This window comes from Chryseobacterium sp. Mn2064 (genome assembly GCF_049319685.1).
Lineage (GTDB): Bacteria > Bacteroidota > Bacteroidia > Flavobacteriales > Weeksellaceae > Chryseobacterium.
In genome coordinates this window covers 1-57,671 of record NZ_JBMOUE010000006.1, presented here as the reverse complement: position 1 = coordinate 57,671, position 57,671 = coordinate 1, and the positions used below count along the sequence as shown (strand labels likewise).

The following is a 57,671-nucleotide window of genomic DNA, read 5'->3' as shown; positions in this document are numbered from 1 at the left end:
ACTTGGTGGAGTAGGTTCTTTTGCCGCGGAATTTCTTGCAAGAGCCGGCGTGGGAAGCATGACCATTGTAGATGGTGATACGGTAGATATTACGAACATCAACAGACAACTTCCGGCTTTACATTCTACTGTTGGAAAACATAAGGTAGAGGTTGTTGCAGAAAGACTTCTTGATATCAATCCACAGCTCAATCTAACGAAAATCAATGAGTTTCTGAATCCGGAAAGAATGGATGAAGTACTGGATTCTGCCAAGTTTGATTATGTTCTGGACTGCATCGACAGTGTAACCCCAAAACTTTGCCTGATTATTGCTGCGAAAAAAAGAAGAATAAAAATTGTAAGCTCAATGGGAGCCGGCGGAAAAACCGACCCGAGCAAAGTATTGGTAAGAGATATCAGCAAAACGGAACACTGCCACCTGGCAAGACAGGTAAGAAAAAGGCTTAAAAAAGTAAAAATTGACAAGGGAGTCCGTTGTGTATTTGCTAATGATATTCAGGATGAAGAAAGTTTGAAGATGACTGACGGAACCAATTATAAAAGATCTTTTTACGGAACAATAAGCTATATGCCAGCTATTTTCGGGCTGTATACAGCTTCAGAGGTGATTAATCATTTATTAAATCAGGATTAAAATATCACACTCCGTACATGACAAATTCCAAATATTCCAGAGCGGAAAAGCTCAAAAAAAACATAGAGATCAGTTTACTTTTTGATAAAGGTAAATGGAGAACGAACGGAAATTTAAGGATTATTATTCTGAAAGATAAACCCAACACTCCGATAGAGTCTTCTAAATTTGGGGTTTCTGTTTCTAAAAGATATTTTAAGAAAGCTGTGCATAGAAATCGCATCAAAAGGCTTTTAAGGGAGTGTTATCGTCTTAATAAAGGGATGTTTAAGGATGCTTTTGGGGAGAAAAAAATGGCTATGCTGTTCTGGGTTTCTTCTGAAATGCCACAAAAGTATCAGGATGTAGAAGCGCAGTTTATTAAGCTTTGTGAATCACAAAAAAAATAATTTTCTTTTTCAGTAATAACTTACCATAAATTGATATTTGTGGAAGGGTTTCGTTTATATTTTTCAGGCAAAACTTATAGGTTGTTTTTTACCACAGATTTTCACAGATGATTGTGGATATAATGTTTACGATTTCTCAAAATGTCGTTTGCTTTTTGTAATTTTAAGGAAAACAATAAATCTGAAAATTAATATGTTAGACAATATTCCCTATTTTTCCTATATACTCAGTGCGTTTATTGGTATAGGACTGGCGGCAGCAACGGGTTTTAGAGTTTTCCTTCCTCTGTTTATCGTAAGTTTATCTTCTTATTTAAACTGGATCCCGATGAATGAGCAGTTTGAGTGGCTTGCAGGTTTACCCACGCTTATTACCACAGGGATTGCTACGGTTGCTGAGATTCTGGCTTATTACATACCTTTTATAGATCATTTATTGGATACCGCTTCTATACCGATGGCAACGGTGGCAGGTTCTATACTATTTGCCAGTCAGTTTGCCGATCTTGGGAGTTTTCCACAATGGGCACTGGCATTAATTGCCGGGGGCGGAACGGCAGCAACAATAAGTACCGGTTTTGCGGGAATACGTGCTGCTTCTACGGCAACTACGGGAGGTTTGGGAAATTCTGTTGTAGGAACTACTGAAACAGCCGGAGCCGGGCTAATGGCTGTTCTTGCAATAGCAGCGCCTGTGATTGCTGTAATCGCAGTGATCATTCTACTCATCTTAATTATTTCCTATGGAAAAAAGGCATGGAAAAAATTGCGACGGAATAAAAATAGTTCTGGTTCTTAGCATATAAAATAAAAAGGTACAGAGTTTCTGTACCTTTTATATTGTTAGTTCTTGCTTCTGAAATCTTTAATTTCCTGAATTTTGGATTCAAAGTATTTCTTCTTTGCAGGGGTTTTCTTGATCAAAATTTCAAATGCTTTTATTGCTTTGGTATAAAGTTTCTGTTCAAAATAAAGATTCGCCAGCGTTTCTGTCATTAAATGGGAAATATCATCATTTTTTTCTTTAACAACATAGGTGCTTTCTTCTTTTAACTGACTGATTCTAGGGTTGTTTTCAATGAAAATCTCAATTGCTTTTTCTTTAATTTCAGTCTTTTCTTTTTCAACTTCGTCTGTTCTATCAATTTTCAGCCAGCTTTGCCATGTATTGATAAAGCCGGGAACATTACTGTCTGCAAGGGTTTGAGACGTTTTTTTCACCTCAGTATTCTGTACTGCTTTTTCTTCAACAGGCTCATCTTCTTTATTGCCTTTTGCCTTCTCTTTCTCCTTTTCTTCAACACTAAGGCTCGAGATATCTGTTCCGAAGAAGGAAACATTCATTACTGGAACTTCCCCTTTTGAATCAGGTTCTTCCGTTTTGTTTTCGTCCTCTTCAATAATTTCCAATGAAGTTTCATCTTTTGAATTCTCTTCTACTACTGGTAATTCCTCTTCGACAAGAACTTCAGGTTTTTTATTTTCCTGTACCGCTTCCTCTTCTTTGGCTTCAGAATTTGTTTCTTCTACAATTGCTTTTACAGCAGGTTCTGGAACGTGAGCCGATTTGCTTATTAAAGAGTCTGGAAGATTGGATTCAACACTCATAGGCTTCCATACAGAAGGTGTTTCTGTTTCGGGAATGATTTCTTCCTCTACATCTTCTAATAAAGAATCCTCTTTTACATCAGGTACCTGAGTTTCTACAACTTCGTTCTGTATTGGCTCTTCTTTTTCTTCTTTCGGAACTGAAGGTTCATCACTTGTTGACCAGAAATGGAAACTTTGAGTCTCTCCAAAACTGATTTCGTGATCGGGAACAGATTCTGTTTCTGTTTTTTCTTCTATTGAATCAACAGATTTTGTCTCCTTCATCTTTTTCTCAACTTCTTCAATCAGACGTCTCATTTCGTCTTCATGTTTGTTGATATTGGGTTGGGAAACTTCAGCCGTTTCTGTAATTTCTTCGTTATTGGTCTGGATTTTCACATCCGGCAGGAAAGCATCCGTTCCATGGAAACTTACTTCGGCATCCGGTTCATCCTGATGTTGTTCTGTTTCTGAATGAGGAATTTCAACGTTTTCCGGTTGTTGTGATTCTTCACTTTTTTCTTCAATAGCAGTCTCAGTGATTATCGGTTCCGTTTCTTCAAAGCTTGTATTTTCTTCGTCCTCAACCTTTATTTCCTCCGATTCTGAAGTAATTTCCTCTTCATCAATGATTATTTCCGGGGTAAAGATTTCGCCTCCGTTTTCTTCTACTGTTTCCTGTACTTCTTCTTTTTCTTCCTGAATGGTTTCCGGTTCTTTTACAGGTTCCGTTTTCTGGGTAACTAATGTTCCTGATTCTAAAGTAGATTCAAGATCTATTGTTTCAGAATTTTCTTCATTCAAAAAGTTTTCTTCTCCTTCAAACAGGATACGGTTTCGTTCTCCATTCACATAGATTGCGGTAACCTCTGTTTTAGCAGGTATTGAGCATGTATTTTCCTCATTCTCAGCGGGTGTTTCGGCAGGAATTCCAGCTTCTCTCTGAATAGGAAACGTTTTACTTTTAGCGATATATTGAGAAGGTTTCTCAACAGTTCTTTCAGCTTGCTTTTCTGTAACAGGGTCCGGTTTAGATTGTGGCCTGATCTTTCCGTTAATCAGTTGGTAAAGAATCTTTTTGTCTGTAGTATAGGCTGCAGTGGTAGAGAGTTCTTTCTGATAGTTTTCTTTTTCATACAGATGCACTCCATAGAGGTGAAGTGCCCTGATATTCTGAATATAAGGGAAGGCATGAATCTCTTCTTTCAAAAGATTAAGGTCTTCTGATTGAATATTTTTCGGATTTTTTATTAATTCTAAAATTCTGGGATTCATCTTACCAATTCGCTACAATGTCGTTAAATATCTTATTTATAATCCTTTCCGTAACAATTTTCACCTGTGAGGTTTCAATATCACTTTGTGAAAGGTTACTGTTGAAAGCTGCTTCGTCTGTATATGTTTTATCAAAACTTGCTTCAGGGCGTACTTTATTTTCATAATGTACTTTTACGGTAATCGTAAGTTTGTTCTGAGCCTGCTGTATTACCCCTCCTGCAGAATTAGTCTGTGTACCGGAGCTAATCGTCGTAGGAGTAATGGAGTAATCTGAAATTTCTCCTTCAACCAGAATATCAGGGTTTTCTTTCGTTCCCTTCAATGTTGTTCTCTGCAAAAATCTGTTTTGAATATCGGTAGAAAACTGTTGTGATAATGCAGGGTTTACAAGGGATGCATTATTAGGAAACTCATTAATCTGAATGGTTTTTTCGTCTGTCAGAGATCCACCTCCGGTGAAACTGTAGCATGAATTTAAGACTCCAAGCAATGCAAAAAGCATCACCATGACGATCGACTTTCTCGGATTAATATTTTTGATATAACTATTCATTTTGTATTTATTAAGTATAATTGCTTTCCAGAATTTATAAAGTGTTCACTTTTTAATCTTCCAGATTATACTGTTTTATTTTTCTGTATAATGTTCTCTGTGAGATTCCTAATTCATCTGCAGCTCTGTTTCTGCGACCTTTATGCTTCTCTAAAGCCTTGATAATTAAGTCTTTTTCATTATTTTGAAGAGATAGAGATTCTGGTCTGTTTTCTTCAATTTCAATATCTTCAATATCTTCATAACTGTCTTCAGGAGTAGAGATAATAGTTGGTGTCTGAACAGCTGGAGCTTCGTTATTGTTTTCAAAGTACAACAAAGATCCTGAGTTTACCTGCGGCTGTGTTTCAGGAGTATAAATCCTGTTGATCAGATTTTTCTCATGATTGCTTAAATCTGCAGTTCCTCTGTTTTTGATCAATTCCGAAGTTAATGATTTTAAATCATTAATATCATTTCTCATATCGAAAAGAATCTTGTACATGATTTCTCTTTCGCTTCCGAAATCATTCTGCTTAGGAGTGCTTTGTGTATTTACCACCATCGGAAGATGAGTTTCCATAGGAATATACTCAGCAAGCTTTTCTGCGGTGATGTTTCGGTTTCTCTCCACAACGGTCATCTGCTCAACAAGATTTCTTAATTGGCGGACATTTCCCGGGAAAGAATAGTTTTCTATATAATGCACCGCACTCTGCTCCAACTCCAACTCGGGCATTCTGTATTTTTCTGCAAAATCTATTGCAAATTTTCTGAATAACAGATGAATATCTCCTTTTCTTTCTCTTAAAGGCGGCATATCAATCTGAACGGTATTCAGACGGTAATACAAATCCTCACGGAATCTTCCGTCATGAATAGCTTTCATCATATTAACGTTGGTAGCAGCCACAATTCGCACATTTGTCTTCTGTACCTGAGAAGATCCTACCTTCATAAATTCACCGCTTTCCAGGACTCTTAAAAGACGAACCTGGGTCTGTAGAGGAAGCTCTCCCACCTCATCAAGAAAGATGGTTCCACCGTCTGCTACTTCAAAGTACCCTTTTCTGGTGGCTGTAGCTCCTGTAAAGGCTCCTTTTTCGTGTCCGAATAATTCAGAGTCTATGGTTCCTTCAGGAATGGCTCCACAGTTCACCACAATATAAGGCTGGTGCTTTCTTCTGGATTCTGAATGGATAATTTTCGGAATAAATTCTTTCCCCACCCCACTTTCTCCGATAACAAGAACGGAGATATCTGTAGGCGCTACCTGGATTGATTTTTCCAACGCCCTGTTGAGTGCCGGAAAATTCCCGATAATTCCGAAACGGTTTTTTATATTTTGAAGCTCGTTGCTCATAAGTAAATTTTTGATTATTGATTTAATACTAATAATCTACAGTTCTTCTATCTGTTTTCTGTAGACTTTGTTAAAATGATGAGTGTAGACATCTTTCATGGTCTTGCCTTCATCATACGTCTTGAGTGCCAACGTTTTTAAATCCAAATAATCTTTGTTTCTGATTTTAGAAACTTTACTTTTAAAGTATATGTTTTCGGCAAAGTTGTATTCCTTGCTCTGTTTTTCAAAATTTTCAAGGGCTTTGTCATATTTTCCCTGTTGGAAATACATCACTCCCAGCTGGTAATGATCGAACATTCCTTTGACATAGCCTCTTGTTGCCAGCAGCTTTTCTATGATTCCTGTGGCTTTCTCCTTCTGTCCTAAAGCACTGTAAGACATGGCTCTCACCACATCCAGGTTATAGTCTCCGTTTTGAGATCTTCCTAAATCTTCAGGATAATATTGCTTTAGAGATTCTAAATCCTGAATTGCGCCACTGTAATCGCGCAGAAACTGAAACTTACACCATCCTCTGTATCCCAGATAGAGTTTTGGATCCAGATCAACAGCTTTATCTATGAGGATTTTCCATGTTATAAAATCTCCATTTTTAAGATATGGAACTGATTTTTCCATATAAGCATGGGAGAAATCGGGACATAGTGCAATGGCTTTATCAAAGCCTTCCTGAGATTCTTCGGAGCCTTGTAAATCTGAAGCCCAGTTGTATAATTCACAAGCTTTTTTGCAGTTCTCACCCTCTATTGCGTTACAGTTGACCTGTGCAATAGTATTGGTGTAAACGATAAGTAACAAAAAGCTAAGGTAATACCTCTGAAACTTTTCCATTTTCAATTTTATAGGTTAAATACTGATAATAATCTACTTTAAAACCTTTGATCTCCTTCGATGTCCAGCCATCCAATGATTTTGTGAAATTCAACAGCTTATTTTGCAATTCATCATCTAAAATTTCTTCTTTAAGATCCGAATTCATAGACTTGAGTCTAAATAAGCCTGTTTTTCCTTCACAATTTACTAAAAATCTTACGGTAACAAAACCGTTGATCTCTTTTTTGGAATATATATTTTCTTTTTCAAGTTTTTCAATAATCGCAATTTTTTCTCCTTTGTAGTCTAATCCTTTTCCGTTATAATATTGAAAGCTAAAAGGAGCATCTTTACCTGCTCCACATTTTTTGAAACCCGGTTCGTCCAGTTTTTCATCAAATGCAATGTCGCCTACGGTATTGGGGTATTTTCCAGCTTTTTTCTCTGTCTGACAGGACATCAGGACAGAAAAGAACATGGTAAAGAAGTAAACCGCTTTGATCAAAACTTTATTTTATTCTGCAATTTTCCCTAAAAGTGTGCCTTGCGTGTTGTCATATACAAAAACATCCACAATGTCACCTATTTTCTGTCCTTCAAATTTATCAAAAACACATACTGCGTTTTGAGAATTTCTTCCTTTCCACTGATTTTCGTTCTTCTTGGAAGTTCCTTCGATCAAAATCTGGTGCATTCTTCCAACATAAGACTTCATTCTTTGTCTGGAAAGTTCTCCCTGCAGGGCAATTACCTCAGCAAGACGTCTTTGCTTCACATCAGCCGGAATATTGTCTTCCATTTTTTTGTGAGCAGGAGTTCCCGGTCTTTCTGAGTAAGCAAACATATAACCATAGTCATATTCCACTTCTTTCATCAGACTAAGGGTATCTTGGTGATCTTCTTCGCTTTCGTTACAGAATCCAACAATCATATCCTGAGAGAATGCTACTTCAGGAACAATTTCTTTTGCTTTTCTGATCAGGTCTAAATATTCTTCACGGGTATGTTGTCTGTTCATTGCTTCAAGCATATTATTGCTTCCGCTCTGTACAGGAAGGTGTACATATTTACAGATATTATCGTGTTTTGCCATCATTCTAAATACATCCAAGCTCATATCCTGAGGATTGGAAGTTGAGAATCGGATTCTTATTTCAGGAACGGCTTTAGCTACTAAATCCAGTAACTGAGCAAAGTTTACAGCAGTCGCTTTCTGCATTTCAGACGCTTTGGCGAAATCTTTTTTGGGACCTCCTCCATACCAAAGATAAGAGTCTACGTTTTGTCCTAAAAGTGTAATTTCTTTATATCCGCTATTCCAAAGATCTTTACATTCTTCAAGGATAGAGTGTGGATCACGGCTTCTTTCTCTTCCTCTGGTAAAAGGAACTACACAGAATGTACACATATTATCGCAACCTCTGGTAATGGTTACAAAAGCTGTAACACCGTTTCCGCCTAAACGAACAGGGTTGATATCTGCATAGGTTTCTTCTTTTGAAAGAATTACGTTGATGGCATCTCTACCATCTTCAGTTTCCTTCAAAAGGTTAGGTAAATCTCTGTAAGCATCCGGTCCCACTACAAGATCAACCAGTTGTTCTTCTTCCAGGAACTTGGTCTTTAATCTTTCAGCCATACAGCCCAGCACCCCAACCGTCATATTCGGTCTTTCTTTCTTTAGATTTTTAAACTGAGAAAGACGCATTCTTACAGTCTGCTCTGCTTTTTCACGAATGGAACAGGTATTCAACAAGATCAGGTCTGCTTCTTCTACTTTCACTGTAGTATTGTAACCCTGTTCATTAAGAATGGAGGCAACAATTTCAGAATCTGAGAAGTTCATCTGGCAACCATAACTTTCTAAAAACAGTTTTTTAGAGTTCTCCGGTCTTTCAGCAATAGCAAACGCTTCACCCTGTTTGGTTTCGTCTATATATTTTTCTTGCACGATAGTCAATTTAAGGTTCGGGGTTAAAACACACGAATTTGCTTCGTTAATTTTAAACTACGAACAGATGAGTCTGCAAAGATACAAAATATTGTGACAGATTGTCAGGATTATCTTTCAGTAAATGTTACAGAAAAATTTACTGGAAATGCAATTCTTTCAAGAACTGGAATATCTTTATAAAAAGCTGGTATCCAAGGTTTTTTCATTCTCGACAGGGTCCGCATAAAATCATTGATGAATTTTCTGTTATCAACTTCCGGAAAAATTCTCGGATTTATAATATCTCCTTCTTTACTAATATAAAATTCTAGATTTACTTTTCCATTGAGCTGGTAATCTGCGAAAATCGTCATAAAGTTGTCGTGAAATAATGTATCAAAAGCCTTAACCCCTCCAGGATATTTAGCATGCGCAACAAACCTTGCTGCATCATAGCCAGGCTTATAATTACTCATTACATCTTTAGGATATAGAATAAATTCTGTGATAGCCCCTACTGTCCAGCCTTTTACCTTAGCCGGCTTCCACTTGGTTAGATTTTTAAGAATTTCTTTAGAAAGATCATATGCGCATTTGTTTCTTGCAATGTTTGCAGTATCTGCGTCTTTGATAAATTTAACCTCTGCTTTATCTGTTATAATGATTCGAGGCTGATAAATTTCCTTTTCATCACATTCCTTCACTTTATTCTTCACAAGATATTCATGGACATCTTTGTAGAAATTAACATTTCCCCCTTCATAAAAACTTTGTTTTTCAGGATATTCATCAAGCATTTGTGCGTGACAAGCAGAAACAAAAGCTAGAAATAGCGCAATAAAAATATTCTTCATTATTCAATTCAAATTATTCAGATGGTGTATAGTTTTCAGATGGTTTGGAGAAAATTTTCCTATAATCCGTTTAAAATTTCCTTGTTCCATTGGTTGTATAAAAACAAAATCATTTTTTAATCATGATCGTAGACATTATTCTGGAATCTGATTTTCATGATAAGTTTAGAATCTATAGGAACTCCATTTTTAGTAGCAGGCTGCCATTTGCCTTTTACTTTTTTAAGGGCAAATTTCATATCGTCGATAAAGGACTCGTCATTTTTGAACCTGGGCATAATATCTACTTTATCAATTTTGCCTTTTGAATTGATATTAAACAGGAAAGTAACTTCTCCCTGAATAGCATACAAAGCAACATCAATATAAGCATAGACCATATTCATAAATTCTTTTCTAAAAGCCTCTTCTCCTCCTGGAAATTCCGCTTTTTTGAAATCGTCGCCTTTCTCAACCTGTATTTGAGCTTTTGTTTCCTGAGAAAAACCTTTACCACTTATAAGCAATAAAGGCAAAATTAAAAGGTATTTTTTCACGTATTAGTCAATATCTGTTGCAATGGAAGAGAAACTCATTTTTACTTTGATCTGAGAAGCTACAGGCTGTCCCCCACAAGATGCCGGAGTCCAGTTCTTTTTAATTCTCCTTACCACATATTGCATATCATCAAAAAAAACTTTGCTGTTTTCTACTTTGGGCATTCCTGTCACATCAATAACTTTACCATTAGCATCTACTTTTAACGTGAAGCTAAAATCTCCCGTCAGCGAATAGAAATCTGAGTTTAGATAGGCGTACATATACTTGTTCAATATATTTTTATAAGCAGCAACTCCACCATCAAAACTTGCAGGTTTGAAATCTGCACACTTTACCGCGATCTGCATAAAGGGTTCTTTGATATCTATTTTTAAAATGTTTTTATTACTATCTCTGATGAAAGAGTCATCTCTATCTTCCTGATCCTGTGCAAATGAAAAAGTACCCACACACAATGCTAAAAAGAAAAATATAGTTTTCATAATTTTATTTTTTAGTATTAATAATAAAACAAAGGTAAATATTTACCTCTTGTATAAAAAAGAAAAACTTCACACAAAATGTGAAGTTTTCAAAAAGAGAATTGTTATATCTTTTATAAAAGAGAAGATTATTACAACAATCCTTTGATATGCTTGTAGTTACTCTTCACCGTTTCAAAAACCTCATCCATTTTTCCACCCAGCATCAGCTGAGCCATAGATTTTGTCATTCCCATGATCTGGTCAAATTCAATTTTGGGAGGAAGGGCTAAAGCGTTAGGATTTGTGAAGATATTAAGAAGATAAGGTCCGTTATGTTCCAGACATTCTCTTATAGAACTTTCCACTTCTTCCGGCAAATGAACATTTTTCCCAGGATATCCCATTGCGTGGGCTACCATTGCAAAATCTGGATTAATCATATCTGTTTCATTATCGGGCATACCGCCCACTTCCATTTCCAATTTTACCATACCAAGGGTTCTGTTATTAAAAACGATTAGCTTTATAGGAAGTTTATATTGAAAAATGGTTGCCATATCTCCCAAAAGCATAGACAAACCACCATCTCCACACATGGCAATCACCTGTCTTTCGGGATGCGATAATGACGCTCCAATAGCCATAGGCATTGCATTCGCCATTGAACCGTGGTTGAAAGATCCCAGCATTTTTCGCTGACCGGTTCCGGTTATAAATCTGGCTCCCCAAACACAGCACATCCCTGTATCAACTGTAAAAATTGCGTTTCTATCAGCCAATCTATCCAATGTATGGGCTACAAATTCCGGCTGAATAGCGTTTTCTTTACCAAAATCTTTTACATATTCCAATTGGTTTTCTTTTACCTTGTCATAAAATGCCAATTGCTCATTTAAGAAATGAACATCTGTTTTTTCGCTCAGCAAAGGAAGTAAAGCGATAATAGTTTCTCTCACATCTCCTGTAAGTCCCAATTCCAGCTTCGCTCTTCGCCCCAATCTTTCAGGGCTTTCGTCTATCTGAACGATCTTGTTTTTTACCGGCATAAACTTCTGATATGGAAAATCTGTTCCAAGTAAAATCACCAAGTCTGCTTCATGCATGGCATGATAGGCGGAAGGAAATCCCAATAAACCTGTAAGCCCCACTTCATTTGGATTATTAGGCTGGATATCCATTTTTCCTCGGAACGAATATCCTACCGGAGCTTTCAGTAGTTTAGCAAGAGTGATCACTTCCCCACTTGCTCCTGCAGCTCCTATTCCGCAATAAAGGGTTACTTTCTTGCTTTCGTTGATGAGAGAGGCTAAACTTTTCAGTTCCTCGTCTGATGGGCGAATCACAGGATTGGTTTTAAATATCTGGGTAGAAGTTGTCGTTTCTTCTGCTTCCAACTCTGAAACATCACCCGGAAGACCTATTACAGCCACTCCTTTTTTGGAAATGGCATGCTGAATAGCCGTCTGAACAGTTCTCTGCACCTGTTCCGGGCGTGTTATCATTTGATTATAATAGCTACAGTCGTCAAACAGTTTTATTGTATTGGTTTCTTGGAAATAATCCATCCCCATTTCGTCACTGGGAATAGTGGAAGCGATAACCAACATAGGAACATGAGAACGGTGTGCTTCGTAAACTCCGTTAATGAGGTGAACATGCCCCGGACCACAACTTCCTGCACATACCGCCAACCCATCCAATTCGGCTTCTGCAGCTGCTGCATAAGCTCCTACTTCTTCATGACGTACATGAATCCATTGAATACTGCTTTTTTTAACTGCAATATTGAGATGATTAAGGCTGTCTCCTGTTACTGCGTAAATTCTTTTCACATTGGCATTTTCGAGCATTTCAACAATTTGCTCTGCTATGTTTTTGGCCATAATTTAATATCTTTTGGTGATTGTTTGCTGATAGAAAATGATAAAAACAGGATCTTTACGATTCCTATTTCTATCAAATTTAGCTAATAAAGTTGAAACTCACACCTGATTCCAACGTTAAAAAATGGTAATTTTAAGAGGAAACCTTACTGGTTTTACAACCTTTCATGCAGAGTATCCTGAAAAATAGAGATCCATTTAAAACAAAACAGCCACCTGAAAAAGGTGGCTGCTTATCTATTATGGTGTAAGTTTAGATCACTACTTCAATCTGATTTCTTAATAAATCTTCAAATTCATCTCTTTTACGGATCAGGTGAGATTTTCCGTCTAAGAATAAAACTTCAGCAGGTTTCAGTCTTGAATTAAAGTTAGAACTCATTTCAAAACCGTAAGCTCCCGCATTATGGAAAACAAGGATATCTCCTTCTCTTACTTCATTTAATTTTCTGTCCCAGGCAAATGTGTCTGTTTCACAAATGTTTCCTACTACAGTATAGATTCTTTCTGCACCTTTTGGATTGGACAAGTTCTCAATCATATGGTACGAATCATAGAACATTGGGCGGATAAGGTGATTGAATCCTGAGTTCACTCCAACAAAAACGGTTGCTGTTGTTTGTTTGATAACATTAGCTTTTACCAATAGATATCCACTTTTCCCGACCAAGAATTTCCCTGGCTCGAACCATAGTTCAAATTTTTTCCCGGTAGATTTTGAGAATTCAGAGATTACTTTTTCTACTTTTTTTCCTAATGTTTTTACATCTGTTTCTTCTTCGCTGTCTTGATAAGGAATTTTGAAACCACTTCCCATATCAAGATACTTCAGATTAGGGAAATGCTCGGAAAGATCCAGCATAATTTCAAGAGCCTGAAGGAAAACATCCGGATCTTTAATTTCACTTCCTGTATGCATGTGAAGACCTTCTACATTCAGGTTGGTGCTTTTCATTACTCTTTCGATGTGACGAACCTGGTGAATAGAAATACCGAATTTACTATCGATATGACCTGTTGAAATTTTATAATTCCCCCCCGCAAAAATATGCGGGTTGATTCTTACAAGGATAGGATAACTATTTCCATATTTATTCCCGAATTGCTCAAGAATAGAAATGTTATCAATGTTAATATGAACTCCAAAAGTCATTGCTTCCTCTATCTCAGCTAAGTCAACACAATTGGGAGTGAACAGGATCTTTTCTTTTGCAAACCCTGCCTTTAATCCAAGTTTAACTTCGTTGATCGATACACAATCTAAAGATGCACCCAGTTTCTTGACGTACTTCAGGATGTTGATGTTGGTCAACGCCTTCGCCGCATAGAAGAACTTTGTGTGTTTCAGGAAAGATGATGTCAGCTTTTCGTATTGATTTTTAATCGACTCTGCATCATAAACGTACACTGGGGTGCCAAACTCATTGGCAATCTTTAATAATTCTTGTGAATTCATAATTTCATTTTAACATAAAAAAAGGCAGATTCTTTACAAAAAGAGTCTGCCGCATTGATTATTTTTTATGCAAGACAACTCTTTTAAATATTCCAAACCTTAGAGAACCTTACCGCTCCCTTTTTACCAGTTTTAATTTGTTTAAAATTTTGCATTGCTTCTACTTATTTTTTGCAAAAATACTATTTATTTTTTATTTCCTGAAAATTGATTTGAAAAGTACCTCACTATACCTGAGTAGGAAAAGTGAAAATTTTTCTATTATTTCGGCAATGGTAATGTCTCAAAATCACCGCGAAGGAGTGCCAGCTGTAATTCATTATTCAAATCTGCAGAAGATAGAGGAAGGTCTATTTTCAGCTTTGCCAGTTTGCTTAAAGTCTGGATCTGCGTAAACAACTCGTAAAACCCAAAAGAAACTACTTTTCCGTTGTCTATGATCAGAAATAATTTCTCTCCTAATTTTCTTCCTGTTCCCAACCAAAGTTCATTTCTTTTTCGGAATTCTATCTTTTGTTTCAATACAGAAACATCATTAAATTCTTCTTGCGAACCAATAAACTGAACGGCTTTTGTGCCCTGTGTGAATGATCTGAATTTCAGCACAGGTTTTTCCGTTTTATTTAGTTTATTTTTCTCAACAACGTATTTATTATTTCTGAAATATAATCCAAAAGGTAAAACTTCTTTCTTTTTGATGTTTTTCGAGTTTAGAATCAGCTTGGCGATAATATCGGTTCCCGTCAGTTCAAAATTGACCTGTTCAACATCTTTCTGAACCTGTTCCCATTTTTTGGATTTGGAATTGAAAACTTTCTTCGAAAATTTATTGATATCCTGAACATAATCAGAGAAGATAATTCTTCCTACTCCATCCTGAAAATACACAAACCCTTTTTCATTTGGTAAATCCTGTGTAAGTTCTTTAATTTTATTGATGTATGTTTTGGCATTAGATTCCTCATGCTGTTCTTGGATGATCTCGTTCTGAATATCTTTTGAAACCAACAATTTGAAAAGTTCCAAAGTAGCCCGTGCATCTCCATCGGCTCTGTGATGGTTTGTCAAAGGAATCCCCAATGATTTCACCAGTTTCCCTAATGAGTAACTTACTTCATCCGGGATAAGTTTTTTTGCCAGTGGAATTGTATCTAATGTATTGATTTTAAAATCATAACCAAGCCTTTTGAATGACTGGCGAAGCATTCTGTAATCAAAATCGATATTATGCCCTACAAGAGTTGTATTTTCTGTAATTTCGATTACTCTTTTGGCTATTTCATGAAATTTCGGAGCAGTTTTAACCATTTTTGGAGTAATACTGGTCAGTTTTTGTACAAAAGGAGTGATATCACTTTCCGGGTTGACAAGTGATATAAACTGATCCGTAATTTTCTGACCATCATACCTGTAGATGGCTATATCTATAATGCATTCATTTCTATAACCTGCACCATTACTTTCTATGTCTATAATTGAATACATTGAATTTCTATTAACTGCTTTTTTGTCATGTTTATCAAAACACTGTTTTATTTTTCAATAAAATCCGGTCTTATTTTATCCTATTAAAGTAAAGATAACCTGCTAAATTAACAAAAAATATATCAAAAACATAGCAGATAACCTTATAATATACTTTAAAATTACCTTCTACGGCCACCCAGGCCAAACATTCCGAGGATTGCTCTCGCCCCTTCACGCATTAAGGTATTGGTAAAAGTTCTTCCTGCTTTACTTTGCAGAACTTGCTCAAACATTCCCGGCTCTTCCTTCACAGGTCTTGTTTTTTGCGTTGGAGCTGAGTTCTGGGCAGCCTGCTCCATTCTTGCTGTTAATATTTCATAAGCAGACTCTGGATCTATAGCTTTTTCATATTTAGCAACCATTGCTGATTTTGCGGTCAGCTCAGAAACTTCTGCTGCACTTAAAACATCCATTCTGGATTCCGGAGAGATCAGGTAAGTGTGGGCTAAAGGTGTTGGAATTCCCTTTTCATCCAAAGCTGTTACAAAAGCTTCTCCAATCCCCATATTCTGAATGAGACTGGAAGCATTGTAAAATTCTGTAGTAGGATAATTTTCTACAGCTTTTGTTATTTCTTTTTTATCTTTTGCCGTAAATCCTCTCAGCGTATGCTGAATCTTTAATCCTAGCTGGGATAATACACTTTCAGGAACATCTCCAGGAATTTGGGTGATAAAATAGATTCCGACTCCTTTGGAACGAATCAGTTTCACCATTGTTTCAATCTGTGAAAGAAGAGCTTTGGACGCTTCATCAAAGATCAGGTGAGCTTCGTCTATAAATAATACCAATTTTGGTCTTCCACTGTCTCCTTCTTCAGGGAAAGTCATATAAATTTCCGCAAAAAGGGAAAGCATAAACGTAGAGAACAACTGAGGTTTATTCTGAATATCTGCCACTCTTAAAATATTAACGACTCCTTTTCCGTCTCTTTTTTCTAGTAAATCCTGTACGTCAAAACTTAATTCTCCAAAAAATCCTCCCGCTCCCTGCTGCTCCAAAGCAACAATTGATCTTAAAATGGCTCCTAATGAAGCTGGTGCGATGGATCCATAGTTGGCTGCAAGCTCAGCTTTTCCTTGTGCATTGTCTGTCACATACTGTAAAACTTTCTTTAAATCATTTAAATCAATCAAAGGAAGACCTTTATCATCGCAATATTTAAAGACGATAGACATTATGCTCTGTTGAGTATCATTAAGTTCTAAGATCTTACTCAATAAAACAGGACCAAATTCTGTAACTGTAGCTCTCAGCTTCACTCCTTGTCCTCCTGAAATACTCATTAATTCTACCGGAAAGCCTTGCGGAGTATAAGGAAGCTGTGTTTTCGCATATCTTTCTTCGATAATAGAATTCATCTGGCCAGCTTCAGCAATTCCCGAAAAATCGCCTTTGATATCAAGAACAAGAGAGGGAACTCCTGCATGAGAAAGCTGTTCTGCAAATACCTGCAAAGTTTTAGTCTTACCCGTTCCCGTTGCTCCGGCAATAAGACCATGGCGGTTGATGGTTTTCAAAGGAATTGTCACATTTACTTCCGGTACCACCTCACCGTCCAACATTCCTTTTCCTAATATAATATGTTCTCCTTTTGGAGTGTATCTTGCATTTAATTCTTCAATAAATTGTGCTTTATCTGCCATCTGATCGTTTTTTTAAACTTATAAATATAAATGTTTTTGTAAAATATCGAATACAATTTCCATTGGAACTTCTGATACTACCCTTTGGAAAAACTGTCGACGGCAATTTAAGCAAATTTCAAACCACGACACTTTTCATTCGTAATTCGTATTGACTTTCATGAATGAACATGATAAAAAACAGTATTTTCAAATTAACATTCTGTAAGGCATTCTTTTTGCTGAAAAATAAAGCGCATTAAACGCACGTTTAACAAAGTATTGAAAGAAACTATCAATGGAATTTAACATTTCATTTAGAATTTATCTAATACTTCGTATCTTTAACTAATTAAAAAAAGACCCCAATGAAAATTGAACAAATATATACGGGCTGTCTGGCTCAGGGTGCCTATTATATTGTATCAGAGAATGAAGCAGTGATTATTGATCCCTTAAGAGAGGTAAAACCTTATCTTGACCGTCTGGAAAAAGACAATGTCACGTTAAAATATATTTTTGAAACTCACTTCCACGCCGATTTTGTTTCCGGACATCTGGATTTAAGTAAAAAAACAGGCGCTCCTATTGTATATGGGCCTACCGCTGCTCCTGAATTTGAAGCTATTATTGCGGAAGATGACCAAATTTTTGAGGTAGGAAAAGTGAAAATTAAGGTAATGCACACTCCGGGACACACCATGGAAAGCAGTACTTACCTTTTGATTGACGAAAATGGTGTTGAAACTGCAATTTTTACAGGTGACACTCTATTTCTAGGAGATGTAGGAAGACCGGATCTTGCTCAAAAAGCGACCAATCTTACTCAGGAAGATCTTGCCGGAATTTTGTATGACAGTCTTCAAAATAAGATTATGCCTCTGGATGACAGTGTTACAGTATATCCAGCACACGGTGCAGGTTCCGCATGTGGAAAAAATATGCAGAAAGAAACGGTAGACATTTTAGGAAATCAGAAGAAAACCAATTATGCGCTTAACCAGCCAGATAAGGAATCTTTTATCAGAGAGGTTCTTGACGGTCTGACCGCTCCACCAAAGTATTTCGGAATGAACGTAGCCCTTAACAAAGGAGGATATGAAAGTCTGGATGTAGTAATGGATAAAGGTCTACAGCCTGTTGCTCCTGAAGATTTCGAAGCATTGGCAGAAGAAACCGGGGCGTTAATTTTAGATACAAGAGGAGCGGCAGACTTTCATAAAGGTTTTGTGCCCAATTCTATTAATATCGGACTAAAAGGAGATTTTGCTCCATGGGTAGGAACTCTGATTGTAGATGTAAAACATCCATTATTATTGGTAACTGACGAAGGAACAGAAGAAGAGGTAATCACCCGATTAAGCAGAGTTGGTTTTGATAATGTTGTAGGCTATCTACAGGGAAGTTTTGAAGCCTGGAAAAATACGGGTCATGAAACAGACGAAATCAAAAGAATTACTCCGGCCGAGTTTGCAGAAGAATTTACACCAGATGCTAAAGTAATTGATGTAAGAAAACTGACCGAATATTCTGCAGAGCATATTGAAAACGCTTACAACAAACCACTAGACACGATCAGCGACTGGGCTCGTACAATTGACGATTCCGAACATTTCTTTCTTCATTGTGCAGGAGGATATAGAAGCATGATTGCGGCAAGTATACTTAACTCACACGGAATCAGAAATTTCACTGAAATAGAAGGAGGTTTCAACGGAATCAAAAAAACAGAAAAATTGCCTACTTCGGATTTTGTATGCCAATCCAAAACGTCATAGTACTATGAAAATTCAGTTTCTTGGACTTATTTTAGTGACTACTTTTATGCTAACTTCCTGCAAATCAAACCAGGCAACTATTGTTTCACAGGCAAACATTAGAGAAGTTGTAAACAGTTCGGATGTTACTTTAGTAGATGTTAGAATTCCTGAGCAATATGCTGCGGGAACAGCTGATAATGCGGTTAACATCCCATTGTCCGAAATTCAGAATAACATAGAAGCCCTTAAAGGCAAAAAAGTTGTTGTTTTCTGTAATAAAGGGATACAGGCAGATCAGGCCATGATCATTTTAAAGAAAAATGGCATAGAAGCTTATGACGGTACAACCTGGAAGAATGTAAAGGCTATTCAGAACGAAACAGATAAAAAAGCAAACTAATACCCTATAAAAAATGTCACAAAAATTTCAGGAAATCATTAATTCCGAAAGACCGGTACTTATCGACTTTTTCGCTACGTGGTGCCAACCTTGTAAAGTACAGTCTTCGGTTCTTAATACTGTAAAAGAAAATATTGGCGAAGGTGCCAGAATTATCAAGGTAGATGTAGATCAGTATCCGGCTATAGCTGCGGAGTACGGAGTGCGCGGAGTACCTACTCTGGCGGTTTTCAAACAAGGAGAATTGCTATGGAAAGAAAGTGGCGTACATGATGTTAATACACTTACCCATCTTTTGCAACAATATATGTAATCAAAATAAAAAAGGCTGAGTTTTTACTATCTCAGCCTTTTTTATTTATAATTGAATAGAAAAATCATCTCTGTCATTAAGGAACTGAAAATGATTTCTAAAATCTTTTAACTCGTTCATATCCAGACCTGCAAATACGAGATTTCCCTCCTTACGAGATATTTCCGCTCCATCTGCAAAGAAGCAATGAGAACTTTCCTGATAGAAAAGATTATTTCCATCTGTGCCTATTCTGTTTAATCCAAATACAAAAGAAAGGTTTTCAATAGCTCTTGCTTTCAAAAGATGCTCCCAGGCTCCTACTCTTTTCTCCGGCCAGTTGGCTACGTATAAGATCGCATCATAATCATCATTATTTCTTGCAAAAACAGGAAAGCGAAGATCATAGCAAATCTGCAGAAGAAATCTGATTCCTTTATATTCTACAATCACCCTTTCATTTCCGGGAGTATACACTTTATCTTCTCCAGAAAAAGAAAACAAGTGCCTTTTATTATAGAAGGAAAGATTCTCATTGGGTTGTACAAAATACATTCTGTTGTAAAATTTGCCATTCTGCTCTACAGGAGCGCTTCCACAAAATGCAGCATTTTTTGCTTTCGAAAGTTTTTTTAAGAATTCAAGAGACTCTTCATTTCTGTCTGACACTTCGGCAGCATCCATACAGAAACCTGTAGAAAACATTTCCGGCAGTATAAAAAGATCTGCTTCAATATTCTGAAGTTCGTTTTCTATATGTTTAAAATTATCCGCTTTATTTTTCCAGATGATATCCAAATTAAGTCCTACAACTTTCATCTTTTTTATTCTTTTTTTAAATTATTTCAAATCTGAAGTATAAAAATACGGCTTTTCCATCGATTAAAGAAAGCTAATTCTTAGAATTAAATATTCTACTACAACGCCTTTTTCGGAGAAAATAAAATTCTTAATATGTATTAAAGTCCTTCATTTTTACGGTTCACAGCAACTTTCGGTTTCATTTTTGATGATGCTAGTTTTTATTAATATCATTAAAAATTAAAAAATTTATGAAGAAATTGGTTTTTATGGTGATGATTTTCTTTTTCGGAGCAATGGCTAATGCACAGGCATGGACAGGAAAAGGAGATCAGAAAATTCAGCTGGGTCTGAGTGCATGGGGATATGGAACGGGAATAACGGGTACGTATGACTATGGACTCAACAAACTCATTTCAGTAGGAGCCGGAATCAACGGTTATTTTGATAATTACAAGAATAACGACAAAGACAATCGTGTTTTTGTTTTCGGAAGACTGAACTTCCATTTGCAGGATGCTCTTAACCTTCCGGCAAAATGGGACATTTACCCGGGTGTTGATCTTGGAGTTTTGGGAAGAGACTTTGGAATAGGCGCTCATATTGGAGCCCGTTACTTCTTTACAGAGAAAATAGGAGTATTTGCAGAGGTGGGTAATAACGGAAGTCTTGGGGTTTCCTTCAATTTATAAACAATTCGTCTTTAAATATGACAAAGCTTCTCGTTTCGGGAGGCTTTTTTATTTGGCATAGTTTTGATAATTGTTACCTTTGCAAATTAAAATCTAAAATTTATTAATGGAAATAGCAATCAAACTCTTTCAGTTCATTCTGAGCATCTCTATACTTGTGCTTCTTCATGAGCTTGGGCACTTTTTACCGGCCATATGGTTCAAGACCAGAGCAGAGAAGTTTTTCCTGTTTTTTGATCCTTACTTCTCCCTATTCTCGATGAAGAAAATCAACGGAAAATGGCAGTATAAATTTTTATCGAAGAATCTTCCGGATTCTGAGGTAATTGAGGTGAACGGAAAGAAGGAAGAAGTTCCTATCGATATATCAAAACTTCCAGATAATGACTGGAGAAAACATCCTGAACAAACCAAGTACGGAATTGGATGGCTTCCTTTCGGAGGTTATGTGAAAATTGCCGGAATGGTAGATGAAAGTATGGATACTGCACAGATGAAAAAACCTGCAGAGCCATGGGAATTCAGATCAAAACCGGCTTGGCAGAGACTTATCATTATGCTGGGTGGGGTAACGGTTAACTTTTTCCTTGCCTGGTTGATTTACAGCAGTCTTTCCTTCTTTAAAGGAGAAACTTATACGGATATCACCAAATTCAGCAACGGTATTGAAGCTACTGAAGCCGGAAAGAAAATGGGCTTCCAGAATGGTGATAAAATTATCAGTGTAGATGGAAAACCAGCAGAACGATTGGAAAATACTTCAATCAATATTCTGTTAGGAGATCATGTTACTGTAAACAGAAACGGACAAGAAGTTACTTTCCCGGTAAATGCTGACGGTGTGGCAGAAGTTCTTAAGCAAAAAGAAGCAAAACTGTATATCACTCCAAGAGTTTCTATGGTCGTTGACTCACTGGCAACTCCTTCTTCTCAGGCTTCAGGTTTAGCAAAAGGAGATAAAATTGTGGGCATCAACGGAAAAAAAACAGCTTTCTTTGATGAAGTAAGCACGCTTTTAGGTGAAAACAAAGGAAAAACAATTACTGTAGAGGTAGAAAGAAACGGAGCTTTACAATCCTTACCCAATGTTTCTGTTGATAAAAACGGAAAACTGGGTATCGCCATTGATACAAAAAGTATCGCCAAAAATATTGTAACGAATAAGAAATATTCTTTCGGAGAAGCTATTCCGAGAGGTTTTACCAGAACTATTGAAGCATTAACTGCACAGGTTAAGCAGTTCAAGATCATGTTCAACTCTAAAGTTCAGGGGTATAAAAACGTAGGAGGTCCTATTGCTATTGTAAAAAATATGCCTGTGGATAAAAGTGCTGACGGAAGCTTTACTATCAACTGGACTGCATTCTGGAGTTTTACAGCGATGTTCTCTGTATGGTTGGCATTCCTAAACCTGATTCCTATTCCGGGGCTTGATGGAGGACACGTTTTATTTACTCTATATGAAATTATTGTAGGAAAACCAGTTCCACAAAAGGTGTTGGAAAATGCACAGATGATCGGAGTTATCTTCCTGTTAGGCTTGATGTTACTCATCTTCGGAAGCGATATCTTCAAGGTAATTACAGGGAAATTATAATTTTTTTGAAAATTTTTCTTAAAAATATTTGTAGGGTATAAATATTCGTCCTATATTTGCACCACTTAAAACAAAGGACATTCCTCCTTAGCTCAGTTGGTTAGAGCATCTGACTGTTAATCAGAGGGTCGCTGGTTCGAGCCCAGCAGGAGGAGCAAAAAGACTTACAGTAATGTAGGTCTTTTTTTATGCTTATTTTTCATCATGTAACAATTTCCTTCAGAAAGAGACTGATATTTCTAAAAAGTTAGATATTTGTAATTTATTATTAACTTCAATGGAAAGAATATTCTACTATTCAAAATAGTATGATACATCTTCAGGAACCCCCAACTGTCTCATGAAAAAATTTTATATTTCGTTATTAACAGCCTTTGCTATTATACAAACTTCCGCACAGGAAAAATCTTATTTTTTATCAAGCCCTTCTTTAAGCCCGGATGGAAAAACCGCTTACTTTGCTTACGATGGAGACATCTGGAAAGCAGATTCCAATGGAGGTAACGCATCAAGAATTACCGCTTTAGATGGTGAGGAAATAAATCCCAGAATTTCTCCTGACGGGAAATGGCTTGCATTCAGTTCCAATCAATATGGAAATTATGATGTTTTTGTAATGCCATCGGAAGGCGGAAACATCAAACAACTAACCTTCCATACAGGAAAAGACGAGATGGAAAGCTGGGGCTGGGACAGCAGAACCATTTATTTTACCTCTAGCAGAAATAATAACTTTGGAAGTTTTAAAACTACTATTGAAGGAAAAACTCCACAAAGACTTTTTAACAATTATTTTAATAATACCAATGGTCTTGCAGAAACTCCTGCAGGGGAATATCTTTTCACCAGTTCATCAGAGAGTGCCAACCAGGTACACCGTAAGCGCTACAAAGGAGAAAACAATCCTGATATCTTAGGATATAATCCCAAAAGCAATTCTTTCAAACAATACACCAATTACGAAGGAAAGGATTTCAACCCAACTGTAGATAAGAACGGTGTTATTTATTTCATTTCCGATGAAAACAATAACGAATACAATCTTTATAAAATTGAAAACGGCAAAAAAACTGCTTTAACTCAATTTGACACTTCTATAAAAAAACCTTTCGTTGCAGCGAACGGCTCTAAAGTGATCTTCGAAAAAGACTATCAGCTTTACATTTATGACGCAACGACAAAGAACACAAAACTTCTAAACGTAAGCCTTAACGCCAACAAAACTCTGGAAAAGGCTCAAAATTTTAGCGTAGAAAACAATATTTCTTACTATAACGTTTCTCCTGATGGTAAAAAGATGGCATTTATCAGCCGAGGGATCGTTTTTGTGTCGGACATTGAAGGAAAATTCACCCAACAGATTTCCGATGGCCAAGAGCGTGCTATGGAAGTGAAATGGCTGAAAGACAACCGTACACTGATCTTCAATCAGACCGACAAAGGATATCAAAACTGGTTCAGTATTTCTGCAGACGGAAAAGGTCAGCTGAAACAACTTACTCGTGATTCACGCAATAACCGTAACATCACTCTTAACAGCGATCTTTCAAAGGCAGTTTACTTAAGTGGCCGTGATGAAGTAAGATTGATGGATTTAAAGAGCTTCGACTCCAAAACCATTGTGAAAGACGAGATATGGGCATTCCAAAACTCAGCCCCTTCGTTTTCTCCGAATAATGAATATGTTTTATTTTCTGCAAAAAGGAATTTCGAACTGGATATTTTCATCTACAATATCAAAAAAGAACAGACCATCAACCTTACCAATACCGGTGTTTCGGAAGAAGATCCTGTTTGGTCACCCAATGGTAAATATATTTATTTTGCCAGCGACAGAACCAATCCGTCTTATCCTTTAGGAATGCAGAAATCCAACATTTACCGCATGGCCTTGGATTGGTTTGACGAACCTTACAAATCTGAAAAATTCGACAGCCTTTTCAAGGAAGAAAAAAAGGACACCAAACCTTCTGAAACCGAAAAAGACAGCAAAATAAAAAAAGATAAAAAAGACGGCGAAAATAAAGAAGAGGATAAAGACAAAAAGGAAGAGAAAGAAAAAGAGCCGGTTGTAAAAGAGATAAAAGTTAATCCAGAATACACACTGGAAAGAATAGAACTTGTGACCGACCGATACGGATATCAGGAAGATCCTGCTGTTTTTGTGAATGATAAGAAAGAAATCTTATTGTTCAATTCCAATCAGGATAATGGGAAACGACAGCTCTATAAAAAAGTTTTCACAGATTTTGAACCTGCTAAATCCGAAAAAGTTTTTGACAAAGCAGCCTATTACATTACCAAGAGTGAAAAAAACATTTTTGCGCTTATAGAAGGAAACGTTTATAAAACAACTCTTGCAGCTTTAAAACCTGAAAAAGTAAATATTCAGTACACCTTTGATAAAGATCTCGCCTCGGAATTTACCCAAATGTATAGTGAAGCCTGGACGGGTGTGGAAGAAAATTTCTACGACGAGAACTTCCACGGCATCAACTGGAAAGCTAAAAAAGAACAGTACGCAAAGTATCTTCCTTATGTACACAACAGAAATGATCTTAGAGTTTTATTAAATGATCTTTTAGGCGAACTCAACTCTTCTCATACCGGATTTTCTTCAACAGGGAAAGAGGAAACCCGATATTTGAACTATTTCACCAATGAAACAGGAATCATCTTCAAAAAAGATCAACCTTATACTGTAGAAAGCATTGTACGAAAATCTCCAGCCTTCCGGTCTGGCGTAGACATCAAACCGGGAGATCAACTGGTTTCTGTCAATGGAAAAACCATTGATGTTCAAGAAAATAACGAAATCTATTTTACAAATCCTAAAAAACAGGATGAGCTTATTCTTGTATTCAACCGCTCCGGGAAAAACATAACGACAAAAGTACACCCAATTTCAAATACAGAATTAAAAGGACTGCTTTACGACGACTGGATCTTCAACAACAAGCAAAGAGTTAATCAACTCAGCAACAATAGAATAGCCTATTCATATATGAAGAACATGTCTACCGATGAGCTGGATCGATTCTTGTTGGATATGGTAGAACAGGAAAATCAAAAAGATGCTGTCATTCTCGATTTGCGTTACAATACAGGAGGAAACGTTCACGACAAAGTATTGAATTTCCTTTCTCAAAGACCTTACCTGCAATGGAAATATCGTGAAGGAAAAATGACTACCCAGCCTAACTTTGCCCCTTCCGGAAAACCTATCGTTCTGCTTATTAATGAAGCCTCATTAAGCGATGCTGAAATGACTGCCGCAGGTTTCAAAGCACTGAAATTAGGGAAGATTATTGGCCAGGATACTTATCGCTGGATTATTTTCACATCAGCAAAAGGACTTGTAGACGGGTCTTCCTATAGGCTACCTTCATGGGGAACTTACACCCTAGACGGCCAAAATCTGGAAAAAACAGGAGTAAAACCTGATATTTATATTAAAAACACCTTTATGGACCGACAGCAAGGTAATGACCCTCAACTGGATCGCGCCATTCAGGAGATCTTGAAAGACTTGAAGAAATAATAATGGTAAGGCTTACAGAAATGTAGGCCTTATTTATTACCCTTATTTTATAATCATTCCCTTAGAATATAAAAAATATATGATAATCAACGTTCTTTTGTAAAAGTCATGACTCTATTTTCAGGGTTGCACCGAGGATTATCAGACTTCGAATAAAAAAAACTAAAATATTTCTTATTGAATTTCAATACTTTTAGACAAAAAGCCCCAGAATAAAGGATAAAAACTTGCTTCGAACGAATATTCCTATTATATTTGCACCACTTAAAACAAAGGACATTCCTCCTTAGCTCAGTTGGTTAGAGCATCTGACTGTTAATCAGAGGGTCGCTGGTTCGAGCCCAGCAGGAGGAGCAAAAAGGCTTACAGAAATGTAGGTCTTTTTTTATTTCTACTCACATTCATTATTTTTTTCTCTGTCTCTATTTTTTGATTAATTTAGGTTGATCAAGTCTATTGCAACATTCACTGTGGAAATATGCACTTGAATGACAACTTATAACCATTCATTTTAGATATGAAAAGAAAACTCTTTTTTTGCGCACTTATTGTAGCTCTTGTTTCCTGTAAAAAGAACAGTGAAAATAAAACTATAACAGAGAATAACGGCAACACACAAACTCAAATAGAGGGAAATATAACCACGCAAAATTCAACAGATATACATATTCTTGGGAATATCATTGATCTTTCAAAATTCCGTCCGGAGAAGGTTCAATTTCAATATAGATTTATTGACAATTCGGGAGGAAGAACGCCTGGCCCATCAGATTCTTATTTGGAAGCCGTATTGTATTTTGATGAAAAAACAATGGATAAAATCTGGGAAATAGACCAAACTATAGACTTTAACCGTTCTGACTATTCTAAAGAAGATTTCAATTTCACGTGGCTTAAAGAGCCTATTTCCTCTGAACTTAAAGCATCTGATACGTTAAAAAGCGGTCATCCGGATCTAGTTTTTGGTACCGCCAACGGAAAATGCTGGTATCTGAAGAATAAAATTCTCTTTATCAAACCGAACTAAAAAGCACATTCGCTTTTCTGTATTTCTTTAGAGAATTTTTATTCAAGATTTTAACTAATCCTCAAGCACAAAAACTTACATCATTCACGAATGTCTAATAAGAAGATAAATCGTCAAAAAGAAATCTTTTTATTGGGCATTAATGCATTGATACTTTATATTTTAAGTGTAAAAATTTCTTATTTATTTTGGCACACACTATATTATTTTCGTTACATTTGCCGTTTATATATAAGAATAGAAATATTTTATTTTTTTATATATTTTTTTAAATAATCTGCATACTTTTTGTTTGTGGTAATTGCCTGAAGAAACGAATGATGTTAAATAATAACCCTCAAAAGCACTATTTTATATTTTTCCTCCTGATCCTTACGAGTTCAGCCTATGCACAAAACCGTGCCAGCGGTAGAATTGTGGATGAAAAAAACAATAAAGAACTTACTAAAGTTGATATTTTTATCAATAACAATACAAAACCTTCTCTTACCACAACGTCCGGCAGTTTTATTGTTCAGTCGGACAGTATTATTCATAAATTAAAATTTTCCAGAAAAAGCTATACTCCTGAAACCCTGGAAATAACGCCTGAAAATGCAGAAAATATTTTCGTACAACTTTCCCAGGCAAAAGTAAGTGATATTCAGGAAATTGTTCTTCAAAGCGGAAAAACAAAGTATAAAAACAAAAAGGAAAATCCCGCTTATGCCATCATGCAAAAAGTGTGGGCTCAGAAAAGAAATAACGGCTTAGAAAAATTTGACACCTACTCCTTCAAAGAGTATGAAAAAACTCAGTTTGACCTTAACAATCTGGACAGCGCTTTCATGAAGAAGAAGATCTTCAACAAGCTGGACTTTATTTTCAACTATGCCGATTCTACAGCCAGCGGAAAGCTTGGCCTTCCTATCTTTCTGAATGAAGCAGTATATGAAAATTTCGGAAAGAACAGACCGGATAAAGACAGCAAAAGAACTCTTATTGCTCAAAAAACGTCTGGATTTCAGGATAATCAAGTCATCACAGTTTCAGCAAAAAACCTATACAGAGACATCAATATTTACGATAATACCTTGAATTACTTTGATATAGGATTCCAAAGCCCGGCAGGAAGTGACGGTTTCGGAACTTATGATTACAGCTTAATGGACACCATTACCATCCGTGGAGAAAAAGCTTTCCAGATAAGATATCAGCCTAAAAGAAAAGACGTGCTTGCTTTTCAGGGAAATCTTTATATTGATACGGATACCTATGCTATTTTAGGAGCTACATTAAAGTCAACACAGAAGATCAATGTCAATTTTGTTAACAGTGTTTATACTCAGGTAGAGTATGATAACCCCGACGATGTAACATTTCTTCCTAAAAAGCTAATCACAGAGGTTGAGATGAGCCCTTTTTCAAAAAAGAAAGGATCTAAAAGTATTATTGCGAAAAGATCAGTAGATTACTCCGATTATCAATTCAATAAACCTCTTGATCCTAAGGTATTTAAACGTACCGAAGAAGAATACGAAGACAAATTCACCGATAAAGATGAAGCGTACTGGACAAAAGCAAGACCAGATACGTTATCTAAAGCCGAACAGGGCGTCTATAATATGCTTGATCAGCTACAGCAGACCCCGAAATTCAACCGAATGGTAAAACTGTTTGAAACGCTTGGTTCCCGCTATTATAATGCCTTTAAAGGAATAGATATTGGTCCTATTTTCTCAATATACGGAAGAAATGTGGTAGAGGGAGACAGAATCCGATTAGGAGCAAGATCTTATTTCGGTTTGAATGACCCTTGGAGAGTTCAATTTTATACCGCATACGGATTCAAAGATCACCAGGTAAAATATGGTGTGGATGCCAGATATATGTTCAACAGACTTAACCGTTTTATGATTGGAGCCGGAACCAGCAGAGACATTGTTCAGTTAGGAGGACAGCTTACATCTGGTGATGGACTTGCTTCCCGAAATCTGTCTTCAAGTACTTTCTTTGCAAGGGGAGAAAACATTTCTTTGAGTTCTGTAAACCAAACCAATGTTTTTGTTGCCATTGAGCCTTGGAAGAATTTCCAAATTAGAGTTGACGGAGTTATGCAAAGCATCAAATCTGCGATTCCTGAGAAATTCAACCTGATGTATTATCAGGACGGGAATTTGAGAAAAACGGTAAATGATTCTCACGTAACAATCAGTTTAATTGCTAAGCCGGGAGCCAAATTCTCACAAACCGGAATAGACAGATATCAGGCAAGAAACCTTGCTCCAACTATTGTTCTAAGGTATACAAGAGGGATTGAAGGTCTTTTTAATGCTGATTTCAATTATGACAAGCTGCAGTTTATGCTATATAAACCATTCTTAATTGGAAGCATGGGAAAAATGATTGTTAATTTTGAAGCAGGAAAAAACTTTAATACGGTTCCTTTAGCATTACAAAATATTATTCCAGCCAATTTATCATATGGTTTAGCTCCTAATACCTTTTCTCAGCTGAACTATTATGAATTTGTTGCGGACGCTTATACGACCCTTCACCTTGAGCATCATTTTAATGGCAAGATACTGTCTTATATTCCATTGATCAAGAAACTGAAACTTAGAGAAGTTGCCTTTATCCGAGGTGCATATGGTACTTTAAGTGACGCTTCTAAAGCCATTAATGTGGAAGGATTCAGGTATTCAGCTCCAAGCGAGCATATTTATTATGAATATGGTTTCGGTATTGAAAATATAGGAATTGGTAACCTAAGAATTTTCAGGGTAGATTTTAACTGGAGAGGAAATTACCTTGACAGACCTGATATTTCAAAATTTGGCGTGAAAGCAGGATTCCAGGTAGGTTTCTAAAAAAGATATATTTAATCCGACTCGGCGGCTTCTTCGAAGCCGCCGAGTCTTATTTTAAAAGCTATATATTCAATCTTTATTTTTTCATTATTTTGATTGATTTCACCTCTTTATCTGATTGTAACGACAGGTAGTACATTCCTGCAGGAAGATCCTTAACATTAATAGAACTGTTCCCCTGCAATGACTCTGAAGAAAGGATTTTCCCTGTTTCATCTATTAATCTGTAAGTCTTGAATGTATTATTTTTGATATAAATAAAATCTGTGACAGGATTAGGATATACTTCTGTATCATCCTTTTTTATCACGCTCTGTACTCCCAGACTGGATGAACCTGAAGCAGCAAGCCAGATGACCGCATTCACCAGAAGAGGTCTATGATTTCCGTTAGCATCACTTGAATATCCATTATAGAGGGTATCATTAGGATCTCCAGTTCCGTCATCGGGAACAGAACTATCACCTAAAGCACAAATCCTTCCATTTCCATAGGTTGCTGTAGCAAACATTACATTTGTATTTCCTGTATTGGATGCATTTGAAGTAAAGACCAGCCCCTGTACAGATGGATTACTGTTTTTATTAAGCGTCATTGTTGCTCCGCTGGAATACTTCATTTGTGTTGGCGTTCCTTGTGGCCCTGCTAAAATAGTAGGATTAACACTTGAGGGCACAAAATTCGAGGTTGATGGAGATACACTATTAAGATCGAAACTTACTCCAAATGGATTGGTAACAACCCCATTGTTGGTAAAAAAATCATTCCAGATATTAGGAGAATCCCAACCGTCATTATTTCTATCACTTTGATTATGATCGGAAATAATAAAAAGCCCTCCTCCATTTGAAACAAAGCTTAGTAAGGCTGTCTTTTCCGAATCAGTAAATTTAATATTCGGCTCATCTATAACAAAAACCTTATAATTTGACAGGTCCTGTGAGTTAGAAGAATCTCCGTAAGTAATGCTTCCGTTATAAGGTAATGTTTCAACACTATATCCTTGTTTAACAAGATCAATTCCCCAGTTGCTCAAGGCTCCCTGCCAGTAGGTTTCCGGAGTGGAGGCTGTAATGGTATTTTGTGCAGGCGTTGGAAATCTTTGCGGATTAGACTCCGTTCCTGAAGTTGTAATTCCTGTAGCGCTAAAATTAAGGTTATGGACATCTGCATCAATCACCCAGTCTGCGTTTCCCGCAGATTCTGCTTTAGTGGCGTCAAAGAGAACTTTTACCTGTGCCTCCCAGCTTACAGAAGCCAGCAAACCAAGCATCAGTATAATTTTACCTTTCATGTTCAAGTTATTTAAAATGGGGTACAAAATTATAATACTTTCAACTTCAGTGAGCTGGTAAAAATTAAAATTCAATTAAAATTTAAAAATGCTGCAACCTCAGAGAAGTCACAGCATTTCAAACTATTATCTATCTTTATTTAGTATTGAAAATCTCATCAGATTACTATCCGGATGAGCTTTTCCTTTTTAATCTATACATTCCCAACAAGCCTCCGAAAGTATGCAGTGAGATTTTTGCCATGGAGACCATCTGCACCATTCATCACATGACTGAAACATGGAAGGGCAATTAGCAGCTATTCCACCGCTGATTTCTTTCAGATTCTTTTTGTTTAGTTTTTTGAGGTTTTTCATTGATATTTTGTTTTAGTTTTTACGTATTCTCGAATAATTTACTACTCAAGAATAACAAATATATAAATATTTCACTACAGATAGACAATTAATGAAAATATTTTAATTCTCATATCAATTTCAAAACAAAAAAAAGTCTCAGCAATGCTGAGACTTTAATTTTTATAAAACGCTTCTAATTATGCGTTTGGCTCTACAGATACAAAAGATCTGTTGTTTGCTTTCTTTCTGAAAACTACTTTACCATCGATTAGAGCAAACAAAGTGTGGTCTTTACCGATTCCCACGTTGTCACCTGGGTGGTGTTGAGTACCTCTTTGTCTAACAATAATGTTTCCGGCAATAGCTTCTTGTCCTCCGAAAATCTTCACACCTAATCTTTTAGAGTGAGACTCTCTACCGTTCTTGGAACTACCAACTCCTTTCTTGTGTGCCATTTTATTTTAAGGTTTTTTGGTTTATAAATTATTCTGCGTCTTCAGCTTCAACTTTCTTAGTTGCTTTCTTAGCTGGTTTTTTAGCTTCATCAAATCCAGTAATACCCGTGATTACGATTTGAGTTAAAGATTGTCTGTGACCATTTTTCACTTTGTAACCTTTTCTTCTTTTCTTTTTGAAAACGATTACTTTATCAGCTTTTACGTGGTCTAAGATCTCTGCATCTACAGTGATACCGCTTACAGCTGGGGCGCCTACAGTGATTGAACCGTTTACAGTAAGAAGAACTTTATCGAAAGAAACTTTTCCTCCTTTATCTCCTTTTAAACGGTTTACAAACAACTTCTGGTCTTTCTCAACTTTGTATTGAAGCCCTGCTATTTCTACAATTGCAAACATTGTTTATAAATTTTTAGTTATTTCGAGGTGCAAATATACAAATTAATTTCTAATTAACTTACAATCAAAACAATATTTTTTTCACAAACAATCTACTCACTATGCTTTGAATAAATTTTAACAATAAAATATTCACAGTTAAGAGATTATTTCATACCTTCGTTTTACCAAATTGAATATTTATATGAAAAAAAACTTGAATTTCTGCCTATTATTGGCAGGCGCATTAGCCGTTACAACACTGGCTGCCTGCAGCGATGATAAAATGGACGAAGCCGTTCTTCCGCAGCAAGAAACACTGAATGCAAAAATCGAACAACCCGGAGACCTTGAAAAAATCTGTTATTATGTAGACAACAACTGGAGCAATTCAGCTATTTTGAAGTCTGGACTTCAAAACTCTGCAGATACTAACTTTATGAACGGTCAGATGACCAAAATTGCAAGCCTTTGGGGAAGAAGCAATCCTGTCCTACAGTATGTAGACGACCCTTCCAATTTCAATTCCACTTACAATGCCATCTCATATGGCAACGGAAAAATTTACTACGGATATGCCATTTATTATGATGCGAAATCAAAAGGAGGTGATATTGTTAATGCAATGATCCTTGCTCATGAATACGGACATCAGCTGCAGTACATTTTCGGTCTTCCTTCTGTCAATGAAAATACAGCGAGACCCAATGAGCTGGAAGCCGATGGTTTTGCAGGATATTATTTAAGAAGGCCAAACGGTTATAACAAAACCAATTTCTCAGAAATTGCGGCTGCTTATGAATTTGCACAAAGCATTGGAGATTACCAGACATCAAGCCCAAATCACCACGGAACGCCTGCACAGAGAAGATCAGCAGTTCGTTTAGGATTTCTTTTAGGACAATATGATCTTAATGCTTCCAATTTCGATTACAATTTCTTCTATTACTATCAGGGAGTCTTGAATGGAAGCTATAAAATGGCTAAGAACAAAGTAAATCCTGAAATTGATGCTTATATGAGTCAATATATTGATGAATTAAGAAAAATTCAGTCAGGAGAAATTTCTGCAGAGGAATTCAAAAACCTTAAATAAACGTAAACATTCATTTTTAGCATATTTAAGAAAGGGGTGGGCAGTAATGTTCCATCTCTTTTTTTGTTTTGAACAATAAGAGAAGTTTATTTACTTTTGAAACATATTCCAATACGAATGAATAGAGACCTTTATATTGACTTTGCCAAAGGATTAGCAACATTATCCATCATATTTATCCATACGGCGTTCTGGTCCGGACAATTTTATATCCCTGCTGAAGTAAGAGTATTTTCTCTTGTTTTTGATGTAGCACTTTTTTATGCTCTTAGTGGGATCACTTCAGGAGCCAATATTGAGAAAACATTATACCGACTTTTAAAACTGCAGATCACCTATATGATCTTTGTAACGTTTCTATTCTTTATGGATTACTTTTTCAAAGTATTCGGGCTGAGCTTTTTTTCTATGGAATGGCTGCAAAATTTCTATTCAACTTTTGGATCCAAATACTCCACTACAAGTATTTCAGAATATCCACAATGGCAAAACCTGGGAAACTGGTATCTCCATCAGTACACGAATGCAGACACATTTCCAGTAGTTATGGGAAGCTTCTGGTATCTTAAGGTATACTTTATCCTTACAGTATTCGGAGTCTTGATCTTAAGATTTTTTCCAAAACATATAAATTGGTTTATTGGGCTTTGCATTGCTTTAACGCTTCTATTCAATGTATTCCCCGAATATTACCCATCCGGTCAGGTAGGATATGTAGCCTTCTATCTTTCTGTTTTTTTAATCGGTAACAGAATGCGTGGAAAAAAAATACCCAACAAAATGATTCCTGTGGTATATGGTTTAGTTGCCGCTGCTCTGATATGGATGTTCTGGTATTACGGAAATGAAATCTTTTACAAGATCAATAAAAATAAATTCCCACCACAAATCCCTTATATCATCTGGACCTTGTTCTCTTTGACAACATTATTCACCTTATATAACAGATTAAAGATCAACAAAGAAAGCTTTATAACTCATATTGGTAAGAATGCGATTTTCTTCTATTTCGCACAGGGAATAAGCTCATCATTGGTTTATTTTATAGTGGTTCCGCTAAAAGAACATCTGGTATGGTGGCTTTTGATGATCATTATTTATGGTATTAATATCATTCTGGCCTTTATAATTTCAATAGGGTTGAAAAAAATAGACAAACTGGGCTGGAATGTTCTGGAATCTTTAAGAAAGCTAACGGCAAGTAAAGGCTAAAAACAACCAGGATTTTGATAAAATAATCATTATTCTAAAGCTTAAACTTTTTGCTGAAAGTCGTTGAAAGATCAATTCGAAGACCGAGAGTAAAAACGCTTTTTTCCCTTTCTCCCAGAGATGTTTTACCCATCGAAAATCTTTGTTCACTATAAAGCTGCACAAAATCGAAAGGATGATAGGAAAGACCAATGATTACATCATTTTTTTTAAATCCCGGCTCCAGATGATAAGGTCCGGAAACAGACTCTGCAGATTTGATATCAGGAACATAAAGATTGTAACCACCCAGAATAGAAAATTTCTCAAGCTTATATTTGGCAAAAACCTCAACCCCTTTTGCACTGAAAACCATTGTAGAATTTTGTAATCCCAATACCGGATCCATATAAAAGCTGGGCGAAAAGTCTCCATTTTTCTGTAAAACGCCCAAAACACTGATGTCAAAAGTTTTTCCAATATATTTACCTCCTAAAGAATAATAGGTAGGCTGGCCAGCAATTCCTATGGTATTCCCTTTATGGATAAGATTGTCACTGAGTAAAGCTCTGTTGAATGCAGCCCCGGCAAAAAAACCGTCCTGAATTCTATATTGAAGAGAAAAACCAAATCCGTCTATAAATTTATCATTATTTCCTCCTCTCGCCTGAAGCTGTCCTCCCAAATAGAAACGTCCTAAACGATTGCGGTAAATAACCGACTGATCTGCACGGCCCGTTCCTGTTTCTCCCCCATCGGTACCACCAATAAATGTAGCTGAAGCTCTTGCTCCAAAAACATTGAAGCGGTCCGTATAAGAAGTAACATCCCGATAAACGCTCCATTGCTTACCGATTGTAATGGTTCCGAACTTCTCAAGATCAATTCCTAAATATCCTAACCGATTACCGAAAACCTGTTGTGTCTGTGCCGCTTCCACCGTCACAAAGCCTCCGGAAAGACTTCCATCCACATTGAATGAAGTACCTCCCTTAAACATATTCAGCTGAATCTCACCGCCTGCAATAAAACCAATTCCGCCTTTTTTCACGAGTAGTTCTAAACCGATTCTTGAAGCATTTTCCTGCAGCTGCATTTTATTGTCATATACCGCCATATGTCCCCTAAGGCTCGCATAAGGCTTCACAGAAACCTCAATAGAATCTTTTACATCTTGTCCATATACGGGATCTGAAAAAACAATAAAAAGAATGAAATGTAGTAACCAATAGAAGCGTCTGCTCATCATTTGCCGGTTATTAGTTTATTATTTAACATTTTTAGGAAATTATGATCTTATATCTGTGATTTGATGCAAATAACCTCCCGATTAGATAAATCTCAACAGAAAGTAAATTCTGTACAATCAGAAGCACAAAATATGTCTAATTTGTTTTAAATTTACAAAAATTTTATAACATGTTTAAGTTGAAACTTCCTACCGATCCAAGGTGGGCTAATATTGCGGAAGGAAACATTGAAGAAATTTTAACGGATCATGCATGGTGTGAGCAAAAAGCAGCTACCAACGCCATTGGCCTGATTACAATGCTTCCGGAATATCCTGACATCGTTACTGAACTTCTTGCCATTGCACAGGAAGAGCTTGACCATTTCAACCAGGTTAATGAGATCATCAAAAAAAGAGGCTATACTTTTGGAAGAGCCCGAAAAGATGACTACGTGAATCAGCTTGCCAAATTTATCATTCAGGGAAGCAGAGAAGACCTCATCGTAGACAAAATGCTCTTTGCAGCAATGATTGAAGCCAGAAGCTGCGAAAGATTTAAAGTTCTTACTGAAAACATTAAAGATGAAGAACTTAAAGTTTTTTACAGAGAACTTATGATCTCCGAAGCGAATCATTATACCACTTTCATCGGGTTTGCAAGACAGCTTGGAGAACCGGAAAAAGTAAATGAACGCTGGGAAGAATGGCTTGAATATGAAGCCAGCATTATCCAATCATTCGGAAACAAAGAAACCATTCACGGTTAAAATAAAAACAGTAAAGAATATACATTGAAAAAGTCCAGCTTTGAAAATATAGCCAATTTATTTCTGAAAAACTTTTTTCAGGGATTACTGATTATTGGTCCTATTGGACTTACCATTTTTGTGATTTGGTATGTCGTAAGTGCTATCGACAACCTTATCCCTTCCATGGCCCAACAGTTTCCAGGGCTTGTTTTTGTTTCAATTATATTATTTACAGCCATTTTAGGTTTTCTTGGAAATAAATTTGTGGTGGGAAGATTCTTTTTCGACACCATGGATAGTCTGCTAGAGAAAACTCCAGGAGTAAAACATATTTACACTCCAACTAAAGACGTAATGTCCTCATTTGTAGGCGACAAGAAAAAATTCAACGATCCTGTATGGGTAAAAACCAACGAAAATCCCGAAATCTGGAGAATTGGCTTTTTAACTCAAAAAGAAATGTCGGACGTTGACAAGCATAACTACGTTGCGGTATACCTGCCCCATTCTTACGCAATCTCGGGCTGGGTAATTGTTACTGAAGAAAAAAACATCAAACCTGTAGTGGGAATGACAGCTGCTTCTGCCATGAAGTTTGCAGTAAGCGGCGGTGTGGCCGGATTCCATTCTGATGAAAATATATTCAAGGCGCCGGAGTAATCCCTTCTCCTCTACAGAATATACTTTGATGAATTTGAAAAATTATTTTCAAACCTATTTTCTTTATACAACAATTTAAAACATAATTTAACTCATGAATTTACCGTACGCGGAACCTTTCCGCATTAAAATGGTGGAAGAAATCTACCAATCTACAAGAGAAGAAAGAGAACAGTGGCTTAAAGAAGCGAATTACAACCTTTTCAACCTGAAATCTTCACAGGTATACATCGACCTGCTTACCGATTCAGGAACTGGAGCAATGTCCGACAAACAGTGGGCAGCGTTGATGACAGGAGATGAAAGCTATGCCGGATCACGCTCTTTCGAGCAATTACAAAAAACTGTGGAAAGAATCACAGGATTCAAATATTTATTACCAACCCACCAGGGAAGAGCGGCAGAGAACGTTCTTTTCTCAGTATTGGTAAAAGAAGGTGATGTAGTTCCTGGGAACTCACATTTCGATACTACAAAAGGTCATATTGAATTCAGAAAAGCTCACGCTATCGACTGTACAATAGATGAAGCTTTTGATATTAATGATCTTCACCCTTTCAAAGGAAATATTAACCTTGAAAAGCTGGAAGAAGTTTATAAAAGTCATCCAAAAGAAAACATCCCTTTCTGTCTTATTACCATTACTTGTAATTCTTCAGGGGGTCAGCCTGTATCTTTAGAGAATATGAAAGCTGTAAAGGCTCTTTCCGATCAATACGGAATTCCTGTATTCTTTGATTCAGCAAGGTTTGCAGAAAATGCTTATTTCATCAAAAAAAGAGAAGCCGGACAGGAAAACAGAAGCATCAAAGACATCTGTAAAGAAATTTTCTCATACGGAGACGGGATGACCATGAGTTCTAAAAAAGATGGACTGGTAAACATCGGAGGATTTATTGCTTTGAATAACGAAGAAGTTTTCAGAAAAGCCTCGAATTTCACAATTATTTATGAAGGGTTCATCACCTATGGAGGAATGGCAGGAAGAGACATGGCAGCATTGGCTGTTGGTCTTGATGAAGCTACAGAATTTGCTTACCTCGAAAGCAGAATCTCTCAGGTTGAATATCTTGGACATAAACTGATTGAATACGGCATTCCTGTTCAAAAGCCTATCGGAGGACACGCTGTATTCATCGACTCTTTAAATTTCCTTCCGAATGTTTCCCGTGAAGAATATCCGGCACAAACTTTAGGTCTTGAAATCTATAAAGAAGCTGGAATCAGAACCGTAGAAATCGGAACATTATTGGCAGACAGAGATCCAGAAACGAGACAAAATCGTTACCCTAAACTTGAATTGGTACGTCTGGCTATCCCTAGAAGAACATATACCAATAATCATATGGATTATATTGCTGCTGCAATCAAAAACGTGTATGAAAGACGTGAAGAAGTAGCCAAAGGATACAAAATTACCTGGGAACCGGAAATCTTAAGACACTTTACTGTTCAGCTTGAAAAAGCTTAAATAAAAAAACCGGAAATTTTTCCGGTTTTTCTATTCATTATCTTCTTCTCTGGCAAAAGATAACTCCCCTATTCTAAATACGAATTATTATACGTAGTTCACTTCCCTGAACAAGAATACATCTTATGTCTTCCATTCTAATTATCAATCACTCAAAATTAAATTGAGTCATTTTTTAAAATAATGTAGCTTTTTAATTTATTTTTGCAAGGACAAGGATCTAACCAAACGGATAACCCAAGTATTTAAATACCAACCTGAAAAATCCATTATTCCGAAAATGAACAAAATTGCTGTCGTGGGTGCTGGTATATCCGGCTTAAGCATGGCGAATTACTTAGAAAAACATACCATTGACTATCACATTTACGAAAGAAGAAGAAAAGAAGACCTCGCAGGGCATGGTTTCCTTATTCCTCGTGAAGGAATAGATTATCTTTCTCAAATTATTGACCGCTCACAACTGCTTGAAAACGGCAGCTTTCTGAAAAAATACATCCAATATTCCCATACCGGTAAAATATTGGCAGAAAAGGAACTGGATCATGTTTTTGCCATCTCAAGGCACTCGTTAATCCATCTTTTGACTCAGAATATTTCTCCTGAAAAAATTTCATATGAAGAAACAATTATCCCTTGTGATAAAGAGAAAGGAAAACTGAAAAAAAGCGATGGAACTTATATAGACGAAGATATTGCGATCATTTCGGATGGCTCTAGAAGCCGCATCAGAAGAGATCTTTTTAAGGATGAAAAAATGCGGCAGGTAAGAGAAAACGAAGTCGTAAATATCATTCACAATAAAGAAATTGCAGACTCTATTGAAAATGATTTCATGAAATTCCATCATGAAGAAGGCGGTCTTACCTTTGGAATCCTTAAGCTTTCTCATGATACGATTCTTTGGTACTCACAATTTGATAATGAAAAATATCAAATAAGTGAATATATGAAGGAGGATTTAAGAGCATATATGTTGGAGATTTTTAAGGAATGGCATCCTTTGGTCACCTCCATTATCAATCAATCAACTTATGAAAATATTCATTTGTGGTGTGTGTATGAGCTGGAAAACCTCAATCCGTTTTATAAGGATAATATTGTTTTCATAGGTGATGCAGCCCATCCTCTTATTCCGTTTACCAGCCAGGGAGTTACCTCAGCTTTAAAAGATTCTGCCTCTTTGACTAAACATTTAGTTAATGAAGACATCATGGCAGAAGCGTTCAGTAAATATGAAGCAGAAAGGAAACCGGAAATAGAGATTCACATCCATAATGGCAGAGCATTACTCAACCAATTTTTGCTCCCGCTTGACCAACAGCCTCCTAATATTTTACCCATATCATATAAATAAAAATGTTTACCAACAACGATATCAACTTTGAAGCATTAAAAAGAAAAGCCTACAACGGAAGATGGGCGACTTTGGAAGAGGGAATTATTCCTCTTACAGCAGCAGACCCAGATTTCAGAACGGCCCCTGAAATAGAACAGGGAATTATAGAATATATAAAAGATGGCTACCTCAGCTATGGCCCTTTTTCCGGTCTTCCTGAATTTAAGAAAAGTGTTGCAGAACATTTTAATAAAGAAAAACATGGAGATTTTTCTCCTGAAAATGTTCTTGCAGTAAACAGTGCCGCCCAGGGAATGTACCTGATTGCATCATATGTTCTGAATCCCGGTGATGAAGCTATAATCCTTGATCCGGTTGATTTCCTGTTCAAAAAATCAGTGGAAACGGTAGGAGGAAAAGTTGTACTTTGTCCGGTAGATACAACAACTGGAGCGATTGATTTTGAAAAACTCACCTCATCTATCACTTCTAAGACCAAACTGATTAGCATATGTAACCCTCACAATCCTCTGGGAAAAGTTTATTCTAAAGAAACCCTGAAAAAGATATCAGAGATTGCTTCCGCTCACGATCTGTGGGTGATGAGTGATGAGATCTGGAGTGATATTATCTATGACAACAAAGATTTCTATACCTATTCCTCGGTTTCCGAAGAGGCCAGAAAGAAAAGCTTTACGGTATATGGATTTTCCAAATCATTTGGAATCGCGGGTTTAAGGATTGGAGCTGTATTATGCAATGACCAGGAAATACTGGAAGACTTTACAGAGAAATCCAACTTTAATTCTACTATAGAAGGTGTTTCTACGCTATCACAAATTGCAGGAAGCGTTGCTTTAGAAAGAGCCAAGCCTTGGTATAAAGAATTTTTGAATCATTTACAGAATAATCGTGATCTTGCTTTCAATTTGCTGAGTACTTCTGAAATCCTTCAGCCAAGTCTTCCTGAAGCTACTTTTGTTCTTTTCCCTAAAATCAAAAATGGAATGTCTAGCGATCAATTTGCCCAACATGTTTTACAACATGGAAAAGTTGCTGTTGTACCAGGTTCAGAAAGATGGTTTGGAAAAGGAGCAGAAGGACATATCAGAATCTGCTTTTCTACTTCTAAAGAAATTTTAGAAGAAGGAATTAACCGAATTATTGCCAGTTTTTAGCATTAAAATTTTTCGTTATTTTTCAACAATTCATTATTATTTTTTCTAATATATATAAAACCATTATAGCAATTAATATATTAATAACAAATATTTAAATTAAGTAACGATTTAAAAATAAATATTGATAAATTTGACGAAATCACCACTCAAATTATCAATATGAAGATAAAACACATTAGCATCATTTTTCTTGGGGCTTCTACAATGTCATATGCCCAACAGGTAAAAGATACAATCACTAAAGAATCAAAGATTGATGAGGTAGCCATCACCGGAAGTCGAAACAAGAAAAGAACCGTTACCAATACTCCGGTTCCTATTGATATTATTGATATCAAACAGGTAAGCCAGGCAACAGGACAGGTAGAAGTAAACCAGCTCTTACAGTTCTCCGCGCCTTCTTTCAACTCCAACAAACAATCAGGATCAGATGGTGCTGATGCGGTAGATCCGGCTACTTTAAGAGGTCTTGGACCCGACCAGACGCTTCTTCTTTTAAATGGAAAAAGATATCATCAATCCTCGCTCATCAATCTTTTCGGAACCAAAGGAAGAGGAAATACAGGGTATGATATGAACACTATACCCATTGGGGCTATAAAAAGAGTTGAAGTTCTTCGTGATGGAGCTTCTGCCCAGTATGGTTCTGATGCTATTGCCGGGGTAATCAACGTTATTCTCAATGACCGTGATAAAGGTTTTGAAGGAAATGCATTCTACGGAATGAATCTTTTCAAAAGTCCCGGAAATAATGATGTGGTTTCTGATCATAAAATAGATGGCGGAACTTTTGACTTCAGCGGAAATCTGGGTACAAAAATAGGTTCAAAAGGAGGTTTTGGAAACTTTACGGCTGAGTTTATTAATAAGGAATATGCCATTAGAAATGCTAACCCTGCCATTTACAACGACCCTTCTCCGGCACCAAGACAACGTTTTGGAGATGCAAAGGCCCAGAACGTTTATTTTTTCGGAAATATTGAGATTCCTTTGTCTGATGGGTTAAAATTCTATTCCCGCCAAGGTTTTTCGCATAGAAACACCAAAGCTTATGCATGGACAAGATCAGCTGATGCTGACGGAAATATTCCTGAGATTTATCCTACAGGGTTCAACCCGATTGAAGATACCAACATCACAGATTTCACTTTTGATAATGGTTTGAAGTTTAAAGTTGCCAATTGGGAAGTGGATGTTTACAATGCATTTGGAAACAATAGATTTGTTTATAACATCAATAATACAATCAATGCTACTTTGGGCACAAAGTCTCCTACAAGCTTTGATGCAGGTGGGCATTCTCTCCTACAGAACACAACCGGATTTAACGCAGCAAGACAGTTTAAAGTACTGGAAGGGCTGAATGTTGCTTTTGGATCTGAATTTCGGTATGAGAAATTCAATATTATAAAAGGAGAAGAGGCTTCCTATGCGATGTATGACGTTAATGGAAATATTGTAACGCCTTCAACCCCTCAAAGCCAATTGGTAACCAATCCTTTAAGCGGAGATGTCAGACCGGGAGGTTCACAAGGTTTTCCCGGTTATTCTACTGATATAGGTAAAAGCAGAAACAATTTTGCAGCTTATGTAGATACTGAACTCGATATTACCAAAAACTGGATGATCAGTGCTGCCGGAAGATTCGAAAATTATAATGATTTCGGAAGTACACTGAATGGTAAATTTGCCACTCGTTATGCTTTCACGCCTCAATTTGCATTCAGGGGATCTGTTTCTACAGGGTTCAGGGCTCCTTCTTTGGCTCAGAAATACTATAGTCAGCAGTTTACCAATTTCCAGGGAGGTCAACTGGTAACCATTCAACTGGCTTCTAATGACAGCAATCTGGCAAACAGTTTGGGTATTCCTCAGCTAAAGCAGGAAACCTCCGTCAATGGAAGTGCCGGATTTACATTCAATACTGGAAAGTTCACAGCAACAGTAGATGGATATTATATTCGTGTAAAAAACAGAATTGTTTTGACTGGGTATTTTACAAAGGATGATTTTCCTGCTTCTATACAAAGCCAGTATTCCTATATCGATCAGGCACAGTTTTTCTCTAATGCTATAGACACCAAAACTAAAGGGATTGACCTTATTTTAAGCTATAATGAAAGTATAGGTCCTGGAAAGCTTACCGCTACTTTAGCAGGAAATTACAACGATATGGAGATCACCAATGTTAATACTTCAGAGCAGCTGAAAGGAAAAGAAGATATTTATTTAAGTGCAAGAGAAAAAGCCTTTATTCTGGCTTCCGCTCCGAAAACTAAAATTAATCTCAATCTCAATTATAGAATCAATAAGTTCAACGCGAACCTACAGCTTGTAAGGTTTGATAAGGTAACATTGATTGGGTATGATGATTCTGAGCAGGTATATAACCCCAAAGTAACCACCGACCTTTCTTTTGGGTACGAATTTTCAAAAAAATTAAATCTGACCATCGGAAGTAAAAATCTGTTCAACAGATATCCTACTTTACAAAGTGCTCATGTAACCTCAGGGAATACAGAAGCCGGGGGAATATTTGATCCTGTACAAATGGGATTTGCAGGAAGACAGGTTTTTGCAAGGCTTAATTTTAAATTCTAATCTGTTTATCAATACCTCATAAAAAAGAGCAGCTCCTTTTTCAGGGCTGCTCTTTTATTGTACATAGCTATTCTAAGGTAGTATGGTTTTACTTTTTGGAAATCTTATACAGTTTACCACTATCGGTTACAGCATAGAGATTTCCGTCTATTCCATTCAAAACATCTCTGAAACGTTCATTTTGATCGGCCAAAAGACGTTCTTCTCCTATTACTTTGCGATCTTTCATCACAATACGGTCAATATGTTCTCCGCTTAAACATCCGATGAACAGATTCCCTTTCCATTCTTCTATATTCCCTGTATAGAAACTAATTCCGCTTGGAGAAATTACAGGATCCCAATAATAAACCGGCTGTTCTGTTCCTACTTTTTGGGTAATTCCTTTGCCTACTTTATCACCTGAATACTCAATTCCATAGGTAACATCTCCCCAACCATAATTTTTCCCCGGCTGAATCAAATTGATTTCATCACCTCCTCTCGGTCCCATTTCTACATCCCAAAGATTTCCTTGAGGATCTATGGCCAACCCCTGTGGATTTCGGACACCATAAGCATAGATTTCAGGTTTATAACCTTGCTTACCTATAAACGGATTTCCCGGAGCAGGCTTCCCGTCCTTTGTTATTTTAAGAATTTTACCTAAGTAATTATCTGTTTTCTGCGCGTATACTCTGGTCACTTTATCAGATCTCTCACCAGTACTTACGAAAAGATTCCCGTCTTTATCAAAAACCAGGCGACTGCCGTAATGCTTATCTCCATCATAGGAAGGCTCTGCACGAAAGATTACTTTCACTTCAGAAATACTTTTTAGATCTGCAGATAATTTTCCTTTTGCTACAGAAGTTAAATTTCCCTTTCCAAAAGGTTCAGAAAAACTGAAATAAATAATAGTATTGTTTGAAAAATCAGGATCGAGAGCTACATCCAGCATTCCTCCCTGCCCTTTCGAATCTACTTTCGGAAAGCCTTCTATCTTAGAAATTTGTTTGCCATCTTTTGAAACAACATTCATATAACCTCTTTTATCAGTGATAAGAAATTTTCCGTCGGGTAAATTGATAATTCCCCAAGGTCTTCCAAGTTCTGTATTGAGAATCTCTATGTTGTACGGAGTATTCGTTTTTATTGCTTTAGTTCTTGTTTGTCCTTTGAAAGCGGGTTCATATTCAGAATTAGGTTTTTCTGTTTCCACACTTCCGTCCTTACCTACCTTTTGGGCGTTTACTGGATTCTTTTCGCATGAAGATAAAATAAAAAAAACGGTTAGAAATGGAATGTAAAATTGATTGATTTTCATAATATTATGATTAGGTGACAAAAATTGAATGGAAAAATAATGCCATAAAATTTGTGCAATTAAATTTTTATTCTACATTTGTAGAACAAATTTCAAACTTGTAGAATGAAAGAGATTAAACTCACTGACTCTGAGAAAATTCTAATGGAAATTCTTTGGGAGAAAAAAAAGATTTTCATGAAAGATATTCTAGACGCCTACCCGGAACCTAAACCGGCTGCTACTACCATCGCAACTTTACTGAAAAGAATGCAGAACAAAGAGATGGTAGGATACAAACTCTATGGAAATTCCCGTGAATATTATCCAAAAGTGGAAAAAGGGGAATATTTCAAGGAAGAAATGACTTCTATGATTGACCGTTTTTTCAACAGCTCTGTAACTCAGTTTGCTTCGTTTTTTACTTCCAATACCAAACTGAGCCAAAAACAGCTGAAAGAACTTCGTGATATTATTGATGAACAGATAAAAGAATAACCATGTTAGCTGTAATTCTGAAAATCGTTCTGTGCTCTTCCATATTCATTGCAGGATATTATCTGTTCTTGGAAAAAGAGAAAATGTACAGATTCAACCGGTTTTATTTACTGTCATCTGTCGTTTTGTCCTATATCATTCCATTTATTACGATCAGCGTTCCTCAAGTAGAAGAAAAACCTCAGTTGGTCATCGAAGAAGCTGCTGAGCAAATCACCTTTGTACAGCCGGTTGTACAGGAAAGTTTTAACTGGATGAATGTAATAGGCATCATCTATGTCACCATAACATTTTTATTACTGATTAAAAGCATTTTAGCTATTTTATCAATCAAAAAAATTAAAGGTAAAAAACGAACCTATCAAAACTGCAAGATCTTCATCACAGAGGAAAATCATTCTCCTTTCAGTTTCTGGAATACCATCTATATGGGAGAGAATTATCTGAAGAATGACACTATTGATCCAAGAATTTTTCTTCATGAAAAAAGCCATATTGATCAAAAACACAGTATTGATCTTATGGTGATAAACCTATTGAAAATATTCACATGGTTCAATCCTGCTCTATTCCTGTATAGAAAAGCTATTGTTACTAATCATGAGTTTTTAGCTGATGAATCTGTTCTGAAAGGTCAATTCAACGTTAAAGACTATCAGAATTTGATTCTTGAAGAAATTATCAGTCAACAAAATCCATCCTTAGCTCATTCATTCAATTTTAATAACACCAAAAAAAGATTTATTATGATGAAAGCAAAAAAATCGAAGTTTAGTCTGCTCAAGAAAACAGCAGGAATCACCGTTTTAATTTCAGCAGTTGCATTATTTTCCGAAAGAACCTACGCAGGTAATTCTCCAAAAGTTCTTCTTTCTGAAAGAATAGCAGAGATACCCGGCCAAATTGCAGGTCAGGATCCGTATCAGGAATTCAAAGACATATTGGCAAAGTATGCAGACCTTTTGAAACAGGAAAAATATGCAGACTTTTCGAATAAAATCACCGAAAGTGACAAAAAAAGACTCGGTGAGCTGTATCCATTACTCAATGAAAATCAGAAGAATGAGCAGAAGATCACTTTCTTTGCTCTCCCTGAAATGAAAAAAAGAATTCCAACAGAAAGTCAACTGAAGTCATTTTTAGACAAGAAAAACTATGCGGTCTGGATTGACTCAAAGAAAATAGAAAACAGCGATTTAAAAAATTATACTCCCCGTGATTTTTCGAATGTTTATATCAGTAAAATCTATCCCAATGCCAGAACAGCAAAAAATCCTCAACCCTATCAGGTAGGTCTAATGACTCCTACCTATTTTGAAAAGACCAGAGAAGAAGGAAAATCATCCATTATAATGGGCTTCAAAAGAAAGGGATTAAAGAAGGAGTCAGATACAATAATTCCAAGGGTGAAGAGCATAAGTGACAGCAATGAAGGTAAAAACACAAATACACTGGAAGACAAAAACTTCATCAATGCAGAATATCCAAACGGAATGGCAGATCTTCGGAAGAAAATAGGAAGAAATATGGACGTTGCCGCTCTTGATCCTCTGAAAGGAGAAATAAAAGCGATAGCCTATGTTCACATAGATGAAACAGGAAAAACCACGAATATTACAACTTCTGGCGACAATGATCTATTCAATAAAGAATTTCTTAAAACAATCAGCGCCATCAGCAATGAAACAACATGGAAACCCGCTACAAAAGATGGCAAGCCCATCGCGTCAGTATTAAAAATTCCAGCAACGATGAATTTTGTTCGTCCATAAGAATTAAAGCGCTTCTCTAGCGCTTTATTTTTTTTCTTATCATAACAATTAAAAACGCTTAAACAAGGAATGATAGTTTTTGACTATCAAAACTGTATACGGTCTCAAAATTTCTTTCGTACTTTTGTTGTATACATTCTTTCCTATGGATTTTAAGCTTCAATCAGAATATCAACCTACCGGAGATCAGCCTCAGGCTATCGACAAACTTACCGCCGGAATCGAAATTGGTGAAAAGTACCAGACACTTCTTGGAGTAACAGGCTCCGGGAAAACATTTACCGTTGCCAATGTTGTAAAAAATGTTCAGCGCCCTACACTGGTTCTTGCTCACAACAAGACTTTGGCTGCTCAGCTTTTTATGGAATTCAAAGAATTTTTTCCTGAAAATGCGGTAGAATATTTTGTCAGTTACTACGACTACTATCAACCGGAAGCTTATATTGCCACAACGGGAACTTATATTGAAAAAGACCTGAGCATCAATGAAGAAGTTGAAAAATTACGTCTTTCTGCAACGGCAAGTCTTCTTTCCGGGAGAAGGGATGTTTTAATTGTAGCATCTGTTTCCTGTATTTATGGTATTGGAAACCCAACCGAGTTTCACAAATCACTCATCTCTATCGCCATTGGTGAAAAAGTAACCAGAACAGCACTGCTTCATTCTCTGGTTAATGCATTATATGCCAGAACCCTGAATGAATTTCAAAGGGGAACTTTCCGGGTAAAAGGAGACGTCATTGATGTTTTCCCGGCTTATGCTGATAATGCGATCAGGATTCAGTTTTTTGGAGATGAGATTGAAAAAATTCAAAGTTTTGATCCTGTCACGGGAAATGTAGAAGACAATTTCGATCAAATACAGATCTATCCGGCTAATCTTTTTGTTACTTCCAAAGAAACATTAAATGGAGCGATCAAGGAGATTCAGGATGATATGGTAAAACAGGTAGATTTCTTTAGCGAAGTCGGAAAACCTCTGGAAGCTAAGAGACTTCAGGAAAGAACTGAGCTGGATCTTGAAATGATCAAAGAACTGGGCTATTGTTCTGGAATTGAAAACTATTCAAGATATCTGGATGGCAGACTTCCCGGTACAAGACCTTTCTGTCTAATCGATTATTTCCCTAAAGATTTCTTAATGGTGATTGATGAAAGCCACGTAACGGTTCCGCAGGTTCATGCGATGTATGGTGGCGACCGTAGCAGAAAAGAAGCCTTGGTAGAATACGGATTCCGACTTCCTGCAGCCATGGACAACAGACCTTTAAAATTTGAAGAATTTGAAGCCATTCAGAATCAGGTAATATATGTTTCTGCAACGCCTGCAGATTATGAACTGGAAAAAACCGGAGGAGCTTATATTGAACAGATCATCCGCCCTACAGGACTTTTAGATCCTATCATTGAAGTAAGACCTTCATTGAATCAGATTGATGATTTAATGGAAGAGATTCAGAAAAGAGCTGATGCTGATGAAAGAGTACTGGTAACGACCTTAACTAAAAAAATGGCAGAGGAACTGACCAAGTATTTCACAAAATTCGGAATCAGAACCCGATATATTCACTCTGATGTAGAAACGCTTGAGCGTATTCAGATCATGCAGGATCTGCGTGTAGGACTTTTTGATGTGCTGATTGGAGTAAACTTATTAAGAGAAGGTCTCGATTTACCTGAAGTTTCCCTGGTAGCCATTCTGGATGCAGATAAAGAAGGAATGTTGAGAAGCCGAAGATCTATGATCCAGACCGTAGGTCGTGCAGCAAGAAACGTAAACGGAAAAGCCATCATGTATGCTGATAAGATCACCAAATCTATGCAGGCTACTTTGGATGAAACGGAATACCGCCGCGCGAAGCAAATGCAGTATAATGAAGAGCACGGATTAAAACCAAAGGCCCTAAATAAAAAGATCTCTGAAAACCTGGTAGGAAGAAGCAAAGATTTCCCTGATCAAAAATACACGCAAAAGGAAATCATGCAGAAAGTGGCTGAAACAAAAGCTACATACACCGGTGAAGATATTGATAAAATGATTGAGCAAAAACAGAAAGAAATGGAAGCTGCTGCGAAAAATCTCGACTTTATAAAAGCAGCTAAGCTTAGAGACGAAATTGCAGCATTGAAATCATAATTCATTGAATAAAAAAAGAGTCAGCGGCATCTTCGATGCCGCTGACTCTTTTTTTAAGCTGTTATATCTTTCTATCTTCCGTTTCTTATTGCTGCTCTAATGGGAGCCAGCAAATCCATCAGCCCATTAATCTTAATTTCATAGACTGTTGAAAGCTGCATCCCCAATTTTCCTTTCGGCATTCCGGTACGGTTAAACCATTCCAGATAGCTTACAGGAAGATCTACCAGCACAGTGCCTTCATGTTTTCCGAAAGGCATTTTAACAACACATATTTCTTTTAATATTTCCGGGTTTACTCCTTCCACTTTTTTATAATTAAATTAATCTTTCACTTAAATCATCCTGATTGGGTAATTCCAAATCCGGGGGTGCATCTTCATCTGAAAATTCATTTCTGTATACCTGAATCAAAAGAAGGGTAAGAGAGATCAGAATAGGCCCGAAAATAAGTCCCATAAAGCCAAAAAGATTCATTCCCATGATAATTCCGAATACCGTATTCAAAGGATGTATATTTTCCAGCTTTTTCAGTAGCGTAAAACGAAGCAGATTATCTGTAAGGCCCACGACTACTAAACAGTAAATAGCCAAACCAATTCCCTGGCCGGTATTTCCTTCAGCAATCATAAAAATACATACCGGAACATATACAATCGCTGTTCCTACGACAGGAATAACTGAAGAAGCAGCCGTCAATGCAAAAAGTAAAGCGGCCCCAGGAGCTCCAAATATGAGATATCCAATAAGAGCGACTATTCCCTGCCCTATGGCAACTACAGGAATTCCAATAGCGTTGGCCATGATCAGTTTTCTCATTTTCTCGCCTATTAAAGAAACATTGGATCTCTTTAACGGGGCGGAAGAAGTAAGAATTTTCTCAAAGAGTCTTGGTCTTTCCAACATAAAATACAGAATAAAATACATGGACATTATTACGGTAAGAGTATTGAAAGTTCCACTGAGTGCAGAAGTGGAGAACTTTCCTATGAAGTCCTTCAGTTTATTCATATTCTCTTTGCTCAGAATATCAAATCCTGTTTTCTTATCAATATAATCGTGTATTTTATCTAAAAAAATATTGAATTTAGCCATGTATGCCTGTGCATTTCCCAGTTTATCAATAATAAGATCGGTGATAAAATAAATGGGCAATATCAGAACGATAAGGCTTGCAAACATCAATGCAAATGCTGCAAGTGAAGGTTTCCATTTCTTTTCTTCCTGAAGATAAAAATTGTACTTCCTGCAGACTACATAAATGGTAATAGCCCCCAAAACCGAAGGGATGAATAACGCAAGATTAAAACAGATCAACCCTGCCAGTATTAAAATAATAGCCAGCAACGAAATTTGCTTGATCGCAACACTGCTTATCTGTTTATCTTTATTCATATTCTGTTTTTAGATTTCTTTGTTATACATGATCTGTCTCGGCTTTCCTAAGAATGCACAGTAAGTAGAATACATTACAATCATCATAAATGGAGCGGTAAGAATAATACCAATTCCGCAAAGAATAACACCTGCTACAGAAATCAGCACTCCTAGAAAAGTTGTTAACAGGAATATCCCATAGTTTTCTTTTGCAATATTGAATGATTTCTTTAAAGCATCCGTTGCAGAAGCATTTTCAAATAGAAGGATCGGATATCCTATTAAAAGCAAAGGATATACAAAAAAACCAGGTAACACACACAATACAAAAGCCACTGTCGAAATGATTCCAGAAAGAAGACTGTAAATCAAAATGTTGACAAAATTCTGACGGTATCCTATAAACAGATCCGAGAACTCAATAGGATTTTTGGTATTGTACTTATTCACCATATAAATCAATCCCACATATAAAGGACTCAATAACAGTCCAAAAAGCCCTGAAGCAGTCGTGTATAAAGGAACACCAGGCATGCTCCAATAGTTAAATTTCCCTCCGGAAGATCTCATTTCTTCTACCATAGAAGCAGAATCTACTCCGAAAATAAGTTGAATAACATATCCACCCAACAGATAAACGAGCATAGCAACCACAGCGTAGCCAAAAACACCTTTATACATTTCGAAAGCATGAGAAATAATTGACCCGGTTTCCCTGTTCGGTACAGAACCCTGCTGATCAAATTCGTTAAATTCAGACATAGTTTAAATATTTAATGATTTTACCAAATTTACTTTTTTTTGGTAACAAAACATATTAAACCTTACTGAATTTTAGCCCTTCTCTGAAAAAATGGTCTTATATAAAGAATAAATCATGGCATTCCAGAATGGAAATGTGAAAAGTCCACCTACAATAAACAACATGAATCCCAGATACTTAAATAACAAAGCAACGATGATACATACCATGATTTCTACAAAATACATTCTAAGTGCTTTAAAATTCAAGGAAATGGCTTCAAAGATTCTTTTATCGGTAAAAAACATCAGTGGAGCAACGAATATTGTTACAGCCACCCAAATAATAGCAAGTAAAATGGTAGGAATCGTAAATCTGTAAATGAAAAACCAGAAAAGATAATATCCCAGATATTTAAAGAAATTAAGCCCATTATATCCTACAAATAAATCTCCAATTTCTATTTTCTCTTTTTTATCCAGTTTTCTGAAAATCTGAAACATTCCAAGATTCAGCGGATATAAGAATGCCGTGGTAGCCCAAATTGCAAGGCTGAACATCTGATAGTTCTCACTAGCACTCAATTCAGCTACTTTTTCCATATAGACTTTTGTTCCTTCCTGAAAAGCGGCGGCTAACGCTTGGTTCTGCTCCAATATTCCGTAATGGGAACCAAAGAAAAATAATGAGGTAAGGAATATTCCAAAAAATATCATTGAAAACATCAACTGAAAAACCAGGGTTTTATTCCAGTAAAAAAAAGCCTGCTTCAATATAAAATCTATTCCCGGTTTCTGAGGATATTTGCGCTGCATCATAAAAATTTTATGCAAAAGTAAACATCAATAATTATTTTTGCCGAATGTTTTCTACGAATCATCAAAAATTTATGGAAATGGATGAGCTTTCTCTGCAGAAGGTTCCCTTTTTCTTCGTTATCGACTTCCTCTCTGAGAAAGTTGAAACCTATACAGAAAATGAAATTGAAAAATCAGGGTTATTAATTGATTTTCAGGGCTTTTCAAACACAAAAACAGAACACACCTTAGATAAAAAAGTAGAATGGAAATCGTTTCCGGAGACCTTAGAGAGCTTTAAAAATGGTTTTGATAAAGTTCAGAAAAATATTCGTCTCGGAAATTCTTACTTGGTCAATTACACCCGTAAAACTAAAATTGAGACCAATTTAAGCCTTGAGGAAATTTTTTATCACTCAAATGCGAAGTATAAAGTTTTTTATAAAGATTTTTTTGTATTTTTTTCTCCGGAAACTTTTGTGAAGATCGTAGACGGTAAAATTCTGACCTATCCCATGAAAGGTACGATTGATGCATCTCTCGAAAATGCAGCAGAAATACTGAAGAATGATAAAAAGGAAAAAGCGGAACATTATACTGTCGTAGATTTATTACGAAATGATTTGAGTATGGTTGCAGACGAGGTAAAGGTTGACAAGTTTCAACATATTGATTTTATCAAAACCCGTCAAAAAGACCTCTATGCAATGAGTTCTGAAATTTCGGGAAAGATAAAACCTGAGTTTGAAGGAAAGCTGGGAAGTATCATGCAGAAATTGCTTCCTGCGGGCTCTATTTTAGGAGCACCAAAACCTAAGACTTTGGAAATCATTCTGGATGCAGAAGGCTATGAAAGAGGATATTATACAGGAGTCTGTGGCTGGTTTGATGGTGAAAACGTAGACAGCTGCGTAATGATACGCTTTATTGAAAAAGAAGGAGATCAACTGTATTTCAAGAGCGGAGGCGGAATAACGCACATGAGTAAATTAGAAGACGAATATCAGGAAATGAAAAATAAAATCTATGTCCCAATTCATTGAAAGCATTAAAGTAGAAGATCAGGAGACTTTTCTATTGGACCTACATCAGAAACGTGTGAACCAAACATTCTCCCACTTCGGGAAAGAAGGTTCTATTGATCTGGCCAAAATTTATAAAAATCTGCAACATGACGAAGACGGGCTTTTCAAATTGAGAATTGCTTACGACCTGGATAAAAGGTTCCGTACCCAAATGATTCCTTATGCCATTCCTGAAATTCAGGATTTTAAGCTGGTAGAAAATAACAGCTTCGATTATTCTTTCAAATTTGAAGACCGCAAGGAACTTGATAAGATGAAAATGAAGTCTAAATCTGAAGAAATTATCATCGTAAAAAACAATCATATTACCGATACGTCTTTTTCTAATATTTTATTTCTAAAAGGGAAGGAATGGTTTACCCCAAACACATACCTTTTAAATGGAGTGCAAAGACAGCATCTTTTGAAGCAAAAGAAGATTAAGGAAACGGAGATCACTTTACAGAATATAAAGCAATTTACGCACTTCCAAATCATTAATGCTTTGAATGATTTTGATGATATGTTTATTTATCCTATTGACAGAATTATCAACCTTCCGGGAAGCGATGACTACCTGGATCTTTAGCTTTCTTTCATGAAATTAAAATAAGCCTTCTGGATATCTGCGCTGTTTTTTCCATGCGTATTGACTTCCAGAATTTTCGGCTGCGAATCCGGCTTGAAAAAGTTCTCCATTACCCGGTCTAAAGTTACTTCCTCTTCTACTTTAATGTAAGAGAATCCAAAGTGCTTAGCCAGTTGTTCTGCATTTTTTCTGTGTTTGGTAGCAATAAATTCATCCAATGTATTCGGATTGGCGTTTCCTGGTCCTGGAATAATCTTAAAGATATTTCCTTCTCCGTTATTGAAGATCATAATTCTCACAAACGGAGGGATATATTGATTCCAAAGACCGTTAATATCATAGAAAAAGCTCAGATCCCCTGTAATAAGTAGCGTTGGGTTAGCATTTTTAATGGCAAACCCCATCGCAGTAGACGTTGAACCATCAATACCGCTTGTTCCTCTGTTACAGTACATTTTTCTTTTACCGAAATCAAACAATTGTGCATATCGAATGGCAGAAGAATTTGAAAAATGAATATTATAATTTTCCGGTACCGTTTGTGATGCTTTATTGAAAAAATAAAAGTCTGAAAACTCAACCGTATTGAGAAACTGCTCATGCCTTGCGTCTTTTTTATCCCTTAAAACATCCCAAAGATTATAATAAGGTCTTGGCTCAAGGTTGATATATTTCAACAGTTTTGAAAAGAAAACTTCCGGTTTTACTTCAATCTTTTCAGTTAATGAAAAATAGGTATCCGGTTGCCAAACTTCATCCAAATGCCAGTGCTGCTTGGGTCTGGCACTTCTTAAAAATTGTTTTACTTTTTTTGAAACCACATTCTGACCAACCGTAATTAAAAGATCCGGAGCATATGTTTTAAAATCTGCTTCTGTAAAATTAAAAATATAACGGTCTATATGTCTGAAGAATTTCTCATGATATAAATTGGAATTGGCTTCACTCAACACAACCACAGAATGGTTTTTCACCAATTGTGTCAGTTGATTTTCCAACTCGGGGCTATATTCTCTTGTTCCTACCAAAACCATAATCCTTTGAGAAGTATGCCAGTCTGCCACCAAATTGGAGGGAATTTCATATTCTTTATGCTTGATCGTTTTTTCAACCGTGGGAAAAGTAGGCAACTCCGAAACCAGTTCATATAAAGGTTCCTCTAAAGGAATATTAATATGCACCGGGCCCTGTTTTTCAAAACAAAGCTCTATTGCTTTTTTAATAGTATCGAAATTAATATCTTCTGCATTTTCTTTGCTGTCTTCCAAAAGTTGGAAATCGCCATAAGAGTGCTGATGAAAAACATCCTTCTGTCTGATCGTCTGACCATCAAAAATATCTACAAAATCTGTTGGTCTGTCTGCAGTAAGCACCAAAAGTGGAATATTCTGATAAAAAGCTTCTGTAACAGCAGGATAATAATTAACGACAGCAGAACCACTTGTACACGTTATCGCAACTGGTTTTTTCTCACTTTTCGCCATTCCCATTGCTACAAACGCTGCACTTCTTTCGTCTACAATACTGTAACAATTGAAACTATCCACTTCTGAAAAGTGAATCGCCAAAGGAGCATTCCTTGAACCTGGAGAAATTACGATGTCTGCAATTCCGTACTGCTGAAGAAGATGTGCAAGTATTTGGATACTTTTCTTAGAAGAATATTTTTTCATACAGCAAATTTAACTTATAAAAAATGATTTTAAAATCATTTAATTTAAAAAAAATGTAATTTTGCTGTTCGTAAATTTCTAAAAATGGATAAAATACCTAGTGTAGACCTGCGTGATTTCCTTTCGGGTAACCCGGAACGCAAACAGAAATTTGTAAATGAAATCGGAAAAGCTTATGAAGAAATTGGTTTTGTTGCTTTAAAAGGCCATTTTCTTGATGACAACCTAGTAGATGATTTGTATGGAGAGGTGAAAAACTTTTTTGAACAGCCAGTGGAAACAAAGCAAAAGTATGAGATTCCAGGAATTGGTGGCCAAAGAGGGTATGTAGGATTCGGTAAAGAGACTGCTAAAGGTTTCAAAAAAGGAGACTTAAAAGAGTTTTGGCACTTTGGACAGTATCTGTCTGATGATTCAAAATACAAAGCTGAGTATCCAGACAATGTAATCGTTGATGAACTTCCAAAATTCAACAAAGTGGGTAAAGAGGCCTTCCAAATGCTTGAAAAAACAGGGCAATATGTCCTTAGAGCGTTAGCCTTACACCTTGGTTTAGATGAGTTTTATTTTGACGATAAAATCGCAGAAGGAAATTCTATCTTAAGACCCATTCACTATCCACCCATCACAGAAGAACCGGATGATGCTGTAAGAGCAGCTGCACACGGAGATATCAATCTTATTACGCTTCTAATGGGAGCACAGGGTAAAGGTCTTCAGGTACAGAATCACAAAGGAGAATGGATTGATGCTATTGCAGAGGCGGATGAATTGATGATCAATGTTGGAGATATGCTATCAAGACATACCAACAACAAACTGAAATCTACTATCCACAGAGTGGTAAACCCACCAAGAGAGCTGTGGACGACATCAAGATATTCAATTCCTTTCTTTATGCATCCCATCAGTGCAATGTCTTTAAACGCACTTGAAAACTGTGTAGACGAGAATAACCCTAAGTTGTATGAAGATACAACAGCAGGTGAATTCTTACATGAAAGACTCATCGAGCTAGGCTTGATTAAGAAATAAAAAAGAAAGTCAGTAATTATAAAATTACTGGCTTTTATTTTTCTCTATAAATAAAGGAAAAAATTACACTATCAGCTTTTTCAATTACACTTACAGGAATTTCAAATTCCGATATTTTCCAATATTTCTCGTATAGATATTTTAAAGCTTTGAGACATTAGGAGTATTTTTTATTCAATCCATGAGATATCTCTATAATCAAATTAAAATATTCAATTAAAATTACCATTTAACATAAAATAATACATTGAATTAAAAATATTTTATTTAATTTTACTTTACTATCAAAACTTTAATTAAATCAATATGAAAAATTTAAAAAAACTAAGAAAAGGCCAATTAAAAAACATTTCCGGAGGAGCGAAGCTTCCTGAACCAGAGTTCTGCATGTACTATTGTAATGGAACGATCATCTGTGCCGGATGCAGCGACGATTTCAAATGTCCGGATAACAACGATATGTAAGATTGAAAATCAAAATGTAACAGATAAGCCGCTTCTTTTTGGAGCGGTTTTTTTTGGATTTACCTGAGATATTTGAAAGAGGTCTTATACAAGAATAATGTAAGCATAATAAGGCCTATTTAGCGCTCTTTGTTCAATTTCCGATCAAAGTACTATCATTGCATTTTGAGGATTATATGAAGCTACAAATAGGTCTTAGTTGAAGAAAACCTTAAGATGCCATAATAGATTAATTTAGTCTCCTGCGGATTGACAGATAAATAAAAAATCGGGAAGTAGAAGGAAAAAAATAACACGTAAAACTTTTAGTTATAAGTTTATCCATTACCCATACTTTGATTATATAGTAGTTCTTTAGTATATATAACAAAAAAAATCTCATACATTACTGTATGAGATTTTTAA

The 57,671-nt window shown here is 36.4% G+C and carries 51 protein-coding genes and 2 tRNA genes (1 of these 53 running past the window's edge); 28 read left to right on the top strand and 25 right to left on the bottom strand.

Going from position 1 to position 57,671, the window contains the following annotated elements; translation table 11 throughout:
* The 3 genes from ACL9RH_RS19900 to ACL9RH_RS19890 all read left to right on the top strand — a co-directional run.
* Positions 1–637 carry the 3' portion of a tRNA threonylcarbamoyladenosine dehydratase gene (locus ACL9RH_RS19900; protein ID WP_422695077.1) on the top strand. Its footprint begins 89 nt before the window's first position, so 637 of the gene's 726 nt are visible here — the last part of the coding sequence; the start codon falls outside the window, past its left edge; its stop codon occupies positions 635–637.
* Between the two features lie 17 nt (positions 638–654).
* Positions 655–1,026, top strand: coding sequence for a ribonuclease P protein component (rnpA, locus tag ACL9RH_RS19895; protein WP_422695076.1), 372 nt, complete (start codon positions 655–657; stop codon positions 1,024–1,026).
* A gap of 193 nt (positions 1,027–1,219) precedes the next feature.
* A complete protein-coding gene (locus tag ACL9RH_RS19890; protein ID WP_422695075.1) occupies positions 1,220–1,825 on the top strand; it encodes a DUF4126 domain-containing protein in 606 nt (201 codons plus the stop codon).
* 44 nt (positions 1,826–1,869) lie between these two features.
* Here the strand turns inward: ACL9RH_RS19890 and ACL9RH_RS19885 are convergent, their stop codons facing one another.
* The 13 genes from ACL9RH_RS19885 to ACL9RH_RS19825 all read right to left on the bottom strand — a co-directional run bounded on the left by ACL9RH_RS19885 (position 1,870) and on the right by ACL9RH_RS19825 (position 16,908).
* Entirely contained in the window at positions 1,870–3,891 is a 2,022-nt protein-coding gene (locus tag ACL9RH_RS19885; protein ID WP_422695074.1) for a hypothetical protein, read from the bottom strand.
* 1 nt (position 3,892) lies between these two features.
* Positions 3,893–4,447 carry an LptE family protein gene (locus tag ACL9RH_RS19880; RefSeq protein ID WP_422695073.1) on the bottom strand — a complete coding sequence of 185 codons (555 nt, stop codon included), beginning with the start codon at positions 4,445–4,447 and terminating at the stop codon, positions 3,893–3,895.
* 52 nt (positions 4,448–4,499) lie between these two features.
* Positions 4,500–5,789: a sigma-54 interaction domain-containing protein gene (locus tag ACL9RH_RS19875; RefSeq protein ID WP_422695072.1), complete on the bottom strand. Its 1,290-nt coding sequence runs from the start codon at positions 5,787–5,789 to the stop codon at positions 4,500–4,502.
* A 36-nt stretch (positions 5,790–5,825) separates the two neighbouring features.
* Positions 5,826–6,623 carry a tetratricopeptide repeat protein gene (locus tag ACL9RH_RS19870; RefSeq protein WP_422695071.1) on the bottom strand — a complete coding sequence of 266 codons (798 nt, stop codon included), beginning with the start codon at positions 6,621–6,623 and terminating at the stop codon, positions 5,826–5,828.
* Positions 6,595–7,110 (bottom strand): hypothetical protein, encoded by a 516-nt coding sequence (locus ACL9RH_RS19865; protein ID WP_422695070.1) that lies wholly within the window; start codon positions 7,108–7,110, stop codon positions 6,595–6,597. Before ACL9RH_RS19865 ends, ACL9RH_RS19870 begins: the two co-directional genes overlap by 29 nt.
* 9 nt (positions 7,111–7,119) lie before the next feature.
* Complete coding sequence (miaB, locus tag ACL9RH_RS19860) at positions 7,120–8,556, bottom strand: tRNA (N6-isopentenyl adenosine(37)-C2)-methylthiotransferase MiaB (protein WP_422695069.1); 1,437 nt, start codon at positions 8,554–8,556, stop codon at positions 7,120–7,122.
* 110 nt (positions 8,557–8,666) lie between these two features.
* A complete protein-coding gene (locus ACL9RH_RS19855; RefSeq protein ID WP_422695068.1) occupies positions 8,667–9,392 on the bottom strand; it encodes an energy transducer TonB in 726 nt (241 codons plus the stop codon).
* Between the two features lie 116 nt (positions 9,393–9,508).
* Complete coding sequence (locus tag ACL9RH_RS19850; protein WP_422695067.1) at positions 9,509–9,928, bottom strand: energy transducer TonB; 420 nt, start codon at positions 9,926–9,928, stop codon at positions 9,509–9,511.
* 3 nt (positions 9,929–9,931) lie between these two features.
* Positions 9,932–10,414: a hypothetical protein gene (locus ACL9RH_RS19845; protein ID WP_422695066.1), complete on the bottom strand. Its 483-nt coding sequence runs from the start codon at positions 10,412–10,414 to the stop codon at positions 9,932–9,934.
* A 131-nt stretch (positions 10,415–10,545) separates the two neighbouring features.
* Positions 10,546–12,279 (bottom strand): thiamine pyrophosphate-dependent enzyme, encoded by a 1,734-nt coding sequence (locus ACL9RH_RS19840; RefSeq protein ID WP_422695065.1) that lies wholly within the window; start codon positions 12,277–12,279, stop codon positions 10,546–10,548.
* 253 nt (positions 12,280–12,532) lie between these two features.
* A complete protein-coding gene (gene lysA, locus ACL9RH_RS19835) occupies positions 12,533–13,735 on the bottom strand; it encodes a diaminopimelate decarboxylase (protein ID WP_422695064.1) in 1,203 nt (400 codons plus the stop codon).
* 261 nt (positions 13,736–13,996) lie between these two features.
* Positions 13,997–15,220: a PolC-type DNA polymerase III gene (locus tag ACL9RH_RS19830; RefSeq protein WP_422695063.1), complete on the bottom strand. Its 1,224-nt coding sequence runs from the start codon at positions 15,218–15,220 to the stop codon at positions 13,997–13,999.
* Positions 15,221–15,381: 161 nt separating this feature from the next.
* Positions 15,382–16,908 (bottom strand): helicase HerA-like domain-containing protein, encoded by a 1,527-nt coding sequence (locus tag ACL9RH_RS19825; protein ID WP_422695062.1) that lies wholly within the window; start codon positions 16,906–16,908, stop codon positions 15,382–15,384.
* A gap of 347 nt (positions 16,909–17,255) precedes the next feature.
* Between ACL9RH_RS19825 and ACL9RH_RS19820 the strand changes: the two genes are divergently transcribed.
* The 3 genes from ACL9RH_RS19820 to ACL9RH_RS19810 are packed head-to-tail and all read left to right on the top strand — an operon-like array spanning position 17,256 to position 19,360.
* Positions 17,256–18,665 (top strand): MBL fold metallo-hydrolase, encoded by a 1,410-nt coding sequence (locus ACL9RH_RS19820; RefSeq protein WP_422695061.1) that lies wholly within the window; start codon positions 17,256–17,258, stop codon positions 18,663–18,665.
* 4 nt (positions 18,666–18,669) lie between these two features.
* Entirely contained in the window at positions 18,670–19,047 is a 378-nt protein-coding gene (locus ACL9RH_RS19815) for a rhodanese-like domain-containing protein (protein ID WP_422695060.1), read from the top strand.
* 13 nt (positions 19,048–19,060) lie between these two features.
* The gene (locus ACL9RH_RS19810; RefSeq protein WP_422695059.1) at positions 19,061–19,360 is read left to right on the top strand and encodes a thioredoxin family protein; all 300 of its coding nucleotides are present in this window, start codon (positions 19,061–19,063) and stop codon (positions 19,358–19,360) included.
* Between the two features lie 45 nt (positions 19,361–19,405).
* Here the strand turns inward: ACL9RH_RS19810 and ACL9RH_RS19805 are convergent, their stop codons facing one another.
* Positions 19,406–20,158 (bottom strand): nitrilase-related carbon-nitrogen hydrolase, encoded by a 753-nt coding sequence (locus ACL9RH_RS19805; RefSeq protein WP_422695058.1) that lies wholly within the window; start codon positions 20,156–20,158, stop codon positions 19,406–19,408.
* Positions 20,159–20,391: 233 nt separating this feature from the next.
* Here ACL9RH_RS19805 and ACL9RH_RS19800 point away from each other — a divergent pair, with 233 nt between their 5' ends.
* The 7 genes from ACL9RH_RS19800 (at position 20,392) to ACL9RH_RS19770 (ending at position 29,846) form a co-directional block, all read left to right on the top strand.
* Positions 20,392–20,832, top strand: a complete 441-nt coding sequence (locus ACL9RH_RS19800; RefSeq protein WP_422695057.1) for a DUF6646 family protein — start codon at positions 20,392–20,394, stop codon at positions 20,830–20,832.
* A gap of 106 nt (positions 20,833–20,938) precedes the next feature.
* On the top strand, positions 20,939–22,429 hold the full coding sequence (rseP, locus tag ACL9RH_RS19795) for an RIP metalloprotease RseP (protein WP_422695056.1): 1,491 nt from the start codon (positions 20,939–20,941) through the stop codon (positions 22,427–22,429).
* 81 nt (positions 22,430–22,510) lie between these two features.
* Positions 22,511–22,584 (top strand) — tRNA-Asn (locus ACL9RH_RS19790).
* Between the two features lie 185 nt (positions 22,585–22,769).
* Complete coding sequence (locus ACL9RH_RS19785) at positions 22,770–25,970, top strand: S41 family peptidase (protein WP_422695055.1); 3,201 nt, start codon at positions 22,770–22,772, stop codon at positions 25,968–25,970.
* A gap of 280 nt (positions 25,971–26,250) precedes the next feature.
* Positions 26,251–26,324, top strand: a tRNA-Asn gene (locus ACL9RH_RS19780).
* A 163-nt stretch (positions 26,325–26,487) separates the two neighbouring features.
* On the top strand, positions 26,488–26,997 hold the full coding sequence (locus ACL9RH_RS19775) for a hypothetical protein (protein ID WP_422695054.1): 510 nt from the start codon (positions 26,488–26,490) through the stop codon (positions 26,995–26,997).
* 317 nt (positions 26,998–27,314) lie between these two features.
* Complete coding sequence (locus ACL9RH_RS19770; protein WP_422695053.1) at positions 27,315–29,846, top strand: DUF5686 family protein; 2,532 nt, start codon at positions 27,315–27,317, stop codon at positions 29,844–29,846.
* Between the two features lie 76 nt (positions 29,847–29,922).
* Here the strand turns inward: ACL9RH_RS19770 and ACL9RH_RS19765 are convergent, their stop codons facing one another.
* The 4 genes from ACL9RH_RS19765 to rplU form a co-directional block, all read right to left on the bottom strand.
* Positions 29,923–31,140: a T9SS type A sorting domain-containing protein gene (locus ACL9RH_RS19765; RefSeq protein ID WP_422695052.1), complete on the bottom strand. Its 1,218-nt coding sequence runs from the start codon at positions 31,138–31,140 to the stop codon at positions 29,923–29,925.
* 189 nt (positions 31,141–31,329) lie between these two features.
* Positions 31,330–31,497, bottom strand: a complete 168-nt coding sequence (locus ACL9RH_RS19760) for a bacteriocin-like protein (RefSeq protein WP_422695051.1) — start codon at positions 31,495–31,497, stop codon at positions 31,330–31,332.
* A 179-nt stretch (positions 31,498–31,676) separates the two neighbouring features.
* On the bottom strand, positions 31,677–31,934 hold the full coding sequence (gene rpmA / locus ACL9RH_RS19755) for a 50S ribosomal protein L27 (RefSeq protein ID WP_115929863.1): 258 nt from the start codon (positions 31,932–31,934) through the stop codon (positions 31,677–31,679).
* Between the two features lie 28 nt (positions 31,935–31,962).
* The gene (rplU, locus tag ACL9RH_RS19750) at positions 31,963–32,334 is read right to left on the bottom strand and encodes a 50S ribosomal protein L21 (RefSeq protein WP_422695050.1); all 372 of its coding nucleotides are present in this window, start codon (positions 32,332–32,334) and stop codon (positions 31,963–31,965) included.
* 184 nt (positions 32,335–32,518) lie between these two features.
* On the opposite strand from rplU, the gene ACL9RH_RS19745 reads away from it, so the two are divergent.
* Positions 32,519–33,409, top strand: coding sequence for a metalloprotease (locus ACL9RH_RS19745; protein WP_422695049.1), 891 nt, complete (start codon positions 32,519–32,521; stop codon positions 33,407–33,409).
* 117 nt (positions 33,410–33,526) lie between these two features.
* Entirely contained in the window at positions 33,527–34,621 is a 1,095-nt protein-coding gene (locus ACL9RH_RS19740; protein WP_422695048.1) for an acyltransferase family protein, read from the top strand.
* Between the two features lie 34 nt (positions 34,622–34,655).
* Here ACL9RH_RS19740 and ACL9RH_RS19735 read toward each other — a convergent pair whose 3' ends face one another.
* Entirely contained in the window at positions 34,656–35,846 is a 1,191-nt protein-coding gene (locus ACL9RH_RS19735) for a porin (protein ID WP_422695047.1), read from the bottom strand.
* A gap of 173 nt (positions 35,847–36,019) precedes the next feature.
* Here ACL9RH_RS19735 and ACL9RH_RS19730 point away from each other — a divergent pair, with 173 nt between their 5' ends.
* The 6 genes from ACL9RH_RS19730 to ACL9RH_RS19705 all read left to right on the top strand — a co-directional run bounded on the left by ACL9RH_RS19730 (position 36,020) and on the right by ACL9RH_RS19705 (position 43,832).
* Entirely contained in the window at positions 36,020–36,598 is a 579-nt protein-coding gene (locus tag ACL9RH_RS19730) for a tRNA-(ms[2]io[6]A)-hydroxylase (protein ID WP_422695046.1), read from the top strand.
* A 24-nt stretch (positions 36,599–36,622) separates the two neighbouring features.
* Positions 36,623–37,240 (top strand): DUF502 domain-containing protein, encoded by a 618-nt coding sequence (locus ACL9RH_RS19725; protein ID WP_422695045.1) that lies wholly within the window; start codon positions 36,623–36,625, stop codon positions 37,238–37,240.
* A 94-nt stretch (positions 37,241–37,334) separates the two neighbouring features.
* A complete protein-coding gene (locus ACL9RH_RS19720; protein ID WP_422695044.1) occupies positions 37,335–38,711 on the top strand; it encodes a tryptophanase in 1,377 nt (458 codons plus the stop codon).
* Positions 38,712–38,991: 280 nt separating this feature from the next.
* Positions 38,992–40,068, top strand: coding sequence for an FAD-dependent monooxygenase (locus ACL9RH_RS19715; RefSeq protein ID WP_422695043.1), 1,077 nt, complete (start codon positions 38,992–38,994; stop codon positions 40,066–40,068).
* Positions 40,069–40,070: 2 nt separating this feature from the next.
* Complete coding sequence (locus ACL9RH_RS19710; protein WP_422695042.1) at positions 40,071–41,228, top strand: pyridoxal phosphate-dependent aminotransferase; 1,158 nt, start codon at positions 40,071–40,073, stop codon at positions 41,226–41,228.
* A gap of 162 nt (positions 41,229–41,390) precedes the next feature.
* Positions 41,391–43,832, top strand: coding sequence for a TonB-dependent receptor plug domain-containing protein (locus tag ACL9RH_RS19705; protein ID WP_422695041.1), 2,442 nt, complete (start codon positions 41,391–41,393; stop codon positions 43,830–43,832).
* Between the two features lie 88 nt (positions 43,833–43,920).
* Here ACL9RH_RS19705 and ACL9RH_RS19700 read toward each other — a convergent pair whose 3' ends face one another.
* On the bottom strand, positions 43,921–45,138 hold the full coding sequence (locus ACL9RH_RS19700) for a PQQ-dependent sugar dehydrogenase (RefSeq protein ID WP_422695040.1): 1,218 nt from the start codon (positions 45,136–45,138) through the stop codon (positions 43,921–43,923).
* 105 nt (positions 45,139–45,243) lie between these two features.
* Here ACL9RH_RS19700 and ACL9RH_RS19695 point away from each other — a divergent pair, with 105 nt between their 5' ends.
* From ACL9RH_RS19695 to uvrB, 3 genes are all read left to right on the top strand, one after another.
* A complete protein-coding gene (locus tag ACL9RH_RS19695) occupies positions 45,244–45,615 on the top strand; it encodes a BlaI/MecI/CopY family transcriptional regulator (RefSeq protein ID WP_422695039.1) in 372 nt (123 codons plus the stop codon).
* A 2-nt stretch (positions 45,616–45,617) separates the two neighbouring features.
* Positions 45,618–47,387 carry a M56 family metallopeptidase gene (locus tag ACL9RH_RS19690; RefSeq protein WP_422695038.1) on the top strand — a complete coding sequence of 590 codons (1,770 nt, stop codon included), beginning with the start codon at positions 45,618–45,620 and terminating at the stop codon, positions 47,385–47,387.
* 145 nt (positions 47,388–47,532) lie between these two features.
* The gene (uvrB, locus tag ACL9RH_RS19685) at positions 47,533–49,524 is read left to right on the top strand and encodes an excinuclease ABC subunit UvrB (RefSeq protein ID WP_422695037.1); all 1,992 of its coding nucleotides are present in this window, start codon (positions 47,533–47,535) and stop codon (positions 49,522–49,524) included.
* Positions 49,525–49,595: 71 nt separating this feature from the next.
* On the opposite strand, the gene ACL9RH_RS19680 is transcribed toward uvrB, so the two are convergent.
* The 4 genes from ACL9RH_RS19680 to ACL9RH_RS19665 form a co-directional block, all read right to left on the bottom strand.
* Positions 49,596–49,832 carry a DUF3820 family protein gene (locus tag ACL9RH_RS19680; RefSeq protein ID WP_422695036.1) on the bottom strand — a complete coding sequence of 79 codons (237 nt, stop codon included), beginning with the start codon at positions 49,830–49,832 and terminating at the stop codon, positions 49,596–49,598.
* 10 nt (positions 49,833–49,842) lie between these two features.
* Positions 49,843–50,919, bottom strand: coding sequence for an AI-2E family transporter (locus ACL9RH_RS19675; protein ID WP_422695035.1), 1,077 nt, complete (start codon positions 50,917–50,919; stop codon positions 49,843–49,845).
* Positions 50,920–50,928: 9 nt separating this feature from the next.
* Positions 50,929–51,663 carry a beta-carotene 15,15'-monooxygenase gene (locus ACL9RH_RS19670; protein ID WP_422695034.1) on the bottom strand — a complete coding sequence of 245 codons (735 nt, stop codon included), beginning with the start codon at positions 51,661–51,663 and terminating at the stop codon, positions 50,929–50,931.
* A gap of 72 nt (positions 51,664–51,735) precedes the next feature.
* Positions 51,736–52,458, bottom strand: a complete 723-nt coding sequence (locus tag ACL9RH_RS19665; RefSeq protein WP_422695033.1) for a hypothetical protein — start codon at positions 52,456–52,458, stop codon at positions 51,736–51,738.
* A gap of 47 nt (positions 52,459–52,505) precedes the next feature.
* Between ACL9RH_RS19665 and ACL9RH_RS19660 the strand changes: the two genes are divergently transcribed.
* Together ACL9RH_RS19660 and ACL9RH_RS19655 are read left to right on the top strand one after the other, a co-directional pair.
* Positions 52,506–53,483, top strand: a complete 978-nt coding sequence (locus ACL9RH_RS19660) for an aminodeoxychorismate synthase component I (protein WP_422695032.1) — start codon at positions 52,506–52,508, stop codon at positions 53,481–53,483.
* The gene (locus ACL9RH_RS19655; protein ID WP_422695031.1) at positions 53,467–54,093 is read left to right on the top strand and encodes an aminotransferase class IV; all 627 of its coding nucleotides are present in this window, start codon (positions 53,467–53,469) and stop codon (positions 54,091–54,093) included. Before ACL9RH_RS19660 ends, ACL9RH_RS19655 begins: the two co-directional genes overlap by 17 nt.
* Here ACL9RH_RS19655 and menD read toward each other — a convergent pair.
* The gene (gene menD / locus ACL9RH_RS19650) at positions 54,090–55,766 is read right to left on the bottom strand and encodes a 2-succinyl-5-enolpyruvyl-6-hydroxy-3-cyclohexene-1-carboxylic-acid synthase (protein ID WP_422695030.1); all 1,677 of its coding nucleotides are present in this window, start codon (positions 55,764–55,766) and stop codon (positions 54,090–54,092) included. The genes ACL9RH_RS19655 and menD overlap by 4 nt on opposite strands.
* Positions 55,767–55,850: 84 nt before the next feature.
* Between menD and ACL9RH_RS19645 the strand changes: the two genes are divergently transcribed.
* Both ACL9RH_RS19645 and ACL9RH_RS19640 read left to right on the top strand, forming a co-directional pair.
* On the top strand, positions 55,851–56,801 hold the full coding sequence (locus ACL9RH_RS19645) for an isopenicillin N synthase family dioxygenase (RefSeq protein WP_422695029.1): 951 nt from the start codon (positions 55,851–55,853) through the stop codon (positions 56,799–56,801).
* 306 nt (positions 56,802–57,107) lie between these two features.
* Positions 57,108–57,266, top strand: coding sequence for a bacteriocin-like protein (locus ACL9RH_RS19640; RefSeq protein WP_422695028.1), 159 nt, complete (start codon positions 57,108–57,110; stop codon positions 57,264–57,266).
* Positions 57,267–57,671: the final 405 nt, after the last annotated feature.

Bases quoted from the DNA above. Each gene is read 5' to 3' on its own strand.
- rnpA (WP_422695076.1), top strand. From the start codon at position 655: ATGACAAATTCCAAATATTCCAGAGCGGAAAAGCTCAAAAAAAACATA.
- ACL9RH_RS19890 (WP_422695075.1), top strand. From the start codon at position 1,220: ATGTTAGACAATATTCCCTATTTTTCCTATATACTCAGTGCGTTTATT.
- ACL9RH_RS19885 (WP_422695074.1), bottom strand. From the start codon at position 3,891: ATGAATCCCAGAATTTTAGAATTAATAAAAAATCCGAAAAATATTCAA.
- ACL9RH_RS19880 (WP_422695073.1), bottom strand. From the start codon at position 4,447: ATGAATAGTTATATCAAAAATATTAATCCGAGAAAGTCGATCGTCATG.
- ACL9RH_RS19875 (WP_422695072.1), bottom strand. From the start codon at position 5,789: ATGAGCAACGAGCTTCAAAATATAAAAAACCGTTTCGGAATTATCGGG.
- ACL9RH_RS19870 (WP_422695071.1), bottom strand. From the start codon at position 6,623: ATGGAAAAGTTTCAGAGGTATTACCTTAGCTTTTTGTTACTTATCGTT.
- ACL9RH_RS19855 (WP_422695068.1), bottom strand. From the start codon at position 9,392: ATGAAGAATATTTTTATTGCGCTATTTCTAGCTTTTGTTTCTGCTTGT.
- ACL9RH_RS19845 (WP_422695066.1), bottom strand. From the start codon at position 10,414: ATGAAAACTATATTTTTCTTTTTAGCATTGTGTGTGGGTACTTTTTCA.
- ACL9RH_RS19840 (WP_422695065.1), bottom strand. From the start codon at position 12,279: ATGGCCAAAAACATAGCAGAGCAAATTGTTGAAATGCTCGAAAATGCC.
- lysA (WP_422695064.1), bottom strand. From the start codon at position 13,735: ATGAATTCACAAGAATTATTAAAGATTGCCAATGAGTTTGGCACCCCA.
- ACL9RH_RS19830 (WP_422695063.1), bottom strand. From the start codon at position 15,220: ATGTATTCAATTATAGACATAGAAAGTAATGGTGCAGGTTATAGAAAT.
- ACL9RH_RS19825 (WP_422695062.1), bottom strand. From the start codon at position 16,908: ATGGCAGATAAAGCACAATTTATTGAAGAATTAAATGCAAGATACACT.
- ACL9RH_RS19820 (WP_422695061.1), top strand. From the start codon at position 17,256: ATGAAAATTGAACAAATATATACGGGCTGTCTGGCTCAGGGTGCCTAT.
- ACL9RH_RS19815 (WP_422695060.1), top strand. From the start codon at position 18,670: ATGAAAATTCAGTTTCTTGGACTTATTTTAGTGACTACTTTTATGCTA.
- ACL9RH_RS19810 (WP_422695059.1), top strand. From the start codon at position 19,061: ATGTCACAAAAATTTCAGGAAATCATTAATTCCGAAAGACCGGTACTT.
- ACL9RH_RS19805 (WP_422695058.1), bottom strand. From the start codon at position 20,158: ATGAAAGTTGTAGGACTTAATTTGGATATCATCTGGAAAAATAAAGCG.
- ACL9RH_RS19800 (WP_422695057.1), top strand. From the start codon at position 20,392: ATGAAGAAATTGGTTTTTATGGTGATGATTTTCTTTTTCGGAGCAATG.
- rseP (WP_422695056.1), top strand. From the start codon at position 20,939: ATGGAAATAGCAATCAAACTCTTTCAGTTCATTCTGAGCATCTCTATA.
- ACL9RH_RS19785 (WP_422695055.1), top strand. From the start codon at position 22,770: ATGAAAAAATTTTATATTTCGTTATTAACAGCCTTTGCTATTATACAA.
- ACL9RH_RS19775 (WP_422695054.1), top strand. From the start codon at position 26,488: ATGAAAAGAAAACTCTTTTTTTGCGCACTTATTGTAGCTCTTGTTTCC.
- ACL9RH_RS19770 (WP_422695053.1), top strand. From the start codon at position 27,315: ATGATGTTAAATAATAACCCTCAAAAGCACTATTTTATATTTTTCCTC.
- ACL9RH_RS19765 (WP_422695052.1), bottom strand. From the start codon at position 31,140: ATGAAAGGTAAAATTATACTGATGCTTGGTTTGCTGGCTTCTGTAAGC.
- ACL9RH_RS19760 (WP_422695051.1), bottom strand. From the start codon at position 31,497: ATGAAAAACCTCAAAAAACTAAACAAAAAGAATCTGAAAGAAATCAGC.
- rpmA (WP_115929863.1), bottom strand. From the start codon at position 31,934: ATGGCACACAAGAAAGGAGTTGGTAGTTCCAAGAACGGTAGAGAGTCT.
- rplU (WP_422695050.1), bottom strand. From the start codon at position 32,334: ATGTTTGCAATTGTAGAAATAGCAGGGCTTCAATACAAAGTTGAGAAA.
- ACL9RH_RS19745 (WP_422695049.1), top strand. From the start codon at position 32,519: ATGAAAAAAAACTTGAATTTCTGCCTATTATTGGCAGGCGCATTAGCC.
- ACL9RH_RS19740 (WP_422695048.1), top strand. From the start codon at position 33,527: ATGAATAGAGACCTTTATATTGACTTTGCCAAAGGATTAGCAACATTA.
- ACL9RH_RS19735 (WP_422695047.1), bottom strand. From the start codon at position 35,846: ATGAGCAGACGCTTCTATTGGTTACTACATTTCATTCTTTTTATTGTT.
- ACL9RH_RS19730 (WP_422695046.1), top strand. From the start codon at position 36,020: ATGTTTAAGTTGAAACTTCCTACCGATCCAAGGTGGGCTAATATTGCG.
- ACL9RH_RS19720 (WP_422695044.1), top strand. From the start codon at position 37,335: ATGAATTTACCGTACGCGGAACCTTTCCGCATTAAAATGGTGGAAGAA.
- ACL9RH_RS19715 (WP_422695043.1), top strand. From the start codon at position 38,992: ATGAACAAAATTGCTGTCGTGGGTGCTGGTATATCCGGCTTAAGCATG.
- ACL9RH_RS19710 (WP_422695042.1), top strand. From the start codon at position 40,071: ATGTTTACCAACAACGATATCAACTTTGAAGCATTAAAAAGAAAAGCC.
- ACL9RH_RS19705 (WP_422695041.1), top strand. From the start codon at position 41,391: ATGAAGATAAAACACATTAGCATCATTTTTCTTGGGGCTTCTACAATG.
- ACL9RH_RS19700 (WP_422695040.1), bottom strand. From the start codon at position 45,138: ATGAAAATCAATCAATTTTACATTCCATTTCTAACCGTTTTTTTTATT.
- ACL9RH_RS19695 (WP_422695039.1), top strand. From the start codon at position 45,244: ATGAAAGAGATTAAACTCACTGACTCTGAGAAAATTCTAATGGAAATT.
- ACL9RH_RS19690 (WP_422695038.1), top strand. From the start codon at position 45,618: ATGTTAGCTGTAATTCTGAAAATCGTTCTGTGCTCTTCCATATTCATT.
- uvrB (WP_422695037.1), top strand. From the start codon at position 47,533: ATGGATTTTAAGCTTCAATCAGAATATCAACCTACCGGAGATCAGCCT.
- ACL9RH_RS19675 (WP_422695035.1), bottom strand. From the start codon at position 50,919: ATGAATAAAGATAAACAGATAAGCAGTGTTGCGATCAAGCAAATTTCG.
- ACL9RH_RS19670 (WP_422695034.1), bottom strand. From the start codon at position 51,663: ATGTCTGAATTTAACGAATTTGATCAGCAGGGTTCTGTACCGAACAGG.
- ACL9RH_RS19665 (WP_422695033.1), bottom strand. From the start codon at position 52,458: ATGCAGCGCAAATATCCTCAGAAACCGGGAATAGATTTTATATTGAAG.
- ACL9RH_RS19660 (WP_422695032.1), top strand. From the start codon at position 52,506: ATGTTTTCTACGAATCATCAAAAATTTATGGAAATGGATGAGCTTTCT.
- ACL9RH_RS19655 (WP_422695031.1), top strand. From the start codon at position 53,467: ATGTCCCAATTCATTGAAAGCATTAAAGTAGAAGATCAGGAGACTTTT.
- menD (WP_422695030.1), bottom strand. From the start codon at position 55,766: ATGAAAAAATATTCTTCTAAGAAAAGTATCCAAATACTTGCACATCTT.
- ACL9RH_RS19645 (WP_422695029.1), top strand. From the start codon at position 55,851: ATGGATAAAATACCTAGTGTAGACCTGCGTGATTTCCTTTCGGGTAAC.
- ACL9RH_RS19640 (WP_422695028.1), top strand. From the start codon at position 57,108: ATGAAAAATTTAAAAAAACTAAGAAAAGGCCAATTAAAAAACATTTCC.